The sequence below is a fragment of the uncultured Nostoc sp. genome (genome assembly GCF_964245445.1).
Classification (GTDB): domain Bacteria; phylum Cyanobacteriota; class Cyanobacteriia; order Cyanobacteriales; family Nostocaceae; genus Nostoc.
In genome coordinates this window covers 1-57,671 of the sequence record NZ_CAXTNE010000002.1, presented here as the reverse complement: position 1 = coordinate 57,671, position 57,671 = coordinate 1, and the positions used below count along the sequence as shown (strand labels likewise).

Below are 57,671 nucleotides of genomic sequence, written 5' to 3'. Positions count from 1 at the left end.
ATAGCGTTTTGGGTGGAGTTGGCATCGAAGACATCAAAACTTTCACTAATGCTGGTTTGCCCATTAAACAGGATATTGCCTACTGCGGATACGTTCTCTAGGTTTTCCAGGGGAAAATTTTGCAGGATAACTTTATCATCAGCCACCCCTTCAAAGGTAACTTCCAGATTGTTACTATTCTGGGTGAGTAGTAGATTTCGGGCTGTCAATCCAGCACCTTGAAATTTGAGGGTATCCACTTCGGCAATGATTGCTGCTGATGGATTTGAGCCTTTACCTAGCCCACCGAAATCGGTAATGGTATCAACACCGTCACCTAAGTTGTAAACAAATGTATCTTTGCCGCCGCCACCAGTTAGGATATCGTTGCCTTGATTACCTGTGATGGTATCGTTCCCGGCTTGAGCGTTAATTATGTCATTCTGGTTCTTACCTACTAAATTATCAGCGCCATTGGTTCCATTTAGACCGTTAAACTCTAATGCACCAATATCAACTGTATTCTGAGATATTCTGTTAAATCCATCACCCCGTTGATCAGTTGTGATACCTGTTGGAATGAGAGTATTATTGCCTGCATTAATGGCAGGACTATCCCCAAGTAAGGCATTAGTAAAGGTTGTACCACCATTATTTTGCAGGGGGCTGAGTCTTGGATCAATGGGGTTGGTTCTGGTGCCAACGAGGGTGCTAGTAGTAAAGCCGGTACTAGCAGTGTTGTCACCAATTAGGTTATTACCAGCGTCGGTGAAGTTGCCGGAAACGTCGCGGGAATAACCGGAATCATCAGGAAAGGCTATGTAGGAATTGCCTGCAATGATGGTATCGCCAACGATAACATTACCGCCATTACTGACGACACCCCCACCGTTGCCACTAACACCGTCATAGCCAAAGCCCTCTGCTGTGTTATTGGTAATGGTGTCATTGGCGAGGGTGAGAGTGCCGCTATTCAAGATGCCGCCGCCAGTGTAATATACAGTATTATCAGAGACAGTGCTGTTAATCAGGCTAAAAGTACCTGAGTTATAAATGCCACCGGCGTCTGCCGCACCATTACCAGAGACAGTGCTGCTAGTGATATCAACAGTCCCTGAGTTATAAATGCCGCCGCCGTAAGATGGGTAGGGGTCAGGGCCTCCCCGATTCAGACCACTGGCGAACGCACCATTATTAGAGACAGTGCTGTTATTTATACTGAGTTTGCCTGTGTTGAATATGCCGCCGCCATAGGCTGTGTTGAAACCGACATTTGCATAATTGCTTGAGACAGTGCTGTTAGTTAGGCTCAGGTTGCCTTTATTAAAAATGCCGCCGCCTAAGGAAGACCCGCTATTGCCAGAGACAGTGCTTCCTGTCAGCTTGAGAGTGCCTCTGTTAAATATGCCGCCTACCTCCCCTCTATTGCCAGAGACAGTGCTGTTAGTCAGGCTGAGGCTGGTATTGCTATTGAGCAAAATACTACCTAAGGGGTCATTAGCATTAGCAATCTTCAAACCATCAATGCTGGCATCTGTCCCAGAACCTGATATCTCGAACACGCCTGATGAATTATTCCCACTCACAATCAGGTTAGATGCCCCAGTCCCCAAAATAGTAATATCATTAGTAATGGTTAATTTGCCAGAGGTCAGGGTGATGATATCTGGGGTGGCATCGGTGAACACGCCTGCAAAGGTAATTGTATCTGCCCCAACGGTTGCATTAGCATTGAGGATAGCCTGCCGCAATGACCCCGATCCAGAATCGTTGGTATTAGTCACTACAAATGTGCCAGTATTAACAGGTGGCGGGGTGATTGGGGATTGGACTTCGTAAGCACCAATATCAACAACACCGTTGAATATCCGGTTAAATCGAGTGCCGCGTTGGTCAGTGATGACACCAATAGGAACTAAAGAATTATTGCCAGCATCAATAGCGGGGCTATTCGCAAGTAACGCTTGGGTAAAGGTTGCACCACCGTTATTTTGCAGTAGTCCGAGTTTGGGGTCAATGGGGCTAGCACTTGTGCCGATGAGGGTGCTGGTGGTAAAGGCAGTGCTACCAGTATTATTGCCAATCAGGTTATTGCCGGAGTCAATCAGTCCACCACTCACGTCGGGGTGTATATCACCGGAGGTGGACTTGTCCGAGTTGCCTGCAATGATGGTGTTACTAACCTTGCTCTCACCAGAAAAACTAAAAACACCTCCGCCATCGCCTGTACCATCAGCATCTGAGTCGGCTGTGTTGTTATTAATTGTGCTGTTGATTAGGGTCAGACTATTGCCACTCACGTAAGCAAAGCCATTGTATATCCCACCGCCATCATTTAACGCTGTATTGCCAGAGATGGTGCTATTAGTTAGAGTAGCTGATCCGGAACTATAACCATCATCATTTCCGTTAAAAATGCCACCGCCGGAGGTTGCAGTATTGCCAGAGACAGTGCTATTAGTCAGCCTGAGATTACCGCCTTGATTATAGATGCCACCACCGGAGTTTGCAGTATTGCCAGAGACACTGCTATTGGTTAGGCTGAGAATACCAGTTTTACCAGAGGAAGCGTCATTAAAAATGCCGCCTCCGGCAGTATTGCCATAAACACTGCTGTTAGTTAGGCTGAGAGTACCACCGTTATAGATACCGCCTTGCTTATTGCCAAAGACGCTGGTGTTAGCAAGACTGAGGATGCCGCTATTAGAGATGCCACTTCCTGCTGTATTACCAGACACACTGATTTTTGCTAAGTTGAGGATGGAAGTTCTATTAACCTTAATACTGCCGCTAGCGATCGCCAGTCCATTAATATTGACACCTGTCCCTAGTCCTGATATCTCGAATACTGTAGAGGCATTCTTTCCACTCACAGTAAGCTTAGATGTCCCAGTCCCCAAGATGCTTAGATCATCGGTAATCGTCAGTTGCCCAGAGGTGAGCGTGATGGTATCTGGGGTGGTATCTTTGAATATTCCCCCGAAAGCGATCGTATCATCCCCAGCAGTAGCATTGGCTAAGTTAATTGCCTCCCGGAGTGTCGTAATGCCGTTATTGCGATCGCCATCATCTGTGTCACCAGTATTATTCACCGTGAACGTCGCCAGTACCCCTGTGTAAGCTTGACGCGTCGTTTCTGGAAAAATTAAACTCACTTCCATATCAGCCGTGCGGACTTCTAACTCCCAGTTGCCGCCTAATCCTGCATTACCGATTCGCTGACGAGAAGCAGCAATATTTGCTTTGGTGAGTTGGTGCAGTTTGTCTATAAATTCTGTCCCCGCATCACCCAAAGCCACATTGCAACCATAGATGAGTAAGTTCCAAAGGTTATTACTTTTGGCAGAGGTTGAAAATAGATTTTGCCATAGTTGCAGTTGCTGACTGTATTCGTCGAGGGTATCCAGTCCTAAATGGGTGTTGCCCAATTGCAAGCAACCTGGGGCACCGTGGCACACAATATAAATATTAGTTAAATTTGGACGATTGCAACTCGCTAGAATTTCTGTAATTTGTTCAACACCGTCCTGTGTCGAGTCAACTACGAAGACTTGGGCATTATCAAGCACGCCATTGACCAAATCGCTATAGTCTTCAACCGCCATGTCGATGAAGACTAAACTATGAACATAGGAGGTGGAAGTTGTAGGATTTACTTGGAAGTGTGAGGTATGTAGTGTTGCCATTTTTTTACTTCTAACTAAGGTAATGAGGCAAACTCAAACGAGTGCATCTCATTTTGGTAGGTATATACTTAAGCTTCAAACTGAAGTTGTTGCTTTTTGGATTTTTTAATATATCTGCTTTTTCAGTATTTTTTATGCAAAATTACAGCAGATTTAAAGTTGGTAGGTACACAACGATTCGTCTATTACCCCAGGTATAAAACGTGTTTTACTTCTGAATTCTGTATTTTGAATTCTGCTGTATTAGTTAAACATCAAAAATTGGCTTAAAAATAAAAGTTAAAAGCCCAAATTATTGCCAAAACCCTAAAATTTTAGTAAAAAATTTGTATATTTATTGTAGAGTAAGGCTTTCAAGATTTTCAAAGCAATATCAGCATAATATGTAATGAATAACTTACAAATTTATTACACAATATTTAACTTAATTGCATCTAATCTGCCACCTAACAATAATCTATTTAAGACTCCCTCACCTCTGAGTTTACTTTTTGAGCAATGTGAAAAGCAGAGATATATGAAAGTTGAAGACTGCCTCCAAAATTATCTTCTATGCAATGTCTCAATCCCAAAAATAAAGACTCTTTATTTTCTGGATCTAATTTTATGTATGGCGAGTAGGTATTCAAAAGTGTTAAATATTCCTCGACAGTATAGGCTACTTCTGATATAACTTGTCCAGATATCAAGTCTTTGAAATGACCCGAATCAATGGCCATATTTCCTAATTGTCTCAAGATATATTCTTGTGTTTTTTGGTCTTCATATCGGTCAATAGATGGAGTGTGTAATTGATAGATTTGCGAGAAACTTTGATACACTTCATAGCTGGGTTAAAGTTCCTTGTTCCATAATAAAATCAGGTAGCCATTCTCTTTTAGCGCATTTGCTGCTTTTGGATATCCAACTTCTGGTAATATCCAATGAAAAGAACTCGCTGCTAAAACGGCATCAAATTCAAATGGCTTGAGTTCCCACTCTTCAAAAGACGTGTTCTGAATCTCTACATTGGAATACGGTTGACAATTTTGTTGAGCAAGCTGGAAAAAATCTGGATTGGGTTCTAAGCAGATTATAGAGCAACCCAATTGAGCGATACTTACCGTTGCAGTTCCAGGCCCACATCCCACTTCCAGAATTTTTGAGTCAGTGGAGAGTTGAGCAACTTCCACAACTTGGTGAATCAAATCCTGAGGATAGCGCGGTCTTGCCTTATTATAAGCTTCTGCTGCCAGAGAATACCAATTTTTGCGCTGTTCAAGGTCTCTGCTAGAGTAGCTGATTATTGTTTGTTTTTGGTCTTCCATAATCTATTTAGTTCCTGCAACGCCGCTTTTGTTAGCTCAATTCCTATTGTTATGAAAACTCCGGCGTCTGCGGCCATTTTCCAACAAGGGTTTTTGCAACGGTACTACCTCAGCTTCGCTACTCTCGCGTGCTACCCGAATCAGCAACCCAGCAGCTATTAAGCTAGCAATCATGGAATTACCACCATAACTAAACATGGGCAAAGGTAAGCCAGTAGTAGGTAGAGAGCCTGTAGCAACACCAATATGAAGCAATGATTGTCCTACCATCAAAATCGTCACGCCGATCGCTACCAATCGATGTACTATATTTTTAGCCTTCAGCGCCACAATTAATCCAAGAGTGGCAAATGTAGCTAAAAGTACTAACAACACCATACTGCCAATAAAGCCAAACTCTTCTGCGAACACTGCAAAAATAAAATCGGTGTCCTGAATGGGTAAATAAAATAGTTTTTGTTGAGAAAGCCCAAATCCAGCTCCCCAAGTTTTACCAGAACCCACAGCTAGTAGACTTTGCACCAACTGGTAGCCATCTCCTGTAGCATCCGCCCACGGATTGAGGAATGACATCACCCGCTTACGCTGATACTCTTTAATACTAATACTGAGGACTGCCAACATCACTCCACCAATTGCTGTTCCTCCCAGATACTTGTAAGGTAAGCCAGATGCTAAAGCAATTAGCCAAATAGTCATTCCGCAAAGTGCTGTTGTACTCAAGTTAGGTTGAGCAAGAATTCCTAAAAGTACTAGACCGAAAATACCCAACCAAGCCAAACGAACCCGCCAACTGATTCGTTCCCATTGACCAAAAAGCCGCGCACTTTGCAGCACCAAAAAAGGTTTAATTAATTCTGAAGGTTGAATCGGAATAGGCCCGATCGCAATCCAACGCGCTGCGTCAAAAGCCTTTTTTCCCAATCCTGGGATCAGTGTAATGAAAATTAACGTCAAAAACAGTAATAAAAACCAATGGGATACTCCTAAAATTTTCTGCAATGGCAAATTAACAATAATATTGAATCCGATTAAGGAAACTAAGACCCAAAGCAGTTGACGCTTAAAGTAGTACAACCCATCTTCATGACGGGCATCAGCGACAGGATAGGATGCTGAAAATAGCATGATCAAGCCGACGAACAGCCAAATCAACGTTAACCAGCGCAACAGCCGCGCTTCTAATGCCCAGTTGGAGACTGAACTATCAAAAATTGGAATCAGGCGGCGTAGATTCACGAGCAGTACAGGTAAAAAGTTAGAAATTAGAAGTTAGAAATAAAACTCATAAATCATAACTTATAACTCATAAGTAGGCTTTACAACCATAAATTTTAGAGTTGTTAACTTCAGTACATCGCTAATTCAATATTTTTGACAAATTGCGTTGGCAAAGTCCACACTTCTCTACAAGACGCTGCGTGTTGTTGTAGCAAGATCGCCGTAGGGGTACGACAGAGCTACGTGACCACAGTAGGTATTGCTACATTGTATTAGGATTAGCATGAATTTCTGCGCTCGCGCGTTTGCTATTATAATCATCGAGCGCATCGATTTTGATTTTCAAAAATCCTAGCCACAAAAAAGAGGTCTTTTTTGACCTCTTACCAATTCTCTAAAATAATGTTTTATCTACAGCAATTAAATCAAGCCAGTATTAGCGCCTTGCTTACCAGTTGCTAGTTCAACCTTGATGATTGTGCCACCCGCTTTTTGAATGCGTTGCTGTTCGCGGAACCAATTCTCATAGGGAACTAGCTTAGTGAAGTAAGTATTTTGGAGTTCGCGTTGGGTACGAATTCTGGTTTGGCTGGGAACTAGAGCAGTAATTTTAAAGAAACGGGCCATGTTTTGAAAATCTCCTGTAAAATTTGTGAAAACTTTTTTATCTCAAAATCTTGAGTGCAAATCTTTTAATCATTCAAAGGCTGGAAATCAAACATCAATACTAGACCACTAACACTCATCAGTGATAATTTACCAAGATAAGCAATATAACGTTCTAGCACTCACGGCTGATTTCCAGACCTTAATAAAGTCGCACCTAAATTCTTAAGCGCAAACTAATTTTTAGCTTAAGCCAGAAGAGATATAGTCTAAGTAAACACCCATTTCCTTACCAGCATCAGAACCAACCAAACTAGCGGTTACTTCCTTGATTGCTTGGATAGCTTGCACGGTAGCACCGACGGGAACTCCTAAAGAGTTGTAGGTTTCCTTCAAGCCATTTAATACACGCTCATCCAAAATGGAAGGATCGCCAGCTAACATAGCGTAGGTGGCATAGCGGAGGTAGTAGTCCAAATCACGGATGCAAGCAGCATAGCGGCGGGTGGTGTACATGTTGCCACCGGGACGAGTGATGTCAGAGTATAGCAAAGATTTTGCTACAGCTTCTTTAACGATCGCAGCAGCGTTAGCGCTGATGGTGCTAGCAGCACGTACTCGCAGTTCGCCAGTAGAGAAATAGCCTTTTAGCTTTTGTAAAGCAGAAGCGTCTAGGTATTTACCTTGAACGTCTGCGGAGTTAATTACAGCAGTAATTGCGTCTTGAGCCATGTTGTTAATTCCTTATTTCCAACCGTATTGCAATACTTGTGTTTCGGCAGAGAAACAGCATCACCCTATAGCAGGGCACCAACTAAGTAGTCGAAGTAAGTACCAGCTTCAGCAGCATCATCACCAGACAGCAATGTACTAGCTACATTCTTCAGCCCACGGATACCTTCAGCAACACCATCGATAGGGGTTCCCAAGGACTTGTACAGTTCACGGGCACCGATGACACCAATTTCTTCGATGGGGGTAACATCACCAGCAACGATACCGTAGGTAACGAGGCGGAGGTAATAATCTAGGTCACGCAGACAAGTAGCAGTCAATTCTTGACCGTAAGCGTTACCACCAGGAGACACAACATCAGGACGCTTTTGGAACAGTTGATCGCCAGCTTGCTTAACCAGCCGTTCGCGGTTTTCTGTCAAAACTTGAGCAATCCGCACACGGCGCTCACCAGTAGCAACAAAGGATTTGATCCGATCCAATTCACCAGGGCTGAGGTAGCGAGCTTCTGCGTCAGCATTCACGATAGCTTTCGTGACGATACTCATTAATGGATTCCTCCAAATACGAATGAAACCAGGATTTGATTAAACTAGTGCGACTTTAAATTCGGTTCACTGAGTTTGTTTTCTCGTTCTTTTAGATACAACAGTTTAATAACTGTTACGGCTAATAAATTACGAGTTTTCTTGAGTCAACACCAGTAAACAAGCTTTTAAACTCAGTTACCTTCCGCAAAACATTTTCCGGCATTCTGTTGGGCATTTATTACTGTTCTTAACACTTTGTAATATTGTTTTTCAGAATTTCGGGTTTTAGCTGTAATCTGAGAGCAATATTACGAAAGGTTACGAAGGTGGAAGGGGACTGGGGACTGGGGACTAGGGACTGGGACAGTAAATAATCTGTGCCCTGTTCCCTATTCCCTATGCCCTATTCCCTATTCCCTATTGGAAAGCGGTTGTAAGGTACAACATATTCACCGAAGTAGCAGCTATATTCTTGGCTCTCGATTATTGCTTCTACAGCAGCAGACAAACCACTATTAGCTAGCAGATTGTTATACTGGCGAATTTCTTCCTGATCTGCGGGTGTACGCCCCAACAGGTGGCGGAAAAGGAACTCAATCACCTTCGCATCAGGATAAGGTGATAAGAAGCGCTGGCGATAGATTTCGGAACTAGCTAGTTGACGCACAAACTCCCGCACGGAAATTTCACCATTCTGGAGGTTGCTGTCTAGGTCACTACGGCGGAAATTATCAGGCACTTCACCGCTAAATATATCCAATACCTGACAGTAAATGGCGTTGATTGTCTGTTGTCTTTCGACTTGGTTTGTGGTTTCAGTTAGACGGTAAATACGTGCATGTTTACGCACAGGCACTTCCACTGATTGTCCGTTCCCATCGTTGTAGGAACGACCCAGTTCAGCAAATGAGGGCTGACCGTCTGTTTGCACTGCTATATCTGCGATCGCCTGTGTCAAAAGCGGCGTATCGCTAGCTCCGACACGGGCTTGCACTGGCTTAAAGCTCGGTACAACTACGTCATCGTTTTGCTTGGTAAGCTGGTTGTACAGCTTCTCCGTATTCGGGAAGTTTGCCGCAGGTAGGGTCGGGAAGCGACGGTAAGGCACCGTATCTTCACCAAACACCTCGTTATATTCCACACTATTTACCAAAGCAGCAATAAAGGCACGAATACCTTGAGTAGCCAAAATCTGGTTATACTTGCGGATTTCTGCTTGGTCTAATGGCGCACGTCCCAAGAAGTGTTTGGTTCCCAACTCAATTACTTTGGTGTTGGGGTAAGGTGTGTAGAACTCTTTCAGGTAGAGGTTAGAGTAACCCAAACCTTCAATAAACTCCTTCACACTAATTTCGCCGTTACCCAGCTTGCTTTCCCACGCCGTAAATTCATTTTTGGCGATATAGGGTGCAATATCCCGTTCAAAAATCTGACGATACGCAGCACTGATCAAAGTTTTTACAGCAACTTTGTCACTGGTATTCGCCACCAACTTGAAGATTTTGCTTTGTTCGCGTTGCTTGCTGACGCCTTGGTTAATGCGGAACTGAATATCTGGTTCTGACCGATTTTCTGTCACTGTACCCAGTGTCACAAAGTTCGGCGTTACTTCTTTCTGAACTTTCGCCGCAACATCTTCACGAATACTACCAACGCGCAATTGTCGCCCTGATACACCACCAGGAGTCAGATACCGTTCGTAAGGAATTGTATCTTCACCAAATGCTTCACTGTATTCTACGCTGTTAATAATGGCATCAACGACGGCGTAAAAGCCCTGTTTAGAAGCGATGTCAAAGTACTTGTTGATTTCTTGACGACCATAAGTCGGACGACCCAACAAGCGGCGGTGAATATACTCGATCGCTTTACAAACATACAGCGATGACCAGTACAGATTGCGGAATACATCCGACTTAGCCAAAGCACGGATAAACTCCCGTACAGAGATGTCGCCGTTTTCCAGCTTGATTTCCAATACCTTCGGGCGCTGACCTTCGTAAAGATCGCGACCGAAAACTTGCAGATAAGCAGCTTTAATCACTGCTTGCGTCGAGCTTTCAGAGAATCTGACGCTAGAACCTTTGGCAGCTTTTCTACCAATAGTACCAGGCAGTTGATCTAACTTGAACACCTTGGGGCCAAGAGTACCAGGAGCTTCACCCCGCGCGTTAGGATTGCTATTTTGGTTATTAATCCCTGCCCCTTGGTGAATCAGGATGCGCTTGGTATCCTTGCCAAAAGGAGCCGGACTGGTGCTGGGGTTGCGAGTTTCTTTCGGGAAAATCGCCCCAAATTGAATTTCCAAGGGATCATTCCCAGAACCATAGGGATGTTGGTCTGGTAGTGGTTGTTCGTAAGCAGCAAATGTGGTAATAAACTGAGGTATCTTGCGGAAAGGCGCACTGTAGTTAAACAGGTCTTGCTGCGGCCCCCAGTTGCGACATTCTTGTGCTTCTTGACCAAGACCCCGGAGGTAAGGTACTGTTTCTTCGCCAAAATAGTCGCCGTATTCAGCAGAATCTACTAAGGCATCTACTAAGGCTGGTAGACCACCGTTAGAAATAATTGAGAAGTATTTTTGTACTTCTTCTCGGCTACTTGGGCCCCGTCCCAGAATGTGACGGAAAGCTAGTTCGATGACTCGGCTGTTAATAAAAGGCTGGTAAAACTGTTTTTGGTAAAGGGGAGATTTAGCTAGACGACGGACAAACTCCTTCATGGAGATGTCGCCATTTTTCACCTTGGATTCTAGGTCAGATATTGACAAGCTATAAGCACGGGTAATATCGCGCTCAAAGATTTGCCGATAGGTCGCTTTGACTACCTCATTTTTTTCGCTACTTGACAACCCAGTTTTCATTACAAACTTGGGACGCCGTTCTGACGCATTAAAGTAAATTTGCGGCAGTTCCAACCCTTGCTGGTCGCTAGAGGGGCGTTGGCGGACTTTATTTGAGGGTGTGGCTGCTTTGAACTCTGTTAGCAAAACATCCATGTACTGAGACACAATCTCTGTAGCCTCAGCATCCTTGCGGAAAAAGGAAAGTGACCCGGCTTTGATTTCTTGCAAAGCTACCAGCGTTGCTTCACCAGAGCAGGCATTTTCAATTATTTCCCGCAAACCCCGTGTGTTAACCGCTATGATGTTGGGGTCGCCAGCAACGATCGCATAAGTAGCGTAGCGCAAGAACCAGGATAAATCCCGCAAGCTCTTGGCCATGTTGCTTGGGCCATATCGAGCAATGTTAATTGGTCTGAAACCCGGAGGTGTCGGGCCACTGGGGGATGAGTTAAATATTGATCGTAAATTTTCTAGGAACCCACCACGACTTTCAACGTAGGTTACAGTTCCCAGTTGCATCCCTTGCTGAACATTAGCACCAGCACTAACAGGTACTATTTCTATTTCTCTGGGCTTTTCTAAAAAAGCCATTGGCGAACCACCGACAAAAATCCGGTTGGCAGCGCGAGATACAATAATCTCGGCATTATCCGTCAGCGTCTGGGAAATTTCTAGACGCTTTGCACCAGATGCAAAATAGCTTGCCAGTTCATCTAATTCACCACTTCCCAAAAAGCGGTCTTGCTGCTCGGCTTGGGTAATTGTCGCTACAGCTAGGGTTTGATATAGTTGCGGACGCGCAACTGAGCTTCCACCACTTGCCTTAACACTCATCGGATTTGTAAAACTCCCATCATAATCATTTATGTGTTAAGTCTGGGTCGCTTTGAGGCTTGACACATCGGTGTGTCTGTGCTTTATAAGCTTGAGAGTCTGCCTGCAAAACTGCCAGTAAATTAACCCGGTTAGCTTTTAGATTAGAACGTTTTGCGTTCTCAAAGCTGGTTTATTAAGAACTGTGTAGAACCCGTAGCTTAGATACATCCAGTCTTAAGAGTACATACTCTTCTTTGGCTGAGACAAAATCTAAGTTTTGTAACTAGGTAAAATAGGGTAGGCATGGTCTACTGATGCCGAACCCCTGTATTTTGATGTTTGTGGCAGTGTCCACTCTATGATTATTACAACTTATACAAAATTTTAGTTGAAATCAAATTGCCTATGGCAATGTCGGTGGACAGTAGTCATAAGTCGATGTTAAGTTATTTTTGCTATTAGCAAATAATTAATAAATAACGTCACCCTGGAAATAATTCTTAACTTATGGTGATTTAAGCATTTGCTCTCAGCATTCTTTAATGGGAAAATACGATGCAGAAAAGTTATAAATTTAACTTTTTATTTAATGGTACCCTGTCTGCGATCGCAGTTATTATGGCTGTTACTCCTGCAAATGCGGTTCCAGAGCAAAAAATCAGCACCGTTGTGAAGTGGGCAAAGACCAGACCTCAACTACCAACTCTGAGATACAACAGCGAAGCCCACGGCTACGAGGGTACAAAGGGAAATTTATACTTTTATGCTGATGTCACTTCTCAAAATGGGATAGTGACTAAAGAAGGCATAACCGTTAGTGGTAGCGATCGCCTCAAATTCACCACAAAAAATGCCAATGCAGTGAAATTGTTACAAAATATTTATAATTCTAATATTGCCAATGACTTCCAGAAGTCCCGATATATCACCAAAGTTGGACGTGATCAGTATTATCGCGGACAAAAGTTTGCTTACATAACTGCTGAGGTGCAGGGTGGGTCATCATTTCAAATAATTCCCTTGAATAAGTTGCAACAGTTTATAGATAATGCCAAATATTGCCAAACCAATCAGTGCGACGTTTAATTAGGGATTTCCAAGAAATAAACTAACCACACAGACGCAGAAAACACAGAGAGAAGAGAAATAGAGAGGATTTTTGTGTCAGTTTTGGGATATGTTTTATTTGAAAGTCTCTTAACCTTGTAGCCTGGAATCTACATAAGCATTATCATTAAACAAAGGCACGCAATTACTAACGTTGTAGGCGGCGGACAGTTCAACATCTGACTCAAAACCTTTTTCAATCAACTCTTTACCCGAACTACATTTTTTCAAGTACCCCAGTAAATCCTGCTGGAAAGCTTGAAATGTTGTCACAGCAACTTCGGCTTCTGGTGATAGACTGCCATCTAAATAACTCAGAATTGCCCCAGCACCAATTAAATCTTCAAATGCAGGGCGGAGGCTACCATCTTCTTTCCACCTTTCACCAGCAGGAATCACAGCGATTTTATCACCATACTTTTGAGCAAACTGCGCTACAGCTTGGCAATTTCGCAAGCAACCACCCAAAGTTGGTGTATTCCCTGTATGTAAAGTCAGAAAAGAACCATTTGGTGAAGGTAATACTAGTCTAGTTCCAGCAGGAATCTGAGCTACCGATTTTGGTGAGAGAGAATATCCTGTTGTAGTCCAACGTTGTCTATGACTTGCTAACTCTGCTCGCAATGACTTGGCATAATCTATAACAGATTCATCTCTCATTGCGTAGGGAAAAATTATCGCGCCGTTGTTGGTGGCAATTTCCACGCAGGTAGAAAAAGAGAGAACGTCAACTATTACAATTACATCACTGATGGGAGAGAGTTGAGCAACTCCTTGTAGTCCCCATTCACAGCGTAAATTAAACTCTGATTGGTTGTAAATCATTGGAGCGATCGCAAAAGACAATATGATAAAAATCAAACCATAGATAAGTAAGCTAGTGTAAATAATTAAAGGTTTGTAGCCAGTACAAAACGTGCTAATTTAAGAGCTTCAGCCTATTTATGAGACGCTACGCTAACACTACAAACTAAAGGTTAGTAGTAAGTAGTTCAGCAGTTATAATCAATATAAAACTTCAAAGATAAAAATACTATGAATTTAACTGTAAAAACTTATCCTAACAATACTGTACCCAAGTTAACTTATGATGTGCTGATTGAAAATCAACAAGATGGGGGAGTTAGTGCAACAGTGCTAGGGTTGCCAGATTTTAAAGGCTCTGGTGTGACTAAAGAAGCACTAGAAAAACTAATTCAACTTTTACAAGAGCGAAAACCAGAAATAGTAACTTTAGAAATTGAACCTCCCCAAACCGAAAACCCTTGGATGAAATTTGCGGGTATGTTCAAGGATGATCCGCAATTTGACGAGATGCTGGCATATATAGAAGCTGATCGTCGTGAACTTGACGCACAAATGGAGGAATATTATCGGCAACTTGATGCAGAGGATGAAGCTAAGTGACTTTATGGATACTTGATACGGATCACGTCTCACTTTTTCAACAGTTGCATCCAGTTGTTACACGGCGTATTAATGCAGCCAATTCTGAAGACATTGCCATAACGATAATTACAGTTGAAGAACAACTGCGTGGGAGGTTTAATGTAATCAGAAAGGCTTCCTCATCTGATGCATTGCTATTAGCTTACGTAAACCTACAGGCTACTTTAGAGTTTTTCAAAAATCTGCGATCGCTAGAATTTGATGAGTATGCTATTAATTGTTACGAAGACTTGATTCGTCAAAGAATTCGCATTGGTACTCAAGATTTACGCATTGCGGCAATTACGTTGTCGGTGAATGGGATTTTAGTAACCCGCAACCGGAAGGATTTTGAGAAAGTTCCTAATTTGCGTTTATAAGATTGGACTATATCTTAATTTTTGTCAAGGCTAAATTGACCTATTTGTTTATATTGAAAAAATTCAGAGTAATATTATTAGCTTCCCAATATTTTTTGGCTGAATTTAAAATCTCCAATGTTATTTGGTACTGTGTCGGTTCAGCTTGAGCAAAGATATCAGCATGGTCATACAATATAACGTATCTCTCAGCTGGACACCATGTTAAATCGGTGATACATTCATAAAAAGCATCCCAATTAGCACCAAAGTATGTAGGAAATTGCATTGCTTCAGGAGCTTTACTAAAAAACGTTTCTTTGCTATTAATTTTTTTACCATCAAGATAAAAAACTTTAGTTCCTGGTTCTGCGGCTATTTGTTCCACTGCTTCACGTATGCCTTGTTTTACATCTGTTGACGAAACATTTAGAAATTCACTCAGATATTCCTCCTTACTTATCACGACTACTAGATGACTTATTGAAAGCTATTGTAGTCATCAGCAGTATAGTAAATTTCGTGATTTTACCTAGTAAGCAGAAATTTATGAAAATCGCCAAAACCATCGATAAAAACGCCAACAACACCCAATCCCTATAATCCCCATCAAAAACCCACCAACAAAACCAGAGACAAGACTAATAAAACCCAACATAACAAACAAGAAAAGGAAATAACACCACACTACAGCCAGACCAAAAGATGATTGCGAAACTTGAGATTGAGTTAGCTTAATTGGTAATGAAGTAGCTGTATTGCTAAATGATGCAAGCTGCCAAATCTTGATAGTCTTGTCCCCACTTCCACTGGCGAGGGCTTTGCCATCTGGGCTGAAAGCTACGGAATTAACATAGGAGGAATGCCCCTGAAGGGTGTAGATTTCTCTTCCCGTGGCTAGATCCCATAATTTGATAGTCTTGTCATCACTCCCACTGGCAAGGATTTTGCCATCTGGGCTGAAAGCTACGGAATTAACAGAGTTGGAATGCCCTTGAAGAGTATGGATTTGCCCTCCAGTTACGAGATTTTCTATAATTTTATCTGCGGCAAAAGCTTTAGGTTGTGATGTTGATATAGCAAAAGCAGATTGTTGTTTTGGTCTAACAAAGCCAGGAAATATATCAATACCAAGTTTTGTAGAGCGATCGCACCAATAACACTTACCATAAGTTCGGCTGTAATAGTGGCTGTCTACCTTTCCACAGATAGTTAACTCATTAACAGCAAGTCTGAGCGCCTTTACCCAATCCCCAGCAGTTGGGCGCAAGTTAGGATTTTTATAACCATCGTTAAAGCATCTGAGAAAACGTCGCTGAACCTCTGGGTGAACAATCTCAAGAGGAATTGTCCTTTCTACAGGTTGAATCAAACTGTTTGGTGCATACAGCCATAAACCCTGACGGATAAGTTCATTAGTTTCTGGAGTTTCCCCCGTACCCATCCACTTTCCGGCAAAAGGACTTTCACCACCAAACAACAACTGATAGATAATCACTGCTAACCGAAAGCGATCGTGTACTTCCGTTTGATCGATACTAGAAAAATCTTTATCAATCAGTTCCGGTGGTGTAAAGCCCTCTGAACCAACTAGACAACGATAAACCTTATTGTTTTTCGGATTCCGAACCTGAAATGAATCAGTATCAATAATTGAAGGTAAGGCGCGATCATTTACAAGAATATTTTGCGGCTTGATGTCACCCACAACATAACCATAAATGTGAATTGCTTCAATAATTGAGGCGATATTCAGCGCCGTTGTATGGAAAAAACGCCAATCAACCTCAAGTTTCAAATCCTTTCTTTTTTTAGGATTGTATACATCAATAAGTTCTTTTCCTTCCTTAATTTCCGGCATCAAAAAGCCCACACAATTAGCCTGAGCATCTTTCAGTACAGACTTAGGCCAAGCAAAAGAAATATGATTGAGGTGAGAATTTGGCTCTTTGGGACGGTGCGCTATCATTACCGCCAACTTTTGCACATGCTCAGGAGTTGGCGAGTGGTAAATTTTTGCTAAGTAACCATTGCGATTTGTTTGCCAAACCTTCGCTTCGCCACTAATTTTAGGTTCACCCAGCAGAGTAATCGATTGACCCGTACTGGTACAGGTGAAAACTGTCATCGAATTTTACTCTCTATTAAACAAGCACAAAAGTAAAGTTTTATCATCGTCAGTGCGAGAATTTAGCCGTTCAGAGTTGAGGAATTCCATCAAATATTTATCTTCATCCTCTGGATTAACAGTTTCGTGCAAGTATTCCTCCAAAGGTTTAAAGAAAGGCGAGAAGGGTTGCCAGTCGCTCAAGCGAATTGCTACTTTTTCTAGTCCATCAGTGGAAGCACAAATAAACTCTTGTTTTTCATGAATAACCTTTACCTGCATTTCTTTTACTGCATTTGCTGAAGTGATAAAAGTCGTTTCATTAGCAAACTCGCCTTTATCTGGCTGAAATAACAGTTGATATTCTGAATCTTGAGAACGCACCACAATAAATCCATCGCCGATTTGCATAGCTGCAAGCCAGTCATGAGTTGCCACAAAAACCAACAACGTACAAGCTAAATCATTGACAGAATAATCTTCTTCATCTGCTTGCTTCTGTAATTCTGTAATAACTTGGTTTACAATCTTAGCAAACACTTTCTGAGCTTCTTCTTTGTCAAGTGGTTGAGAAAAAGCTTGCTTATGAGGAAATTCATTAATATCAGAAAAGCATTTCAGTACTGTTTCTACCGCCAATCGAGAACCATCATTAGAATGTTTAGCACTACCAGCACCATCAGCAACAGCGCCTACAATCACATCACCAAAGCTGCAATAATTCCCATAATCTTGACAAACTATCCCCTGCTTTTGATGACTTGTTCCAATCTCGTAACCCGCAACAGCTTTCCACTTCTTCACAAAATTTCCTCTAACTGATAACTTGACCCCATCCCATAGCCGGTAAAGCTACAGCTTGCCCTACTTTGCCACTAGAAACCCGTTTCATCGAAGCAGAAAGCCAGACAAACATCTTACGAAAATCTAAGCCATTTAGCATAACTGGTGGACGTTCAGGAGGGGAAATTTGTTTGAGGATATTCATATCAGCACCTTGTACACCAACCGCAAAAAATGAAAGTCGGCTTTGTGCTTCTGCTTGTCTCAATCTTTGCGCGGCTGATTGCCAGGAGTCAGTTGGCGCTCCGTCTGTAATCAAGAATACCCAAGAGCGATAATAGAGAATACCGTTGTCTTTATAAGTCTGTTTGCGATTTTCCAGAAAATCCAAAGCATACTCAATCGCCGCACCCATTGGGGTAACACCATCTACTTCCAATGTAGGCGGTGTAAATTGGTCAATCGTCACAAAGTCTTGCGTGATTTTAACTATAAGACCAAATGTAATCATAGCCACTTCCACACTCAGCGATGCTTGGGAATCTTTTAGTACATCTGCTTTGAAAGCAGCAAGTCCTCGATTTAACTCTTGGATAGGCTGACCTGACATGGAGCCAGAAGTATCGAGTAATAGAATTACAGGGCAACGATTTTCTGGATTTTCAACGAATTTCGGCATTCCTACAGCCATTTAATGCTCCTATTTAAGTAATTTTTTATACAAAACTATAATTAATTTTATTAGCCAAGAGATACTTAAACAGTAGTGTTTTTACTGAAACAACTTCCCTAACTAAAATATATGGGCTGATAGCGATCACAATTATTTATCTACCTGAAGTGTCCAGCATTCGCTAAACTCAGAAATGCTGCGTTATTCCTCATCATGTCCGATTCCCAAACCGTTAGTGCTGCTGTTGCCAAACTCTACAATACCTACCCCTTTCCGCCAGAAGCTCTGTTGGATGAACCACCTCCAGGCTATAACTGGCGCTGGAATTGGCTAGCCGCTCATAACTTTTGCACAGGTCAAAAACCCCAAAAGCAAGATATTCGGATTTTAGATGCAGGTTGCGGTACTGGTGTGAGTACAGAGTACTTGGTTCACCTCAATCCTCAAGCTTCTGTTGTGGGAATTGACCTCAGTACTGCCGCTTTAGCTGTAGCAAAAGAGCGTTGTCAGCGTTCAGGGGCTACCTGCGTTGAATTTCATCACCTCAGCTTGTTTGATGTGGAACAGTTACCGGGTGAGTTTGATTTAATCAACTGTGTTGGTGTTTTGCATCATACCTCCGATCCCATTCGTGGTATTCAAGCCTTGGCGAAGAAGTTAGCCCCAGGCGGCTTAATGCACATTTTTGTGTACGGGGAGTTGGGACGCTGGGAAATTCAACTCATGCAAAAAGCGATCGCACTTCTTCAAGGTGACAAAAAAGGCGACTACCGCGATGGTGTCCAAGTCGGACGACAAATATTTGCTTCTCTACCAGAAAATAACCGAATTGTCAAATACGATAAACAGCGTTGGTCATTAGAAAACCACAAGGATGAAAACTTTGCTGATATGTACGTTCATCCCCAGGAAATTGACTACAACATTGAGACGCTGTTTGAATTAATAGATGCTTCGGGATTGGAGTTTATTGGTTTCTCGAATCCGAGTTTCTGGGATTTAGAGAGACTTTTAGGCAAAGCACCAAAGTTAGTAGAACGGGCAAAAGATTTGAGCGATCGCCAGGTTTACCGCCTGATAGAATTACTAGATCCAGAAGTAACTCATTACGAATTTTTCCTCGGTCGTCCTCCCTTAATTAAGTCCGATTGGTCAGACGATAACGCCCTACTGGCAGCGATTCCTGAACTTAATCCTTGTATTGAAGGATTTCCCAGCCAATGTTTCTTTAATTACGATTACCAGATTGTTAATTTATCTGTACCAGAGTTTGAATTTATGCAAAAATGTGATGCTAATTCAACAGTGGCAGATATTTTAGCAGGTGTGCAACTGGGATTGGATGGGGTAAGAACGCTTCTTCAGCAGCAGCTGATTTTATTGATACCTGTTTAATTACACTGGATTTTGATACTAAGTTAAGATTTGTCAATTTATACTTGTGGTGAAGAGCGATCGCCCATCACCACTTTTGGCAAATTAATGTAAATTAGGAAAGTGCCTAAGAAACAGGGTATTGTACATCCCAAAAGTTGGGGCTTTCTGGAATTCAGCAGTGGTGCGATCTTTAATGACTTGCCGCTACTCTACGATTTCTGATTTGCGGTACGTTCATACACTCCTCAAGCACCAGTTGATTTTATTGACACCAACTTAATTCAAACTTTGGAGGATAATTATTCACTCAAAAAAACTGAAATTGGAAGAAATTTTGAATTTTCAGGCAACATTTATTGATTATTCACGCACACGCTCCCTCACACAATCAGCCGCTCTCTCGCTTCTGTGAGCGCGATTTTACTGAATGTGTAACGTTGACAAGAAGTTAATTGTTTTTTCCTAAAGTATTGTTACCGGATCGTGATATGATTCAGCTGACTGAATGTGCAGTCATCATATTTAACTGTACTGGTTTCAAGTCCCGTGAGCTTGTCAGACGAATCAATTGCGCCCACTCCGACAACGCAACAAGATGCTAAAACTGGTTCTGGAGACACAGAATCAGGTAACTCCATGCAAGAGTTCTATCAACTCTTCCAGCGATTATTGGTAATCACGCTTGTCTTGACGGGGGTTATTTTTATCTCTGTGTGGATTTTTTATTCCTTAAACATTGCCCTAAATTATTTAATTGGGGCGTGTACAGGTGTGGTTTACTTAAAAATGTTGGCTAGAGACGTTGAGCAGCTTGGTAGTCAGAAAACCAGTTTGAGCAAAACTCGTTTTGCTCTGTTTATTGGAGTGATGATCGTGGCAACTCAATGGCGTGAGCTACAGATTCTGCCCATTTTTTTGGGATTTCTAACTTACAAAGCCACGCTCCTCGTCTATATGGTGCAAATTGCGTTCATTCCTGATTCTTAAAAAGTCAGGCTCACAAAGATAGTAATCCCATCCTCGCTCGTTGGGGAAAATGCTTGAAGAATGCAAATGCTTAGTGTCTTAAACGCCTTTAATTCTTTTCCCCTCGCCGCATTAGAAGTAGGTCATCATTTCTATTGGCAGTTGGGCAATCTTAAAATTCATGGGCAAGTTTTTCTCACCTCATGGTTTGTGATTAGTATTCTAGTAGTGGCTTCAATAGCTGCTACTCGCAACGCACAAAGAATTCCCAAGGGCATCCAGAATTTGATGGAATATGCCTTAGAATTTATTCGTGATTTGGCAAAAAACCAACTTGGTGAGAAAGAGTACCGCCCTTGGGTGCCATTTATTGGCACATTGTTCTTGTTTATTTTCGTATCGAACTGGTCAGGCGCACTAATTCCCTGGAAGCTCATCAGGCTACCTTCGGGCGAATTGGCAGCTCCCACCAATGACATCAATACGACTGTTGCATTGGCATTGCTGACCTCTTTAGCGTACTTTTACGCAGGTTTTAGCAAACGGGGTTTAGGCTACTTTAAGAAATATATAGAGCCAACACCTGTTTTGTTGCCGATCGCAATTCTAGAAGATTTCACCAAGCCCCTCTCCCTAAGCTTCCGGCTATTTGGTAATATTTTGGCGGATGAATTGGTAGTAGCGGTGCTGGTGCTGCTAGTTCCTCTATTTGTACCTCTGCCTGTAATGGCCTTGGGTTTATTTACCAGTGCCATTCAAGCTCTGGTTTTCGCCACCCTAGCCGGAGCATACATTCATGAGGCAATGGAGGGGCATGGCGGAGATGAACATGAGGAGCATTAAACTTCTCAGTTGATAGCACAGTTCCAAGAGCATATTCGCTCAAAACATCGCAAAGCGCGATCTAAAGAACTCAAGTGCAGCGTGAAAACCACGTTTCTAATTGTTAACGTACTTTTGTAGTTTTGTAATCAAAGCAAGGAAAATCAACATGGATCCATTAGTTCAGGCTGCTTCAGTTCTCGCTGCTGCTTTAGCGATTGGTTTAGCTGCAATTGGCCCTGGTATTGGTCAAGGAAATGCTGCTGGACAAGCAGTAGAAGGTATTGCTCGTCAACCTGAAGCAGAAGGTAAAATTCGCGGTACTCTGCTATTAACCTTGGCATTCATGGAATCCTTGACTATTTATGGTCTAGTAATTGCCCTGGTATTGCTGTTTGCTAACCCCTTCGGCTAATATCTGAAAATTTTTGTGAGTGTGGAGACGTGAATCATCACGCCTCTACAATCAAAATCCTTTGGGTATCTCAATAGTTATAATGTTCAGTTGACCCTTGTTGGCTATGGGTCTCTAAAATACGAAAGGTTGGATGATGTTGCTAGCCATGAAAACTGCTACTCCAGCCAAAGAGGAGATAAATGTTTGATTTCGATGCTACCTTGCCCTTCATGGCATTGCAATTCCTGCTATTGGCAGCTTTGTTGAATGCAATTTTCTATAAGCCACTGACCAAGGTACTAGACGATCGCGATAATTATATCCGAACGAATACCCTTGAGGCGAAAGAAAGCTTGGCAAAAGCCGAGCGCTTGGCTACCGAATATGAGCAACAACTCGCAGACGCTCGCAGACAATCGCAAGCTACCGTAGAAGCAGCTCAACTTGAAGCTAAGAAAATTACTGCCGAGAAAATTGCCGAGGCTCAAAAAGAAGCTCAGTCTCAACGAGAACAAGCTTCTGTTGAAATAGAACAACAAAAGCAAGAAGCTTTTCGCACCTTAGAGCAACAAGTTGATGCTCTAAGCAGGCAGATTCTAGAAAAACTATTAGGGCCAACTCCAGTTAGATAAACTAACTAGACTGGCTCTGTGAAAGCATACGCGCAACTGGGCCCTAGTCCAGAGCGCAAAATTTAAGTGTCAAATAAAGGCACTTTTTCCCTTCTGGGGAAAGATACTTAATTTCCTTACAGGGAAAAATACAACGTATTAGCAAGCGAGCAGCGCACTTGTAAATGGGTATCATGGGGACATTCTTATTACTTGCCGCAGAAGCGAACGCTGTTCACTCTGAATTGGCAGAAGGCGCAGGAGAAGGTGGTTTCGGTCTAAACCTAGACATTTTTGAAACCAATCTGATCAATCTAGCGATTCTGGTTGGCATACTATTCTACTTCGGACGTAAAGTTTTAAGCAATATCCTGAACGAGCGACAATCTAATATTGCCACTGCAATTCAGGAAGCAGAAGGGCGCTTAAAAGAGGCAAAGACTGCCCTTTCCCAAGCGCAAGAGCAGTTGAAGCAATCTCAGGCAGAGGCAGAACGCATCCGCCAATCGGCTGTAGAAAACGCCCAAAAGACGCAAGAAGCATTGTTAGCGAAGGCAGGGCAAGACGTAGAACGCTTGAAACAAACAGCAGCAGCAGATTTAAACACCGAAACAGAGCGAGCGATCGCTCAACTACGGCAACGAGTTGCTACACTAGCATTGCAAAAAGTCGAATCGCAACTCAAAGGCGGGATTGCCGACGATGCTCAACAAAGTTTAATTGACCGCAGCATCGCACAACTGGGAGGCAATGTATGACAAGTCAGGTAGCGGCAGCCGAAGTAGCCCAACCTTACGCACAGGCACTTTTGTCAATAGCGCAATCGAAAAATTTGACAGAAGAGTTCGGGGAAGATGCGCGTACTTTCCTGGGACTGTTAAGGGCAGACAAACAGCTACATAACTTCTTCAGCAACCCGTTTATTCAGGCTGAGAACAAAAAAGCTCTCATCAAACAAATACTTGGTGAAGGCTCTAACCCCTACTTACGCAACTTTTTGTTGGTACTAGTAGACAAACGTCGCATTGCATTCTTGGAATCGATTTTTCAACAATATCTGGCGCTGTTGCGGCAGCTGAATCAAACCGTATTAGCGGAAGTAATTTCAGCCGTTCCCCTCACAGAAGCTCAACAGCAGGCAATCATCCAAAAGGTCATTGCCATCAGTAATGCTCGCCAGGTAGAACTAGAAACCAAGGTAGACAGTGAGTTAATTGGTGGTGTGATCATAAAAGTAGGTTCGCAAGTAATTGATGCCAGTATCCGGGGTCAGTTGCGTCGCCTTTCATTGCGCTTAACTAATAGCTAGAAAGTTAGGAGTTAGAGAGACGCGATTAATCGCGTACAGGAGTTAAAAGTTAGGAGTTAAGTAAATAGTAATTTATTTTGACTTTTAACTTGTAATTTTTACATTTTTAACTCATCACTCCTAACTCTTAACTCCTAACTGAATTAATTTTTCCGTCTCGAAAGCAAACAAGATAGACACATGAGCATATCAATTAGACCTGACGAAATTAGCAGCATTATCCAACAACAAATCGAGCAATACGATCAAGAGGTCAAAGTTGCTAACGTTGGTACCGTCCTACAAGTAGGTGACGGTATTGCCCGGATTTATGGTCTGGAAAAGGCTATGGCTGGGGAACTCTTAGAATTTGAAGATGGCACAATTGGTATCGCCCAGAACTTAGAAGAAGACAACGTGGGTGCGGTACTCATGGGTGAAGGGCTAGAAATTCAAGAAGGTAGCTCTGTAACCGCTACTGGTAGAATTGCTCAGATTCCAGTAGGAGAAGCCTTAATTGGACGAGTTGTAGACGCATTGGGTCGCCCCATCGATGGCAAGGGAGACATCAAATCCTCAGAAAGCCGTTTGATTGAATCTCCAGCACCCGGTATCATTGCTCGTCGGTCTGTACACGAACCCATGCAAACGGGTATCACAGCTATTGATTCAATGATTCCCATCGGTCGTGGTCAACGGGAATTGATTATCGGCGATCGCCAAACCGGTAAAACTGCGATCGCGATCGACACAATCATCAACCAAAAAGAAGAAGATGTAATTTGTGTATACGTTGCGATCGGTCAAAAGGCTTCCACCGTAGCTAACGTGGTGCAGACATTGCAAGAAAAAGGCGCAATGGATTACACTATCGTCGTCGCAGCTAGTGCCAGTGAACCAGCAACACTACAATACCTAGCTCCTTACACAGGCGCAACTATTGCTGAATACTTTATGTACAAAGGCAAAGCTACCCTGGTAATTTATGATGATCTCTCCAAGCAAGCCCAAGCTTATCGCCAAATGTCACTACTGCTGCGTCGTCCACCCGGACGCGAAGCTTACCCTGGAGATGTATTCTACATTCACTCCCGCTTGCTAGAAAGAGCCGCCAAGCTGAGTGATGAATTAGGTAAAGGCAGTATGACCGCCCTACCAATCATCGAAACCCAAGCTGGTGACGTTTCGGCATACATCCCCACCAACGTAATTTCCATTACCGATGGTCAGATATTCCTATCTTCTGACTTGTTCAACGCTGGTATTCGTCCAGCTGTGAACCCAGGTATTTCTGTATCCCGCGTGGGTTCTGCGGCTCAAACCAAGGCAATGAAAAAAGTTGCCGGTAAGATTAAATTGGAACTAGCCCAATTTGACGACCTGCAAGCCTTCGCTCAATTTGCTTCTGACTTAGATAAAGCCACTCAAGACCAGTTGGCACGAGGTCAACGGTTACGCGAACTTCTCAAGCAGCCACAAAATTCGCCACTCTCAGTATATGAGCAAGTAGCAATTCTTTACGCTGGTATCAATGGTTACTTAGATGATGTGCCTGTAGATAAAGTCACCAGCTTTACCCAAGGTCTGCGGGAGTACTTAAAGACTGGTAAAACCCAGTATGCCGAAGGAGTAAGAGCCTCAAAAGCACTAGGTGATGCAGAAGAATCTGCCTTGAAAGAAGCACTTACCGAATACAAGAAGACCTTTAAAGCAGCAGCGTAATAGAGTGCTGTTAGCGGTAGCGGGGCGTTAAGCCCGTGCTGAGTGCTGAGTGCTGAGTGAGAAGAGGAGTCAAGAGTGAAGATAGATGAGCATGATGCTTACAAGTTCTCACATTTCCAATTCCTATGAAGCTTGGCATTCAGCATTTTCTGCCACTCAGGACTCAGAATTCAGGACTCAGAACTTACAGTTATGGCCAATCTAAAAGCAATACGCGATCGCATTCAGTCGGTCAAAAACACCAAAAAAATCACAGAAGCCATGCGCCTCGTAGCTGCGGCTAGAGTACGCCGGGCGCAAGAGCAAGTGCTAGCGACTCGCCCCTTTGCTGATCGCTTGGCACAAGTATTGTATGGTTTGCAAAGCCGTCTGCGCTTTGAAGAAGCAAACCTGCCACTGCTGAGAAAAAGAGAAGTTAAGTCAGTCGGGCTATTGGTAATTTCAGGCGATCGGGGTCTATGCGGCGGCTACAATAATAACGTTATCCGTCGTGCAGAAAACCGCGCCAAAGAAATCAAGGCAGAAGGTTTAAACTATCAATTTGTGTTAGTCGGGCGCAAATCTACACAGTACTTTCAACGCCGCGATCAGCCAATTGATGCAACCTATAGCGGCTTAGAGCAAATTCCCACCGCAGCAGAAGCTAATCAGATTGCCGATCAACTACTTTCCTTGTTCCTTTCGGAAGAAGTAGACCGCATCGAATTAGTCTACACCAGATTCCTTTCCTTGGTTAGCTCCCGTCCTGTAGTGCAAACCTTACTGCCCCTCGATCCGCAAGGTCTAGAAGCAGCCGATGATGAAATCTTCCGCTTGACAACCCGTGGCGGTAAATTTGAAGTCGAACGGGAGAAAGTGACTAGCCAAGTCCGCGCATTAGCTCCTGACATGATTTTCGAGCAAGATCCAGTGCAGATTCTTGATTCTTTGTTGCCCCTGTATCTGAGTAACCAGCTATTGCGAGCGCTTCAAGAATCGGCGGCTAGTGAACTAGCAGCCCGGATGACAGCCATGAGTAATGCTAGTGAAAATGCTGGTGAATTGATTAACACCCTCACGCTGTCTTACAACAAAGCCCGACAAGCTGCAATTACCCAGGAACTCCTAGAAGTTGTTGGTGGTGCTGAAGCACTAACTTAGGGTATAGCTAATTATTTATTTGTAGTGCCTTGTAATATATAGCTAATTGCTAATTATTTTAAGATTAGCAATTGGCTATTTTTAGTATTTGAGACTTTTATAGATGACATTAACGGCATACGGGCCCTTATGTACTGAGGTTTATGAAATAACTAAGCCCATTGGTCAAGATTACCCAGATATTCCATACTATATCAAACATCTTTCATCAATTGGTGGCAGAATTTTGGAGGCGATGGTGGGAACGGGACGATTACTCATTCCACTGCTAGAAGCTGGTATCAATGTTGAGGGTATTGATACTTCACCAGATATGCTTGCTGCTTGTCGAAAGCACTGTACTGACAGGAATTTAAATCCTGTTTTGCATCAAGGTTGTGTAGAAAATCTTGATATTCCTGGTAAATATAGTGCGATTGCAGTTTCCTTTGGCTCGTTTATGTTGCTAGAAAAGCGAACTGCGGCTGTGGCTGCATTGCAAGCTTTTGCTCGACATCTGGAACCACAAGGGCGAATCTTTATTGATTTAGAGTTGCCTATTGAAGATTTGAAAACAGAGAATATTGTTAAGCAGCGATGCCTACGGCGGGCAAAGCCTACGCCAATCAACTGCCCTGATGGATCAACAATCCTTTTACAATCCACATCTTGGATAGACTGGCTAAATCAACTGAATACGACTGTGATTCGCTACGAGAAGTGGAAAGAGGGCAAACTTGTTGCCACAGAATTACAAAATGTTCCTCTACATTGGTTTGGACGTGACGAGTTTATTATGTGTTTGCAAGAAAACGGCTACAAAGACATTATCCTGTGTGCCAACTATACTGATGGTATAGAGCCAACTTCATATAAAGATACCCTGTGTTTCTCAGCAGTACTGGCATAAACCAAAAATTATTGTCAGCAACACATTTCTAAAATTGCGTATTATAATTGAATTATGAAGCGCATGGGTCCGTCACGGTTTCGACAGGTTGGCGAACGCTGCTCTGTGATTCAGGTCGAGAGTGAGTCTCCTCTCGGAAATCAAAGGCTCGAAAAAAAAGTAAATGCGAATAACATCGTTAAATTTGCTCGTCGGGAAGCTCTAGTAGCTGCCTAAACACCTCTTATAGGTTCGAGCGTCTTTAGTTTGACTCCGTTAAGGACTGAAGACCAAACCCCAACGGATGCTCTAGTAAGCGTTCTCTGGTTGGCTTGCTAGCTAAGATTAAATCAGAGCATCCTACGTTCGGGATAATGAACGATTCCCGCCTTGAGGGTCAGAAAGGCTAAACCTGTGAATGAGCGGGGGGTCAATACCCAATTTGGACAGCAGTTCGACTCTGCTCGGATCCACTAGAAATAACTAACTAGTCCACCAAACAGTTTAATGTTTAGGTGGATTTTGTTTATAAGAAGACAGAACTCAGGAATCAGAATTCAGTATGAATTTTGTACGGCTGGGTTCCGCCTTCGCCCAGCGTCTTTTAGAGAGCGTCTGAATATTGGTTTAAAACTGTACTTCGTCCCGCTACGCGCTTTTGCCCCTAGCGATGCCCTGAGCAAGCCGTTGGGTGGGCGAAACTAGGATTGAAAATTTTCGCCTTACTTAATCTATCCCTTTATGGGTAGAGTATTCACCAATTCTGAATTCTGTATTCTGACTCCTGTTTATTACGTTTATTACGCAAAATGTCCCTCTTTGATGGGCGAGAGGGACAGACTTGAATGAAACTTAGACAGGGAGAGGATTGTCGAACTCACTTTAATTATTTTGTTCTTGGGGTTGTTTGCGTGCGCTTCCAAACCTCCTTCCTCTTTTTTTAAGTACCCGTCGTAATCTATCTGCGCTCAAGTTGACTTGGCGCTCAGATGCCAGTTTATTTGCTAATTGTTTAGAGTTATAAGTCTGTGACTCTTGAGCTAAACAATTTTCTAGATAAGCCAAGTCTGATTCCGAATATCGAGGTTTTCCTCCTCGGCCTGGAGCATCCCACAAACCTGCTAAACCCATCTTTTCCCAGCGATGAAGGGTTTGACGTACTGTTGAAATCGCCCAGTTCAAGCCTTTAGCAATTTGCTCATTTTTTAAGCCGCGAGTATTCAGCAGTAAAACTTGAGCGCGATCCTTAGTACGTTGAGGAACATCTTTAGCTTTTCTTAACTCTTCTAAAGTCAGCTTTTGTTCGTCAGTTAGAAAGACTTTTAATCGGCATCCCATAAACAATAACCTTTTACACAGTCAATTTTTGCGATTTTTTGATGTCTATTCACGCCTGTACACTTAATTACTTACGTATTTAATAGCACGCTGAAAAAGCTGAACTACAAGCATTAAGGATGTCGGCGTTTAAAAGCCTGCTACGTGAGAAGTATTGGCTTGAGAACACTATCAAAGTTTGCAATTTATCATCGAGAATGGATTTTTATAAAAAGTTAGGTACATCATAAATGACACCATTAACCTGTATAGGTAAATTTATTAGATAGCCAAAAGCTGTAGCTTTCAGCTATAACAATAAGAATTTATTGGTGTTGTCCTGATTAATGTTTAAAGTCCATGATAAAGGACTTTATCATTAAATTTATTAGATCATTCGTATGGTTACAGAGATTTATCGAAACTTTAAAAATGATTTTTACGCTAGTTTGCATTTAGAATGCCCAGGAAAAGGTATACAAGCCTAGTTCCTTTTTCTCCTACTCGTATCTGGATATTTGTTTTCCTTATCTCCATAAAAATATTTGTTTTCTCCTCTTTACATAAAGTTTATATTTTCCATGAAGATATTTTAGTTGAGACAAAAATCTATGCGATATCCATTATAAAAAACAGTGCTGACAGATTGTTCGATGCGGGATGAAAACAGAAGTTTATCTGACTTTTCCTACCTTTCCTACCTTTCCTACCTTTCCTACCTTTCTTACTTTTCCTACTTAATAATAGAGGATCTTAAAAAAAGTAACTTTTGATGATCAACATCTAAATCTATTCTCTTAATACCTCGATTTTGCAACATATAAATATTTTATACCACAATTAAAAAATATACTTTTGAACACTGTTATTTCCTTAGTATTCATACGTCATCTCAAAAAAAAGGTTACAATAAAAGTTATGGGCATATTCTTGTTATTTTTTATATAATAAAACCGAATTTTTTTGAATTAGGATAAAATCAAATAAATAGCAAAATCAAATACTCAGTAAAATCTGAAGAATAAAATAATAATTATTAAAAATTTTGAGTTATAATTTTTGCTAAAAAACAGCAATCATTGATACAAGTTAAAATTTAAAAAAACTGATATTTATTACAACTTAAACAAAAAATAATAGGGACAATGGAGGCAGAAGAAAAACCTGTTAATTTGCGCTTGGAGACGAATAATGGTAGCGATGTCTACGACCGGCTACGCCCACGCAGAGAACGTTCAACATCGGTTAACTATACAAACTGTAGAAATTGCTCCTAACACAACGGCGATTCGCTCTCTTGATTGGGACCGCGATCGCTTCGATATCGAATTCGGACTACAAAACGGCACAACCTACAATTCATATCTAATTAGGGGTGAACAAACAGTTTTGATTGATACTTCTCACCAGAAGTTTCGCGATCTGTATTTAGAGACTCTAAAAGGTCTTGTCAACCCCAAAACAATTGATTACATAATTGTCAGCCACACAGAGCCAGACCATAGCGGCTTGGTGGAAGATGTTCTTCAATTAGCTCCTAGAGCTACCGTTTTAGCATCAAAAGTTGCGCTTCAGTTTTTGGAAGGCTTAGTACACGATCCATTTTCTAAGCGAGTTGTCAAAACTGGCGATCGCATAGATATTGGCAAAGGACACGAAATGGAATTCGTGAGTGCGCCTAACCTGCACTGGCCGGATACAATCTTTAGCTTTGACCGCAAAACCCAAATTCTCTACACCTGTGATGCTTTTGGGATGCATTTTTGTGACGATCGCACCTTCGACGAAGATTTAGAAGCGATTGAAGCTGACTTTAGATTTTACTACGACTGCTTGATGGGCCCTAACGCTCGTTCGCTGCTGAATGCGATGAACCGGATGGGTGATCTTGGGAAGATTAATATTATCGCCAACGGTCACGGCCCGTTATTATACCACCATTTAGATGTTCTAACCGGGTGCTACGAAAATTGGAGCCAAAAGCAAGCTAAAGCAGAAACAACAGTTGGCTTGTTTTTTGTCTCAGATTATGGGTATGGCGAACGCCTTGGTCATGCAATTGCCGAAGGTATACTGAAAACTGGGATTGGGGTAGAAGTACTGGATCTGAGTACTGCTGAGAGCCAAGAAATTCAAGAACTAGCCGGCAGAGCAGCTGGCATTATTATTGGTATGCCTCCGACTACTTCTGCCGCCGCTCAAGCTAGTATCAGTTCGGTACTCGCTGTCGCCAAGAACAAACAATTTATTGGGCTGTTTGAATGTTACGGTGGGGATGATGAACCCATTGATACACTCCGCAGACAATTTCTCAACTCTGGCATCAAAGAAGCCTTCCCAGCCATTCGGATTAAAGAGGTTCCCACCGCATCAACATTCCAGTTGTGTGAAGAAGCGGGTAAAGACTTGGGACAATTGCTGGTGCGCGATCGCAACATCAAGCAAATCAAGTCCCTTGATGTCAACATGGAAAAGGCGCTGGGCCGCATTAGCAGTGGACTATATATAGTCACTACTAAAAAAGATAATGCCTCAAGTGCAATGCTGGCATCCTGGGTAACGCAAGCAAGTTTGCAACCTTTGGGATTGACAATTGCCGTTGCGAAAGACCGCGCCATTGATTCCTTAATGCAAATAGGCGATCGCTTCGTCCTCAACGTTTTGGAAGAAGGCAATTATCAAGAACTCAAAAAGCACTTCCTCAAGCGCTTGCATCCTGGTGCTGATCGCTTTGCTGGGGTAAAAACTCAAACCGCGAAAAACGGTTCTCCAATTCTAACTGATGCTCTGGCATACATGGAATGTGAAATACAGAGCAGCATGGAATGCAGCGACCATTGGATTTTATATTGCACCGTCCAAGAAGGTCGTGTCTCCAAAAACGATGGATTGACAGCCGTTCGCCATCGCAAAGTAGGTAATTACTACTAAGGGATTGGGGATTGGGGATTAGGGATTGGGTATTAGGAAAACTCTTCCCCAGTCCCCAGTCCCCAGTCCCCAGTTCCTAGTCTCTAGTCTCTGTTCCCCAACTTTTAACAGCTATGACCAATTCCAAGCCACGCGACGTACAAGTTTTACCAATTGCTACAAATACTAAAGCTATTAGAGCACGTAGTTGGTCACGTCTGCGGTTTGAAATTGAATATGCACTTGAAAGAGGTACTACCTCCAATTGCTATTTAATTGAAGCTGATAAAACCGCACTTATTGATCCACCGCCAGAAAGCTTTACCGAAATTTATTTAGAGACATTGCGGCAGACTTTAGATTTGCAAAGTTTGGATTATATAATCCTGGGTCATTTTAGTCCCAATCGAGTTGCAACCCTCAAAGCAATTTTAGAACTGGCACCACAGGTAACTTTTGTCTGTTCTCTTCCCGGTGCGAACAATTTGCGTGCTGCTTTCTTAGATTGTGATTTGAAAGTCTTGGTGATGCGGGGGAAAGAAACTCTGGATTTAGGCAAGGGTCATGTTTTAAAATTCTTACCCACTCCCAGTCCACGTTGGCCGGAAGGACTTTGTACTTACGATCAGCAAACCCAAATTCTCTATACAGATAAGTTATTTGCAACTCATCTCTGTGGTGATGAAGTGTTTGATGATAATTGGGAAGCGCTTAAAGAAGACCAGCGTTATTATTTTAACTGTCTGATGGCTCCCCAAATTCCTCATGTGCAAGCAGCTTTGGAGAAAATATCAGATTTGCAGGTGAGAATGTATGCTGTGGGTCACGGGCCCTTGGTACGCACCAGCTTAATCGAACTTACCAAAGCTTATGGAGAGTGGAGCCGTTCTCACAACGATCGCGAGATTTCTGTTGCCTTACTTTATGCTTCAGCTTACGGGAATACGGCGACTTTAGCACAAGCGATCGCTCTGGGACTAACTAAAGGTGGAGTCGCAGTTAAATCGATTAACTGCGAATTTGCCACCCCTGATGAAGTTCGCATCAACCTAGCACAGTCAGAGGGTTTTATCATTGGTTCTCCTACCATCGGTGGTCATGCGCCAACTCCCATTCATACTGCTTTAGGGATTGTGCTATCAAGCGGTGACAACAGTAAACTCGCTGGGGTTTTTGGTTCTTATGGCTGGAGTGGCGAAGCCTTTGACTTAATTGAAGGTAAACTTCGGGATGCTGGATATCGCTTTGGTTTTGACACCCTGAAGGTGAAGTTTAAACCTGATGATGTCACTCTCAAGTTTTGTGAAGAACTAGGTACAGACTTTGCCCAAGCACTGAAAAAAGCTAAAAAGGTACGCGTACCACAACAAGCCGCTACTCCAGTGGAACAGGCTGTTGGTCGGATCGTTGGTTCCGTCTGCGTGGTGACAGCGAAACTTGGAGAAGTGTCTACCGCAATGTTAGGCGCTTGGGTTTCTCAAGCCACCTTTAACCCACCTGGACTAACTGTTGCGATCGCCAAAGACCGAGCGATCGAATCTTTGATGTATCCAGGCGGTAAGTTTGCCTTAAATATTCTACCTGAAGGCAATCATCAAGATTACATGAAGCATTTCCGTAAATCTTTCGCACCTGGGGAAGACCGATTTGCTAACTTTAGTACAGCAGTTGCAGATAACGGTTGTACTGTCCTCACCGACGCCTTAGCATATTTAGAATGCTCAGTCAACCAACGTCTGGAATGTGGCGACCATTGGGTTGTGTATGCAACTGTGGATGAAGGTAAATTACTCAAGCCTGATGCTGTGACTGCCATTAACCATCGTAAAACCGGCACTCATTATTAAATAGTGAGACATTTAACTTAGGGGAAGCGCTTTAGCTTAAATATAGGCAAGGCAAAGCGTTTTATGACAAAAATTCTCTTTTTTATTGTGGGATGGACAAGATGTCCATCTCATTTTTTTGTCAAGATGCAGAGTCCGCCGAAGAGAATTTTAGTTATTGACTAAGTACAGCATTTTATTAATTCGTAGCGAATTAAATTTGGCAATACCCTGCAATGCTAATGCATCGACTGACAATACCAATGCATCGACTGACAATGCCAATGCATCAACTGACAATGCCAATGCATCAACTGACAATGCCAATGCATCAACTGACAATGCCAATGCATCGACTAACAATGCCAATGCATCGGCTGACAATGCTAATGCATCGACTGACAATGCCAATGCATCGGCTAACAATGCCAATGCATCGGCTAACAATGCCAATGCGTCCCCTTGCATTAAAAACGCTACGATTTTAGGCAAAGCTGTACTAAGCTATCTATCTTTAGACAGATATTGGAAGTTTTAAGTTTTAGATTACACACGATATACTTTTATATTACAAAACCATCTATTGTTTTAAAAAGACTCCGAGAATACTCTGGTAGATTTCTGAAATGAGGAACCACTGGCTACTAAATGTGTAGAGTGCGATCGCTCAAAGCAGATGACGGAACTGCTGTTGCTGATGTATTGCCTAGTTTACGTCCAAGAGTAGCAGCATGCTGCCCTGCGGCGAAATTATAACTGATTGAACACCAGAGTTATCAAGGAGTCAAAACCAAGTGAATCCTAATGACAGCAACATTAACAAACCATCTCTAGAAATCAATGCTTCTCGCCAGTTTACCCCTTGGCTGTATGAGCAAAACCTGAGTTTGTCCTTCACTACCTATCAAGCGGGGAAATTATTCTTCATCGGCTTGCAACCAAACGGCAAATTATCTGTATTTGAACGTAGCTTTGAGCGGTGCATGGGTTTGTATGCCAATGGCAACAGCCTCTACATGAGTTCCCTGTATCAACTGTGGCGATTTGAAAACATCATCCAACCTGGACAAAACCACCAAGGCTATGATGCTCTTTATCTACCCCAGATGAGTTATGTAACGGGAGATTTGGATATTCACGACATCGCTTTGAGCAGAGCAGAAGAAAAAGATTTAAGGCCACAAAAATTAGTATTTGTCAATACCTTATTTAGTTGTTTAGCAACAGTCAGCGAAACCCACAGTTTCGTTCCTCTGTGGCAACCAACCTTTATCAGCAAGCTAGCGGCGGAAGATCGATGTCACCTGAATGGGTTGGCAATGCAGCAAGGAAAACTTAAATATGTTACTGCCGTCAGCCAGTCAGATGTAGCAGAAGGCTGGCGGGAGCATCGGGCAAATGGCGGCTGTGTCATTGACGTAGAAAGCAATGAAATTGTATTGCGCGGACTGTCCATGCCCCACTCCCCTCGATGGCATCAGGAAAAACTCTGGCTGCTCAACTCAGGCGCGGGAGAGTTTGGCTTTGTCGATTTCAAGCGGGGAGTGTTTGAGCCAGTGGCTTTCTGTCCGGGATATCTGCGCGGTTGTGCATTTCATGGCGACTTTGCAGTAGTGGGAATTTCGCAACCCAGGCATAACAAGACCTTTAGCGGCTTGCCCCTAGACGATAAATTGCAACAAAAAAACGTTGAGCCTCGCTGTGGGTTACTAGTGATTGATCTAAGAAGCGGCGATATTGTCCATTCCTTGCGAATGGAGGGGGTAGTGCTGGAATTGTACGATGTGGTAGCACTTTTGGGGGTACGTCGTCCAATGGCGATCGGGTTTCGCAGCGACGAAATTCGCCGGGTAGTGACGGTGGGATAGGATCAAAATTTCTAATTTAGGGACTTCGAGAGAATAAAATATACAGTACTTAAAATGATAATCATTTTAAGGGTGAGAAAGCGGTTGTCGTCGGCAACCGCTTTCTCACCCCAATAAATATGTAAGATAAATGTCTGCACAAAAAAAGTTCTTAAATCCTGGAAAGAAACTATCAAGCTGAATAAATCTCGGTGTAGTTATTTTGTAATCAATAGCTTTAGTCTCAGTTGTTAATGTTAGATTTGAAGCTAACTTTTAGATTGATAAACTAATGGCTTTGTTAATACGCGAATCTAATCAAAATTCCCTTCATCAGTTGACAAAGATGGGCGGGAAACCCCTTGCGCCTTCAAATACTCAATGGGGAAGTTGTAGCGTATGTGGTGAGTGGATGCAGTTCATTGGTCAAATTGACTTAGAAGAAACGGCAATAAAAAAGGTTAGTAAACGCAAACAGTTACTCCTCATATTTATGTGTACTAATAATCCTGGGCTGTGTGATGAGTGGGATGCTGATTTAGGAGGCAATGCAGCGATATTGGTTTCTAAAACTAACCTGACAAGTCTTGAAGCACCTTGTGACAAAGAAGAATTTCTGTTAGAAGAAACATTATTAAGTCTGGATCAGTGTGATGATTCGGCTGACACTTATTGTCAAATTTTAAACCAATCTCAAAACCAAGTATGCGGCAAAATTGGTGGTGAACCATTGTGGATTCAAGCGGATGAAACTCCTATCTGTAGTTGTGGAGCTAGGATGAGGTTTGTATTTCAGTTAGAATACAGCGCCGAAATCCAGTTTGGGGATGCGGGTTCTGGATATGGCTTTGTGTGTTTAGTATGTCAACAACGGGCAAAGCTTCTTTGGCAATGTTGCTAAATGGCTCATCAAAAAAATTATTTTAAATTATCAATATAAAACTCTGCCGCCGTTATTTCCCATTCTATCCAGCCTTGTGGCTTAATAAATAAGCCCTCAATGAAATATTTTGAATAGTTTGCATGAGAATCATAGCAATACTTTCCAGACCATCTTCCCCTCGTGACAGCTTCGCTATATTTTCCCCAATTAGGATGCTCCCCTTGTCACTGGATGGGGAATCAGAAAAATAGTGTGTGCAATTTCAGTATTAAAGCGGAAACAATATAAACTCACTTACTGAAATTCCGCAATTGCCACCAGGACAACTGCAACAACAAAGTGTAGCCTTTAACTAGAAAAACAGCATCAGGCAATAGTTAGACAAAATGCCAACTATCACCACTAAACTTTTATAATATTTGTTGTTCTTATGACTCCAAAACACACCAAAATTCAATTTCCCCTTTGGCAGTATTTGAATCAGCCTTTATTTAGTCACGATACTAAATTAGTATTGAATCCCCAACGGTTTGCATTGATCTGGCGTCTTCGACTTCTAGAACGCTGCTGGGCTAGAGAATGTGATGCCAAAGGGCCTCAACAGCATTAGATACCTCAAAAGCTGTAAAACTAAGCCTTGTTCTGTAGACGAGGCTTTTTGCCATCAAGTAAAGCACTGACAGTCATATCTCCCATAACATTAATCGTGGTGCGGCAGCGATCCAGAAACCAGTCTACAGTAACTAGCAAAGCAATGTATTGAGTAGGTAAGCCTACAGAAGTAAACACCAGTGTCATCGTTACCAGTCCAGCATTGGGAATATTTGCCGCACCTACAGATGCAAAAATTGAGGTAAGAATGACAATTAACTGCTGTCCTAGAGTCAGATGTTGCCCAATCAGTTGGGAAATATACAACGCAGACATTGCTTCATAGAGGGCAGTGCCATCATTATTGAAATTTGCTCCTACTAATGCCCCCAAGGCAGCAGAAGATTCCCTTAAACCGACTTTTGTTTGCAAAACCTCAAAGGTTACGGGCATTGCCGCCGCAGAGGAAGAAGTTGAAAAAGCTGTCAAAAAAGCATCAGAACCGCCAGCGAGGAATTTTAGCGGGTGTACCCAAGAACCAAATTTTACTCTGGTGAGGTAGTAGCACGCCTGCAATAATAATGCTAACATCACCGCCACAATAAATGCACCCAAAGATTTAAACGGTGCAAATCCCTGCATAGCAATAGTTTTAGCAACAATCCCAAAGACTGCGAACGGCACTAAGGCAATTACCCAGTTGAGGATGCGGACTACTGCTTCAAATAAAATTCCGATAACATCCTCTATCGGCTGATATCCATTCTTACTTTGAGCAATTTGTTCAGATTTTAATCCCCGCAGAACGATGCCAAAACTTAGGGCAATCACAATTAGTTGAATTACATTATTATCAACTAATGGCTTCAGAACAGCTTCCGGTACAGCATCTTTGAGTATTCCCCAAGGATCAAGACTTTGAGTAGTTATTTCTGTAATTGTTGAGGTGGCTACATTGCCCCAAGTCCCAGGACGCAGCACATTTGCTACGAGAAGCCCGACTAAAATAGCTACGGTAGTGTTAGTTAAAAGTAGTACTGCTAACCGCCGTCCGGCTGTACCAGGGATATTCGTAGTCATTAAGGTGTGCAGCACCGCTACCAAAATCAGGGGCGTAGCTAGGGCGCGGAGAGCCTTTAGCACCAACTCGGCCGGAATTGCTAAATTGTTGATTAAGGTGGCATTGCTTGGATTGGGATTCCCCGCACCAAGGGCAATTCCAACGCTGACTGCGGCTACTAGGGCGATGAGAATTTGCAATGTGAGAGGGATACGCTGCCACCAAGGGCTAGCTTTGGTTTTAGCCGAAGTAGTACTCTCTGTTTGACTCATTAGTTAGATACTGGTTAACTGCTGTAACTATTAAAACAACACTTATGACAGTGATAATTTCGGAAAAAGAACAGCTTTAATTTTAGGTAAAAACTGTTAATCTAAGATTCCGTTGCTTTGCAAAACCTAGCTCAAAAGGGTACACCATCAGGTAGGCCCCTAGAGATATCTTGGCTTGTGGTTGGAGATGCTTATGTCCTTTGTCCCTTTACATATTCATAGTGACTACAGTCTGCTTGATGGAGCAAGTCAGCTACCAGAGTTGGTGGATCAAGCGATCGCACTCGGAATGAAAGCGATCGCTCTTACCGATCATGGTGTCATGTATGGAGCCGTTGAACTGATCAAAATCTGTCGTAGTCAAAATATTAAGCCGATTATCGGCAATGAAATGTATGTAATTAACGGCGATATTGAAAAACAAGAACGCCGTCCCAAATATCACCAAGTCGTTTTAGCTAAAAATACTAAAGGTTACAAAAATTTAGTCAAATTAACCACAATTTCTCACCTCAAAGGTGTTCAAGGTAAAGGAATTTTCTCTCGTCCTTGTATTAATAAAGATTTACTAAAACAATATCATGAAGGCTTGATTGTCACCAGCGCTTGTTTGGGTGGAGAAATTCCCCAAGCGATTCTCAGTGGTAGGCCAGATGCAGCCCGAAAAGTTGCTCAGTGGTATAAAGATGTATTTGGTGATGATTATTATCTAGAAATTCAAGATCACGGTTCCCAAGAAGATCGGATTGTGAATGTTGAAATTGTCAAAATTGCGCGGGAACTAGGGATTAAAATTGTTGCTACCAATGATTCGCATTTTATTTCTTGTTTTGACGTTGAAGCCCATGACGCTTTGCTATGTATTCAAACTGGCAAGTTAATTATTGAAGATAAGCGGATGCGTTATAGCGGCACAGAGTATCTCAAATCTAGCGAGGAGATGCAGCAGCTATTTCGTGACCATTTGCCGGATGATGTGATTATCGAAGCTGTAGCTACCACTGAAGAAGTCGCTGATAAAGTCGAGCCTTACCATATTATGGGTGAGCCTCAGATTCCTACACCCCCTATTCCCTCTGGTCATACTGCTGACACTTATGCTGAAGATGTTGCATGGAGTGGACTTTTAGAACGCTTAAATCGCAAATCTCGCCAAGAAGTTGATTCCGTCTATAAAGAAAGATTGGAATACGAACTGAAAATGATTCAGCAAATGGGTTTTTCCAAATACTTTTTAGTTGTATGGGACTACATCAAATTTGCTAGAGATAATAACATTCCTGTAGGGCCAGGTCGCGGTTCTGCGGCTGGTTCATTAGTCGCTTATGCAATGCGAATTACTAATATAGACCCTGTGCATCATGGGCTACTATTTGAGCGTTTTTTGAACCCAGAGCGGAAATCCATGCCTGATATTGATACGGATTTTTGTATTGAACAACGGGATAAAGTTATTGAATATGTAACTGAGAAATATGGTGCAGATAGAGTTGCCCAAATTATTACTTTTAACCGCCTAACTTCTAAAGCCGTTTTGAAAGATGTCGCCAGAGTATTAAATATTCCTTATGGGGAAGCTGATAAAATGGCGAAATTAATTCCTGTAGTCCGGGGGAAACCAACGAAACTCAAGGTGATGATTTCCGATCAAACCCCCGAACCAGAGTTTAAACAAAAATATGAGAAAGAACCCCATATTCGCCATTGGCTTGATATGGCGATGCGAATTGAAGGAACTAACAAAACTTTTGGTGTTCATGCAGCAGGTGTGGTAATTTCTGCCGATCCACTTGATGAAATTGTCCCACTACAGAAGAATAATGACGGTTCCGTAATTACCCAATATTTCATGGAAGACTTGGAATCAATGGGTTTATTGAAAATGGATTTTCTGGGTTTGCGGAACCTGACGCTGATTCAAAAGACCGTTGATTTGATTCAAGAAACGAGAGGATATCGGGTTGATCCTGATGAAATTCCCCGCCAGGAAAGAAAAGCTCAGAAGATATTAGCGAAAGGCGAACATAGTAGTCTACCTAAAGATGTACAAAAAACTTATGAATTATTAGAAGCAGGGGAGTTAGAAGGAATATTTCAATTAGAATCTTCTGGGATGCGTCAGATTGTGCGAGATTTGAAACCTTCTAATATAGAAGATATTTCTTCAATTTTGGCACTTTATCGACCGGGGCCATTAGATGCGGGACTGATTCCTAAGTTTATTAACCGCAAACATGGTCGAGAAAAGATTGATTATCAACACACCATTTTAGAACCTATATTAGACGAAACATACGGAATTATGGTCTATCAAGAGCAAATCATGAAAATTGCTCAGGATATGGCAGGATATTCTTTAGGACAAGCTGACTTGCTGCGTCGAGCGATGGGTAAAAAGAAAGTTTCTGAGATGCAAAAGCAGCGAGAAAAATTCGTGGATGGCGCAGCTAAAAATGGTGTACAAAAAAAAGTTGCGGATGAATTATTTGAGCAAATGTTGAAGTTTGCTGAATACTGTTTAAGCTATGACACGGAAATATTGACAGTAGAATATGGATTGTTGCCGATTGGAGAGATTGTAAAAAAACGCATTGAATGTACTGTGTACAGCGTTGATAATAATGGAAATATTTACACCCAACCTGTAGCACAGTGGCACGATCGCGGACAACAAGAGGTATTTGAGTATTGTTTAGAAGATGGTTCATTGATTCGGGCAACAAAAGACCATAAATTTATGACTGTTGATGGTCAAATGTTGCCAATTGATGAAATATTTGAACGAGAATTGGATTTGATGCGGGTAGATGGTTTGCCGAATTAGCCAAAGTAGAACTTTAGTAGTATGAGATTACGCTCTTGAATTAGCAGTGATCATATTTGCAAAACTAATACTTTTGTTTTTATGGTTACTGAAAGCCTCAAACAAGATCCATTGCCTGAGCAGATACTTTGGTCGCGCGATCGCTCCATTAATGGGTGTTTATTGCGGCGATCTTTATAGATAAAGGGTGATGCTATGCTTACTATAATAGGACTTACGCAAAAACCCTCTCAAACTCTCATTTCTCCGTGACCTCTGCGTCCTATGTGGTTTGTTTTCCGTTACCTGTGCGTAAGTCCTATATAAAAAGGGTTAAGGATACAGTACGATGAAAACTCGCAGCTTTGCAGTCCTCATCTATAAAGAGGACGATATGTATATAGCTGAGTGTCCCGAAGTTGGTACAGTTGATCAGGGAGAGACAATCGAACAAGCAATTGCTAGCTTGAAACAGGCAACACAGCTTTACTTAGAGGAATTTCCTCTACCTGAAACATCTCCAAGGTATATGACCAGCATTGAGATCACCTATGCCTAAGTTGCTACGAATCTCAAGTAGAGAGGCAATTCGGGCATTGGAGCGTTTGGGTTTTGAACAAATTCGACAAATCGGTAGTTATGTTGTGATGAAGAAGCAAACACCGGAAGGGACAACTTGCTGTGTTGTACCCCTACATCAAGAATTGAAGGTAGGGACATTGAGTGGCATTTTTAAGCAAGCGCAAGTTACACCGGAAGAGTTTATGGAAAATCTGTGAGCGATCGCTTTGAAAAATGATTCAACAAATTTTAGCGCTGGAAACTACCTTTGCTGCATATTATGCCTATAGGCTAGAAGCATAAGGTTACACTTAGTGACACGATCAAAGGAGATCGTGTTTTTATGTTGTTATATGAAGATATTGGTGCTGAATGCCGGATCGAGCAGCCAAAAGAGTTGTCTGTATGAGATTGCAGATAATGCTCTCCCCACCCAAGCAGCCCAACCCATTTGGGAAGGGAAAATTAACTGGACTCAAGATCAGGGTATGGCAGAAATTGAGGTGAAAACTGGCACGGGTGCAACGCTGCAAGAATCAATTTCTGGTGATTCCCTACAGGCACACCTCAGTTATATGCTCAATACACTTAGTGATGATGCTACCAAGGTAATTGATCAGTTATCAGACATCGATGTGGTGGGGCATCGGATAGTACATGGTGGAGAGGATTATCGAGATAGTGTGGTAATTACCGAGGATGTTAAAAAGGCGATCGCTCGTCTATCTAACCTAGCTCCAGCACATAATCCAGCCGCTTTATCAGGCATAGAAGCAATTGAAAAAATCTTAAAAGATGTCACCCAGATAGCAGTATTTGATACCGGATTTCATGCCACTCTACCCGATGCAGCAGCAATCTATCCCGGGCCTTATGAGTGGGTAGAGCAAGGTATCCGTCGCTACGGGTTTCATGGTATCAGTCACCAATACTGTTCTCAACGTGCTGCCCAAATTCTCGGTCAAGATGTTCCCCCTGAGCGCTTAATTACCTGTCATCTGGGCAATGGCTGCTCTTTGACGGCAATTAAAAACGGCCGCAGCGTCGATACCACAATGGGATTCACACCCTTAGAAGGATTGATGATGGGTAGTCGTTCTGGTTCAGTTGATCCAGGGATTCTGATTTATCTGTTGCGTTACTGCAATTACTCCGTCGAAAAGTTGGATGATATCTTAAATAAAGCTTCTGGCTTAAAGGGAATTTCGGGTGTATCTAGCGATATGCGTGAGGTGAGAGAAGCGATGTCTACAACGGGCTACGCCTACGCTCAAGGTAATTCTCGCGCTCAACTGGCGTGGGATATCTACGTACATCGCCTACGTTCTGGTATCGGTGCAATGCTTACCAGTTTGGGCGGATTAGATGCTTTAGTGTTCACAGCAGGCGTAGGTGAACATTCCCCGGAAATTCGCCAAGCCGCCTGTGAAGCCTTTGGTTTTTTGGGACTGAAAATAGACCTTGAAAAAAATCAGCAGCAGCCTGTTGATGAGGATATTGCCACACCCGATTCAGCAGTACGGGTATTAGTTATTCATACTCAAGAAGATTGGGCGATCGCCGGGCAATGTTGGCAGTTATTAAATAAAGAGTTATGAATACTCATAACGAGAGGAATCTACGTATGATAGATTTCCAAACTCGCGGCCCGATAAAACTTAAAATATATTCTGCAAGTTTTGGGGTCATAAGGGACAAAAGCGGTAATAATAAGGCATTAACTTTACTAAAGCTACTAGTAGCACCAGCAACAACACTAGGGATGAGACAAATCAGCGTCCATATCAACCTATTTATAAATTTAGAGTTGATAGAAGTACCCCTTTGAAGTTGATTAACAAGTACATAGCGGCTAGTAGCAAATAATACAGTTAATCCTAACCAAGCAAATATTAATAGCATCCAATTTGCTGGATAAAAATTGCAAACTACAAAACCAGCAGGAAATAGCGAAGCTAGTTCCCAAGCTAATAGATTTAATTTAGTCCGAAGACAGCTTAGTATTTGTTCAATAAGCCAATAATGGACATAAACAATGTTTAAGCACTCAGGAACTTGGATAAAATCACTCCTGATTTTGTGAATTATGTCGCCATAAAATAAGACATTACTTTGTAAGACAATATCCTGTTCTTGCCAAAAATATAAAGCTGATGCATCTTTTTTATAATAAGAATTAAAAGTAAGTCCATATTGTAATCTTGATTTATTTTGTAATGCTTTACTCCATAATAATTTAATAAAACTTACTATAAAAATATTATCAAAAATTTGAAATTTTTTTTTACTAATTACTAATTGATTGGATTGCATAGTATTATTACCAAAGCAAATCTTATCGTTAAAGCAGTTGTAGTACCAAAGATAAGCTAGTAATTTTGGCGGAATATACAGAGAGCAGCCTATTTCTCTTGCTTGCTCAATTTGTTTTAAAATTGCCTGATTTAAATAAAAAGTATACTGTCCTGGTTCAACTTTAATTTCAAGTTCAATAGGAGTGCCTTCAGGGATTTGCAGAAAGAAAGATAGTTGAACATCAGCTTGAGGATCTGTGTGTGTTTTATATGCGTTCATTTCGGGATAATTTTGCAATATTTTGTATAATATTAATCAGAAAATCCAGTGTTCCGCGCCACTGTTTTTCTCCAGCAACTATCCCTTCATTATGTATTTTTAGGATTAAATCTCTATCTCCTTCAGGTAATTCAAATACCTTTTTATGGTAACGGCTGATAATATCTCCATCTAACTGCATAACAGTTTGAGCATAAATAATATCAATATCTACACTGGTAATCTCACCACCATTAAGTGCAGCTTTAAGTTCAGACATTTTCCGCAGGGTGCGAATAAATTTATCATTATTCAAAAGTTCTTCAATCTCTTGCCACCTTTGGCGCAAATTTTTTTGATTGTTATCTTCTTGATCTGCAACAGGAGTTGGAGCAGGCAATATTGGCCGAGCTAACTTTATGTATTCCTCATCAGTTGGAACAATATTTGCTTTATGTTCTACCTTATATTTAAGACGTTGCTGATACTGTGTTATCCTGGGGTCTGTCTCACTCGTATCATTACTTTGTTCAAGGAGAATGTAAAAATATTCTCTTTCTAGTTGCGAAAATAGACTTGTATAGCGTTCACGTAGCTCTTGAGCTTGAGTTTTTTCTGGTTCTGGCAAATCGTCTGGATTTGGAATTTTTTTGACATCAAAATAGTCTTTGTCATTTATGGAATAAATCTCTTCATACGCTTGCCAAGCATTAAACTTTGCGCCAGTAATTTGCTCCACAACCATCGTATTTATTTCTAAAGCTGTAATATCGTCGACTAATCCATGTACAGATGAGACTAATTTCTCTAGCAAATCTTTGGCTTGTTCTTGAATAGGTTTGTTAGGCATAGTAATAATTTCCTTGATTTATCTAAACTAAATTAACCTACAGGTTTGGACAAGTTCATATCCTGTAGGTATTTTAGTGTAACTATTAATAAGTAAAAACTACTATAGACGGGATGGTGATTGTTGTGAAGTTTTACGAGATTTCATAATTTCTATAAAAAATTCGTATAACTTCTGCAAACTTTCTATATTTTTTTGCATAATTTCCCGACTTTCTTTGATTTGACTTAGATGAAATTCACGAAGTTCTGTATATGGGCCACTCCCAACAAATTGACTACCAACTTCATTATTTATATCACCATCAATTAGATTAATTATGGTGTACATTCGATTACCTGGTTGAGCAATTTGTTTACCTTGTAGTTGTTCTAACTGAGTAGAGGAGTCTGGAACCCAAGTGGTAATTTCTAGCTCGACAACTTCAACTATTGCTGTTTTTATAGCATCAATAATATCATCAATATTGAATCCTTCTCCTTTAGTGTTCAGCTTCTTAACTTTTATTTCAAATTCACTACTTGGTTTGCTAAGTTTACTATTATTTTCTCCATCTTCGATAGCTTGACTATTACTTTCCGTGTTTTCGTTAATAATATTCACCATGACATTTTAGAGGTATCAGATTTAAATATAAACAAAATACAATTTTAGGTTATGTCAAAACTTTCAAGGTTTTTACTAAAAAAAAGTAACTAAAGTCAAAACAACTTAATAATTTAGTAAACTTTTACTAAATAGAGTTATAATTTCCTAAAGAAAAATTTATTTTAAAAAATAATAATACCATTTTAGATTTTGGAGCCACTGCGTTGCAGTGAGTCCATCACTGCGGTAAGGGTTTCTTCGTTGCCCTAAGTAGCGTGTTCTGAAAATTAGCTTTTAGACGTTTCGTTTCAATCGGTATAAATTAGATATTATTTTTAGACAAAGAAACCTAAAGTATATCTCCGAGTAAAAAATTTTAGTATATTTTTATACCAATAAATTTAATCAATTTATTTTATTCAACCTATTTTTGATTTGACCTAGCAAAGTTTAGACACGCAAGTGAGGCGGAATTTTCTTATAATACTGTGTATACAATAATATAACTATAATGATAAAGACAAGGAAAATATGTTGTTATATCGTGAAGCTTTTGCTACACCTTTTGTAATTTGTATGTGTATTTTAGGAGTTGGCTTGATTCAATTCCCCCAATTGCAAAAACTAATAAATAGTAAGCAATCTGCCTCTTTAGAAACTTTAGAGAAAGAAATAAAATCTGAAAATATCCGTCTTAATTTTCTCAAAAAAACGCCTAGTTTTGGTTATGGTAATTTAATTGCAGATTTGGTATATCTGAATTTTCTCCAATATTTCGGAGATGATGAAGTTCGGGATAAAACAGGTTACAGTTTAAGTCCAGAATATTTTGAAATCATCCTAGAACGTGACCCGCGATTTTTAGCAGCGTATCGCAGTCTTTCTATCAGTACTTCATTGTATGCTGCTATGCCAGAACGTGCGATCGCATTATCAGAGAAAGGCTTAAAATCACTATCTCCTTCAGTTCCCGAAAAGTCTTATTACGTATGGCGTTATAAAGGAGTTGATGAGTTATTATTTTTAGGCAATGCTAAAGCTGCCGAACAGTCTTTTGCAACGGCTGCAAACTGGGCTAGTAACTTTTTAGATCCAGAGAGTAAGATGATCGCTCATACTTCCCAAAAAACTGCTGAATTTCTGAGTTTAAATCCCAACAGCAAATATGCTCAAATTGCTACCTGGGCAATAGTTTTAAATAATCAAGTTGATGAGAGAACTCAAAAACGTGCAATTAGGGAAATTGAAGCTTTGGGAGGGAAAGTTATTACAACTCCTGAAGGGACTCATAAAATTGTATTTCCCCCCAAAGATTAAATTATTAGTTATGACTGGTTGCTGCAAGTGTAGTAGCAAATTATATTTGCCCACTCGAGTTAAAATTTCTCACACATGATTGCGTAGGTTAACACTTATGTCAATACAATTGGCAGAATCTGACTCTCAAATATTAGGGTGTTTTCCTGTTATTTCCCAGTTGCGTCCTCACCTTGAGCAAGATAAGTTTGTAGAACAAGTTCGATATCAAATGAAAGAAAGATATCAACTTGCATTCTTGAAAATAGAGGAACAAACTCTGGCAGTGGCTGGATTTCGCATTTCTAGTTGTTTAGCATCGGGAAAGTTTTTATATATTGATGATTTAGTCGTTGATGAGTTTAATCGGTCACATAGCTATGGTCAACAGTTATTTCAATGGCTAATTGAATATGCAAGAAATCATGAGTGTAAACACCTGAGCCTTGATTCTGGTGTTCAGCGATTTGCAGCCCACAGGTTTTATCTCATGCAGCGTATGAACATTACAAGTCATCACTTTTCAATAGAGTTGTAGCGACAAGCAATCTGGTTGTGACAAATAATATTTTTTGGTATGACGGTAAATTAATTCACTCCCAAACCCTAGAGTTAAACATTAATGATCCGGGCTTACTTTATGGGGCAACTATTTTTACAACATTGCGGGTTTATCAGAACTCGCTAGATAGTAATTTAACTAATTGGCAAGCACACTGCGATCGCCTACTTTTCTCAGTACAATCTTTTGGTTGGCAGCAACCAGATTGGACCCGTCTAGGTCAAGGCGCTCAAATTCTCCTCGCACACTTCCCCGTTCTCAGAATAACCCTCTTTCCCGATGGACGGGAGTGGATAACTGGCAGATTATTACCGCAGAATTTGACAGAAAAACAAAATAAGGGTATTACATGCGCTGTTGCAAGTTCGGAATTTTATCGTTCTCTCCCCTCTCATAAAACTGGAAACTATTTGAGTGCTTGGTTGGCAAAAACTAGTTTAAATACTCAAGAAGCAATATTAGTTGATGCTCAAGGAAATTGGCTAGAAACCAGCACAGGCAACCTTTGGGGATGGTGCGATCGCAGTTGGTACACGCCACCAATAAAGGCCGGAATTTTACCGGGAATTATGCGATCGCAACTTGTAAACTGGTTGCAAAACCACCAGCAGCCAGTGCGGGAAGAACCTTGGAGCGTCGAGCTAGTCCAGAGATTTGAAGCGATAGCTTACACTAATAGTGTGGTAGAAATTATTCCCATTCATACCGTTCATCAGCCTTCAGGGTCGCTACAATATAATCCCTACCATCAAAGTTTTCAGCTAATAAAGGAGCTTTTTTTAGCATGACAGGCACGCCAAATTTGTTATATCTTAAGATAAGTTAACATAATTCTTAATAATCACCTTTGCGATCAGAGACGCTAGGCGACCGCGCGAAAAATACCGGAGGATAGACCTTAGTGAATAAAAGATGGAGAAATGCAGGGCTGTACGCACTGCTGTTTATTGTCGTCATTGCGCTGGGAACAGCATTTTTTGACAAACAACCCCAAAGTAGAGAGATATGGCGATATAGTCGCTTTATTCAAGAAGTTCAACAAGGCAGAGTAGAAAAAGTCAGTTTGAGTGCAGATCGCTCCACAGCACTGGTTACACCCAAATATGACCCAGCTAAACGGATTGTTACCTTAGTCAACGATCCAGATTTGATTAATACTCTGACTTCTAAAGGCGTTGATATTTCTGTTTTGCCCCAAACCGACGAAGGATTTTGGTTTAAGGCATTGAGCAGCTTATTTTTCCCTGTATTGCTTTTGGTTGGCTTATTCTTCTTGCTACGTCGCGCTCAAAGTGGCCCAGGTAGCCAAGCGATGAACTTTGGCAAATCTAAAGCCAGAGTGCAAATGGAACCACAAACTCAGGTAACATTTGGCGATGTAGCTGGTATTGACCAAGCCAAGTTGGAATTAAATGAAGTCGTAGACTTTCTGAAAAACGCCGATCGCTTTACCGCCGTTGGTGCAAAAATTCCTAAAGGTGTACTGTTAGTTGGCCCTCCTGGTACAGGTAAAACCCTCCTAGCTCGTGCCGTAGCTGGTGAAGCAGGTGTACCCTTCTTCTCAATCTCTGGTTCAGAATTTGTAGAAATGTTCGTAGGTGTGGGTGCATCCCGCGTCCGCGATTTATTTGAACAAGCTAAGACCAATGCTCCTTGTATTGTTTTCATCGATGAAATTGACGCCGTAGGTCGTCAACGGGGTGCAGGTTTAGGTGGTGGTAACGATGAGCGGGAACAAACCCTCAACCAGTTGCTCACAGAAATGGACGGCTTTGAAGGTAATACTGGCATCATTATCATTGCCGCTACCAACCGTCCTGATGTCCTAGATGCAGCCCTATTGCGTCCTGGTCGCTTTGACCGTCAAGTTGTAGTAGACCGTCCCGACTATGCCGGACGCAGCGAAATTCTCAAGGTTCACGCTCGTGGCAAAACCTTAGCGAAAGATGTGGATTTGGATAAAATCGCCCGTCGTACCCCTGGATTTACTGGCGCAGATTTATCCAACCTGCTCAATGAAGCCGCAATTCTGGCAGCCCGCCGGAATTTGACTGAAATTTCGATGGATGAAATCAACGACGCGATCGACCGCGTGTTAGCTGGGCCAGAGAAGAAAGACCGGGTAATGAGCGAAAAGCGCAAAACCTTGGTAGCATATCACGAAGCTGGTCACGCCTTAGTTGGTGCTTTGATGCCAGACTATGACCCAGTACAAAAAATTAGCATCATCCCTCGTGGTCGTGCAGGTGGTTTAACTTGGTTTACCCCCAGCGAAGACCGGATGGACACAGGTTTATACAGCCGCGCTTATCTGGAAAATCAGATGGCTGTGGCTTTGGGTGGTCGAATTGCTGAAGAATTAATCTTTGGTGAAGATGAAGTTACCACTGGTGCTTCTAATGACCTTCAACAAGTAGCCCGTGTTGCGCGTCAGATGATCACCAGATTTGGGATGAGCGATCGCTTAGGCCCTGTTGCTCTTGGTCGTCAGCAAGGTAACATGTTCCTCGGACGAGATATCATGTCAGAGCGTGATTTCTCTGAAGAAACTGCCGCCGCTATTGATGAAGAAGTCCGTAAACTTGTGGATGTAGCCGAAACACGCGCTAAAGAAGTGTTAGTGGGCAACCGCCACATTTTAGATCAGATAGCGCAAATGCTAGTTGATAAAGAAACGGTAGACGCTGAAGAGTTGCAAGAAATTCTGTCGAATAACGATGTGACAACTGCTGCCTTTGCCTAATTTAATGAATAGTTAGGAGTTAAGAATAATTCCTAACTCGTAATTGTTAAAAAAGCCCGGTCATGAAGACCGGGCTTTTAATATGGGGTTATATACCCCGAAGGTTTCGTTATAGAGTTTCAGTATAAATCGCTTGTCTGATTGAGACTACCACTTGAGCATAATCAATTCCGGAAAATTAGAAAAATTTTTTTAGATACACCAAAATAAAAAAGCTAGAACTCTGACTTCAAAAGGAAAAAGATACAATCTAGCTACAATTTAAGAAGTCTATATGGTAAAAAAAATCACCCTAGTTTACTTAAAGCCTTACTAGCTATGTCATAGGCAAATTGAATGGACTGGTTTTCGGGGCTGATATGGCAGTTTAGTATGACCCGAATATACCAGCGATTGTGCCAGATGGATTTTTAAGTCTGGAAGTCGAGCAATTTTTTGGTGAAAATCTCCGCCTCTGTTATGAAATTTGGGAAGAAGAAAAATTCCCCATATTGTTACTGGAGATAAGTTTCCGAATCTTGACATGACTAGCGTTAAAAGTGACCCGATACTCAACCAGTCGCCGATCTTAAACTCTCGATGTCGGTTTCAAAAATAGCCACGCCACAAAGAACGTAGCGGCTGTGAATATTTGCGTCAAATCCAAAGCAGATAGATAGCCGTCCGCAAATGAAGCAATACTGCGATCAGTAATGCCGAATACCCAGGATGACAATCCAAACAGCCAAATTCCATTCTTGAGATTTCCGACGAATTCCTTCGAGTCTGATGGTTCTTTATCTTTCATGATCTTCTTTTCTATTACTGACAAACTAGATGATTGATGCGAAATACCTGCCATTAAGAATTTTTTCTGACTCCTGACGCTAAATTTACACTTCCTATTCATAATATTAATAAATATTTCGCCTACTTGACTTACTTGCCAAAAGGTACATCTGCTAATGATGACATTCCTTCTTGGGTTCTGTCACCTCCGATAGACAGCAATGTGTTGAGTTCTCAGCTTTACAACGTCAAGTTTGAATACTGAAATTACATAATCTTTAAATAACTATATGAATATTTATTGATATTTTGTTTAAAATCCTCCATAGGATAGATGCCTTACGGATAAATACCCAGAGTTAAATTGCATGGATACATAGTAGTAGCATATATCCGTGCGCTACTACTACGCTATGAGCTAGATTTCTGGGTTAACTAAGCGGGTAGTGGGACGACTCTGATATAAATCTTGAACGACTTGGACAACAGAAACTACAGCTATAAGGCCAATGACTGCAACGGGTAACAAACCTTTGCCAAAGATAGCGATCGCTAGCAGTACAACTGCACCTCCAAGTCGATACTGGGAGCGGATTTTGCAATAACGGATTACCCCAAATCTGTGGAGAAGACTAACAGCTAGAGAGCATAATGCTACTGAAGCACAGATAAGCCATCGCTGGGAATCGGGTAGTGCTAAAGTTGGCTTACTCAACAAAATTTGTTCTACGCCGACTCCAGCAGCAGCAATCCCAATCACTAGCGGAAAATGGGTGTACAGCCAGAGATAGACAAGACCAACTTTTCCATGAGTCCGCGCCATCTCAATAGGTTTACCACCCAAGTTATCAAAATAGACCCACCACCAGCTAAAGGCGATAATTAGACCAAACACGCCAGAAATTACAGTTAAAGTATCCCATTTCTGCTCATAAACACCATTGACTACTGCAATGATTGCTTCACCCAAGACAATAATGGTAAACAGCCCGAAACGTTCTGGTAAGTGGGAGGCGTGGGGAAGTAACCCAGTCTGAAACTTACGTACTGTTAAGGGTGTAGCAAAATCAATAATGATTCCCACTGTCCAAAATCCGAACCGCCAAGGGATGGGTACAGATGCTGATATTAACCAAAGGAAGGCTGCGATCGCAAAACCTATAGCGTGGCGAGTAGTCAAAGGACGCGCTATAGGGATATGTCTTCCAGCACGGACGTACTCTATTACCAGCACACCTCGACCGAGGGCATAGGAAATTGCAAAACCAGGAGAACTCTCACCCAAACCGTGGTGGATGTTAATAGCCATCGCTGCTGCTGTCAGCATTTGTATAGCAATCAGCAGTCTATGTCCCACATCATCGCTGTCAAAGCGGTTGGCATAAAATGTGGTGCCAATCCATGACCACCAAACTGGTATAAATAGAACTACAAACCCAAATAATCCTGATAGAGAGATATCCTCGTTGAGATTGTGGGCGAGTTGAGAAACTGCAACTACAAAAACCAAATCATAAAACAGTTCCAGCCAAGTGGCGTGTCGTTCTTCTTCACTGTCTTCACCAATACGTAACCTTGGTGGTTGGAGAAAATTTGCCATAGTGCTAATTGTGAATCGCTAATTGTTTTTTACCATTAGCTGTCATCTATTAGCGAGTGCATAGACGTTTCTGCGTAAATTCTTAAAAACCTGCTGAAAATTCGGTAACTTCGGTATTGTCTCAATCTCCTTCAATGTACTGCCAACCCATGCTGGTGAGTTGTTGAACGGTAGGCAGTTCTACATGAATATACTCAGGAGTTTGTTGGGGCATAAATTATTTTGACAAGTCTTGTAGAATGATTTTAATAAATCCACTCTATCCGTTTTCGAGTAATAATACTTAATTTGTCTTTTTTTGGTATAGAAAATCTCAGTTACAAGCAATAGATTAATAACTGATGATATGCTGTCTAATAATGCTGGGTTAGGTCTTTGAACCTGCCGGAAGATGCCTAAAAGCATCTTGATCCCAAGGGGGCTGCTTTTCCAACTGTGATAAAATCCAGGTATGGAATAAACAATAAAGATCCACCTTACTAGGAGTTTCTTTATACCTGTTAGAAATAATAGGTAGTGGTTATACTCTACACCATCGTAGAGGAGACAGGTTGAGGGAGTGTCTAGCGTTCTCTGTCCGCCTAAGCAATAAGCACTTCCAAATAATTAAATCACTACAAAATAAAACTATGTCCAAGAATTTGGACGATTTACTCACTGAATACTTTCAGCCGGAGAAGCTAAAGGCTGCGTTTAAAGCTTACGAACAACAAAAAACGGACTTCTTCCAGCAGGGTGAGCCAAAAGTTCAAATGGGGGTGGACGGTATTTCTTACCAAACCTTTAAAAAAGAACTTGATTTACGTTGTCAGCTTCTATCAAATAGATTATTTAAAGGTACATATCAGTTTTATACTTTTCGAGAAATAGAAATTCCTAAGCCATCTGGTAGAAAGCGAGTTTTATCAATTGCGACTATACGCGATGTTATTGTCCGAAAAGTATTGTATGATGCTATTTACAAAGAAATAGAAAAAGATTTTCAAGCCACACCTAGACTAGATAAAGTATCTTGTACATATAGAAAGGGAAAGTCTGCACCCTATGCAGCAAGCTTGATTCATCATTATATTAAACAAGGTTTTATATTTGCCTTAGATGCTGATATAGTAAAATTTTTCGATAGGCTGTCTCACGAATATCTTTTTGAAATTATAGAGAGAAGGTTTGGTCAAGATACTCTAACTAATAAATTATTAATACGGTTTATAAAAGCTGGTGGACTTCCACATAAAAATAAACGTGGCAAAACATACGGATAGCGTTTTTTTCATCATCATAAGCCTATTTTAAATAATCAAAGAATTATAAGAACTCAGGGTATCCCTCAAGGCGGTGTACTTTCGGGAATGCTAGCAAATTTATATTTACATGAATTTGATTGTTGGGTTATCAATGATTTATCGAAAAAATATTCTCTAAGATACCTCCGTTATGCCGATGATTTTGTAATACTTTTAAAACAAAAAGAATTAATTTCTATAGTACATCAAGAAGTTGCTCAAAAATTACAAGATATAAAGCTGGAATTACATACTGATGAAAGTAAAACCAAATATGTTGATATAGCTAAAGATTTTCTAGAGTTTGTTGGTTTTCAATTTACTCTTGAGCATATCAAAGTTAAACCAGGAAACATTTTAAGATTTCAGCAAAAAATTATAGAAAAGATTAATAAAGAGCAGTCTTATAAAACTGGTGAAAATTTCGAGCGTAGATTTCGCTTTTTTATCAAATATGTGATCAATAGAAAAATAACTGGGCGTGGTGAGAAAATATGTGATGTATGCGGTGGTGTGCTAGGAGAAAGAGTAAAAAGTTGGATGGGCTTTTTTATGGTTATTACAGACATCCAACAAATACGCGAATTGGATAAATGGATTCGGAAAGAAGTCAGTAAACACTTTTATAAAAATTACAAACTTCGTCTGAAAAAATCAGACTTTAAAAATGCAGGATTAATTACTCTTGAGCAAGAGTATTACAGACTTCGTAAACGAAAAGCCTGTTCATGTGAAAAATTTAATTGTTCTTCAAGTCCAATAAATGACAGTAACGCCATACAGCATACAGAGGTAAGGCAAACTCTATGTTGGAATTTTGTTTGGAACTTTTTTGAGAGAACATTCAAGAAGTTATTTGCTCTTTAATGTTTAGCCAGTTTTGCTCATGCAAACGCTGCCAAGCTTTGCGAATATGTTCAGGCTTAAATAGCTTGCGTTTGCGTACACCGAATAGGTTGCCGCAGGCGATCGCCTGCTCACTATCTTGTGCTAGTTTGGGATAACGGCTCAAAAATAATTACCTGCACATCTGGTAGTTGGGCGAAGGCTAATTCTATCAGTGGCTTAACATCAGCCCAAATGGTGACATCAATCTCTTAAAAGTGACATTAACCTGTCAACAGTGACAAATAATTAGTTAATGCACATGATTTTAAAGCGGGCGATGGGACTCGAACCCACGACGTTCACCATGGGAAGGTGACATTCTACCACTGAATTACACCCGCGAATTGCTACCATAAACTTAGGGCTACAATCAATAATACCACTATTTACAGCTGTTTTAAATTTACTAAAACATACACTATTTTGGCAACTGCTGATGCATAAGTCCTGTGGCTGTTCAAATTGGAAAATATTTTTAGCTGATGAGGGCACTGACTAACATATTTAACTAAAGAACAATGTTTTCACCTCGCTCGGTGAAGCGAACCTCTTTAATGTTCCATTGGGCATTACTTGTTAAGGTTTTGCGGAGACTGCCAAATAGAGCAAACTGTTCACAACTAGAAAGAGAAGCTATTTGTCGCTTTGAATCAGGGGATATTCGCAAATCAACTGTAGCAATGCCATTTTTGATGTTGACACGATAGCCAGACAAGCTCAAGTCGCTTGTATCTCGTTTTTCTAAAATTTTACTCACTACGTTTGTCACTGGTTCCTCAGCTGGGACTGAAACCTTTTCTGGAATGAGTTCTTGACATTGGGTATCACTTGTATACATCGTGACGCTGGTAGTTCTGCTAGTGACAGCTTTAGGAGTTGATGAGGAAGGCGTATTTTCCTTAAGAAATTCTTGATTAGGAGATTTTTCTCTTAATTGAGCTACGCTAGGAATCTGGCTGGGAGTCTGAGACGATGCGCTATTTGTCGGTGTTGTGGTAGAGGATGGCGTTCCACTGTCAATATTACGAGCGGTGGGGTTAGAATTACAACTGCTGAGGCTGACAACAATTGTCACAAAAATAACGGGTAAAAAATATCTCTTGTTTGTGCTCATAATTTTCCTCATAAGTGATGTTGCTGCTATTAACTTCAGTGTAGCTGGTATCAATTCCACATAATTAGTGAATATTGAGCCAGTTTATAAAGTGTCAACCCGAAGTCTATTAAAGTAGAGCGTTATATATACACCCAAATTACAACATCTGCGATTCAAGGAACGATGTCTGACAACAAGCCGCTTTGCATCTATGCCAATTCCAAAAAGCTTAACCAGATAAGCAGAGGTGCAGGAAACAAAAATATACTGATCCTTGGTTAAATCAATGTGGTCTATTTATCAAAAAATAGCTGTAAGTTTGAGCAGATGATTACCTTACCTAAAGCCTCTACTATAGAGGATTTGCTCAGAGCGATCGCTGTCCGATAAAAAATAAGTTCTCTTAAGGTACTAGTACGCTACTAACTCTCATCAAGCCGCCTAATCACTACCTTCATCGTTTAACTCTGAATTTATTTTTCCATCTGTTCCCCAACTACAAGCTGTTTTCTACTTCAGCCTTGCAGAAGCGCGAAGCTACAATTGCTTAAAAATCATGATTCGTTAGAAAAACTTGTGTTTTTAAGTTGCTGATTAAAAGTAGATTACTAGTTTTCACTACTTTTCTGTTTGCTCAACTCCTGCACTAATAATTGCACTCCCAAAGCCAACAAACCAATTGCTACTATACCAAATATCCCGCTTCCCAATGCAACTACACCAACAACCAGAGTCCTAACAGCAGAAGAAATCTTAATTACCAATGGATTAATTGAATGGAGAGGTTTAGTAGCAAAATTTGTAGCGATCGCAATCATCAGCGAATACATTGCATATCCCATTCCTCCAGAAATCACTGCCCCAATTAAACAGCGTAAAGGACTTGCTGTCGCCTGTATTTTGGTATCCGTTTGTGGCGTTAAATTTTGGTCACTCATACGATTTTGTATTTTAGATTTTGAATTGGGCCATTAAGAATAATTCTTGTCTATCCCTATACTTCATTAACGAAAAAAATTATTTAAACAGACGATGCCACTTTTATACCATGTGTGATTGTCCGAGTTACAAACAATTCTAAGTCCTCATCAAGAATTGATTCTCTCACTTGCAGCTTAACTTGTTCTGCCTGCTTTTGAGACTTAAAAAGAGCAAATACTGTTGGCCCAGAGCCAGACATCATTGTTCCTAAAACGCCTTCTTGATTTGCAAACACTTCTCGCAGTTGCAAGACTTGAGGATAGGCTGGCAATACCACGCGCTCTAAATCATTGTGCAGTTTTTGGGCAATTTCTCTCGCATCTTTATTTACGACAGCTTTTACTATTGCTCCTGAATGAACTGCATTAGGACGCACTGCCAAGTTGTCGCTATCTCTAATATAAGAATGACTAAACTGCTCTCGATAGGTTTTGTATGCCCAAGCGGTGGAAACTTCCAAGCTGCGGTATTTTGCCAACACTATATAAATATTATCCAAACTTGGCAAAGGAGAAAGTTGCTCACCTCTACCTGTTGCGATCGCAGTTCCACCCGCTACACAAAACGGCACATCTGAACCAAGTGTACCTCCCAACTCCTCTAATTCGGACTGAGTTAGCCCCAACTTCCATAGTAAATCTATTCCTATCAAAACAGCTGCTGCATTCGTAGAACCCCCAGCCAACCCACCAGCTACAGGAATCTGTTTATTAACGGTAATCTCCACACCCCCATATTTAGCAAAGGCTTCGGGAAATTGCCTCACCATTAATTCTGCTGCGCGGTATGCTAGATTACTGTTATCTGCTGGTACTTGTGGGTGGTTGCAGTGAACACGGATGTTGTCAGTGCTAATGGAACGGACATTAACTTGGTCTGCAAGACCAATACTTTGAAGTATCATGACTAACTCGTGATAACTATCGGGGCGATCGCCAATGATTTCCAGATATAAGTTTATTTTGGCAGGGGCAATTAGGCTGTAGGAATGCATTTTCTGGGAATGGGGAATGGGGAATG

General features: G+C 41.4%; 50 protein-coding genes, 1 tRNA gene, 1 other RNA gene and 2 pseudogenes (1 of these 54 running past the window's edge). 29 read left to right on the top strand and 25 right to left on the bottom strand.

The genetic code is table 11. From position 1 onward, the window contains the following. From ACFE90_RS00695 to ACFE90_RS00665, 7 genes and pseudogenes are all read right to left on the bottom strand, one after another. A protein-coding gene (locus tag ACFE90_RS00695) for a DUF4347 domain-containing protein (RefSeq protein ID WP_375496811.1) crosses the window boundary here: on the bottom strand, positions 1–3,665 show its 5' portion. The gene continues 553 nt to the left of window position 1, outside the view; 3,665 of the gene's 4,218 nt are visible here — the first part of the coding sequence; its start codon is at positions 3,663–3,665; its stop codon lies beyond the left edge, outside the window. 461 nt (positions 3,666–4,126) lie between these two features. Next, a pseudogene (locus ACFE90_RS00690) lies at positions 4,127–4,972 on the bottom strand (class I SAM-dependent methyltransferase). Positions 4,973–5,008: 36 nt separating this feature from the next. After that, positions 5,009–6,211 (bottom strand): FtsW/RodA/SpoVE family cell cycle protein, encoded by a 1,203-nt coding sequence (locus tag ACFE90_RS00685; protein ID WP_375496809.1) that lies wholly within the window; start codon positions 6,209–6,211, stop codon positions 5,009–5,011. Between the two features lie 402 nt (positions 6,212–6,613). Beyond that, a complete protein-coding gene (locus ACFE90_RS00680) occupies positions 6,614–6,820 on the bottom strand; it encodes a phycobilisome linker polypeptide (protein WP_109007263.1) in 207 nt (68 codons plus the stop codon). 222 nt (positions 6,821–7,042) lie between these two features. Next, positions 7,043–7,531: an allophycocyanin subunit beta gene (apcB, locus tag ACFE90_RS00675; protein ID WP_375496807.1), complete on the bottom strand. Its 489-nt coding sequence runs from the start codon at positions 7,529–7,531 to the stop codon at positions 7,043–7,045. A 65-nt stretch (positions 7,532–7,596) separates the two neighbouring features. After that, positions 7,597–8,082, bottom strand: a complete 486-nt coding sequence (apcA, locus tag ACFE90_RS00670) for an allophycocyanin subunit alpha (protein ID WP_322646676.1) — start codon at positions 8,080–8,082, stop codon at positions 7,597–7,599. A 403-nt stretch (positions 8,083–8,485) separates the two neighbouring features. Then, positions 8,486–11,743, bottom strand: a pseudogene (locus tag ACFE90_RS00665) (phycobilisome rod-core linker polypeptide); the annotation flags it as partial. Positions 11,744–12,280: 537 nt separating this feature from the next. On the opposite strand from ACFE90_RS00665, the gene ACFE90_RS00660 reads away from it, so the two are divergent. After that, positions 12,281–12,811, top strand: a complete 531-nt coding sequence (locus tag ACFE90_RS00660; protein WP_375496805.1) for a hypothetical protein — start codon at positions 12,281–12,283, stop codon at positions 12,809–12,811. Between the two features lie 111 nt (positions 12,812–12,922). Here ACFE90_RS00660 and ACFE90_RS00655 read toward each other — a convergent pair whose 3' ends face one another. Next, positions 12,923–13,657, bottom strand: a complete 735-nt coding sequence (locus ACFE90_RS00655) for a 2-phosphosulfolactate phosphatase (protein WP_375496803.1) — start codon at positions 13,655–13,657, stop codon at positions 12,923–12,925. Between the two features lie 210 nt (positions 13,658–13,867). Here ACFE90_RS00655 and ACFE90_RS00650 point away from each other — a divergent pair, with 210 nt between their 5' ends. Further along, positions 13,868–14,239: a hypothetical protein gene (locus ACFE90_RS00650; protein WP_375496801.1), complete on the top strand. Its 372-nt coding sequence runs from the start codon at positions 13,868–13,870 to the stop codon at positions 14,237–14,239. After that, on the top strand, positions 14,236–14,640 hold the full coding sequence (locus ACFE90_RS00645) for a type II toxin-antitoxin system VapC family toxin (RefSeq protein WP_375496799.1): 405 nt from the start codon (positions 14,236–14,238) through the stop codon (positions 14,638–14,640). The genes ACFE90_RS00650 and ACFE90_RS00645 overlap by 4 nt, the downstream gene beginning before the upstream one ends. Positions 14,641–14,680: 40 nt before the next feature. On the opposite strand, the gene ACFE90_RS00640 is transcribed toward ACFE90_RS00645, so the two are convergent. The 4 genes from ACFE90_RS00640 to ACFE90_RS00625 all read right to left on the bottom strand — a co-directional run bounded on the left by ACFE90_RS00640 (position 14,681) and on the right by ACFE90_RS00625 (position 18,200). Next, complete coding sequence (locus ACFE90_RS00640; RefSeq protein ID WP_375496797.1) at positions 14,681–15,085, bottom strand: barstar family protein; 405 nt, start codon at positions 15,083–15,085, stop codon at positions 14,681–14,683. An 81-nt stretch (positions 15,086–15,166) separates the two neighbouring features. Then, complete coding sequence (locus tag ACFE90_RS00635) at positions 15,167–16,747, bottom strand: helix-hairpin-helix domain-containing protein (protein WP_375496795.1); 1,581 nt, start codon at positions 16,745–16,747, stop codon at positions 15,167–15,169. Between the two features lie 6 nt (positions 16,748–16,753). Continuing rightward, entirely contained in the window at positions 16,754–17,530 is a 777-nt protein-coding gene (locus tag ACFE90_RS00630) for a PP2C family serine/threonine-protein phosphatase (RefSeq protein ID WP_375496793.1), read from the bottom strand. A 10-nt stretch (positions 17,531–17,540) separates the two neighbouring features. Beyond that, entirely contained in the window at positions 17,541–18,200 is a 660-nt protein-coding gene (locus tag ACFE90_RS00625) for a VWA domain-containing protein (protein WP_375496791.1), read from the bottom strand. A gap of 195 nt (positions 18,201–18,395) precedes the next feature. Between ACFE90_RS00625 and ACFE90_RS00620 the strand changes: the two genes are divergently transcribed. The 11 genes from ACFE90_RS00620 to ssrA all read left to right on the top strand — a co-directional run bounded on the left by ACFE90_RS00620 (position 18,396) and on the right by ssrA (position 27,849). Continuing rightward, positions 18,396–19,577 (top strand): methyltransferase, encoded by a 1,182-nt coding sequence (locus ACFE90_RS00620; RefSeq protein WP_375496789.1) that lies wholly within the window; start codon positions 18,396–18,398, stop codon positions 19,575–19,577. 528 nt (positions 19,578–20,105) lie between these two features. Next, a complete protein-coding gene (locus ACFE90_RS00615) occupies positions 20,106–20,546 on the top strand; it encodes an ATP synthase subunit I (protein ID WP_375496787.1) in 441 nt (146 codons plus the stop codon). A gap of 60 nt (positions 20,547–20,606) precedes the next feature. Next, entirely contained in the window at positions 20,607–21,368 is a 762-nt protein-coding gene (atpB, locus tag ACFE90_RS00610; protein ID WP_181984851.1) for a F0F1 ATP synthase subunit A, read from the top strand. A gap of 148 nt (positions 21,369–21,516) precedes the next feature. Next, positions 21,517–21,762 carry an ATP synthase F0 subunit C gene (gene atpE, locus ACFE90_RS00605; protein WP_012411162.1) on the top strand — a complete coding sequence of 82 codons (246 nt, stop codon included), beginning with the start codon at positions 21,517–21,519 and terminating at the stop codon, positions 21,760–21,762. A gap of 182 nt (positions 21,763–21,944) precedes the next feature. Next, positions 21,945–22,376 carry a F0F1 ATP synthase subunit B' gene (locus ACFE90_RS00600; protein WP_118167294.1) on the top strand — a complete coding sequence of 144 codons (432 nt, stop codon included), beginning with the start codon at positions 21,945–21,947 and terminating at the stop codon, positions 22,374–22,376. 164 nt (positions 22,377–22,540) lie between these two features. Continuing rightward, positions 22,541–23,113, top strand: a complete 573-nt coding sequence (locus ACFE90_RS00595) for a F0F1 ATP synthase subunit B (RefSeq protein ID WP_375496785.1) — start codon at positions 22,541–22,543, stop codon at positions 23,111–23,113. Then, the gene (atpH, locus tag ACFE90_RS00590; RefSeq protein ID WP_334805292.1) at positions 23,110–23,664 is read left to right on the top strand and encodes an ATP synthase F1 subunit delta; all 555 of its coding nucleotides are present in this window, start codon (positions 23,110–23,112) and stop codon (positions 23,662–23,664) included. The genes ACFE90_RS00595 and atpH overlap by 4 nt, the downstream gene beginning before the upstream one ends. 180 nt (positions 23,665–23,844) lie before the next feature. After that, positions 23,845–25,365 (top strand): F0F1 ATP synthase subunit alpha, encoded by a 1,521-nt coding sequence (atpA, locus tag ACFE90_RS00585; RefSeq protein ID WP_375496783.1) that lies wholly within the window; start codon positions 23,845–23,847, stop codon positions 25,363–25,365. Positions 25,366–25,557: 192 nt separating this feature from the next. Continuing rightward, positions 25,558–26,505 carry a F0F1 ATP synthase subunit gamma gene (locus ACFE90_RS00580; RefSeq protein WP_375496781.1) on the top strand — a complete coding sequence of 316 codons (948 nt, stop codon included), beginning with the start codon at positions 25,558–25,560 and terminating at the stop codon, positions 26,503–26,505. 103 nt (positions 26,506–26,608) lie between these two features. Further along, positions 26,609–27,394: a class I SAM-dependent methyltransferase gene (locus ACFE90_RS00575; protein ID WP_375496779.1), complete on the top strand. Its 786-nt coding sequence runs from the start codon at positions 26,609–26,611 to the stop codon at positions 27,392–27,394. Positions 27,395–27,459: 65 nt separating this feature from the next. Further along, positions 27,460–27,849, top strand: a transfer-messenger RNA (tmRNA) gene (gene ssrA, locus ACFE90_RS00570). Between the two features lie 406 nt (positions 27,850–28,255). Here the strand turns inward: ssrA and ACFE90_RS00565 are convergent. Further along, positions 28,256–28,711 carry a helix-turn-helix domain-containing protein gene (locus ACFE90_RS00565; RefSeq protein WP_118167290.1) on the bottom strand — a complete coding sequence of 152 codons (456 nt, stop codon included), beginning with the start codon at positions 28,709–28,711 and terminating at the stop codon, positions 28,256–28,258. A 1,170-nt stretch (positions 28,712–29,881) separates the two neighbouring features. On the opposite strand from ACFE90_RS00565, the gene ACFE90_RS00560 reads away from it, so the two are divergent. After that, positions 29,882–31,621, top strand: coding sequence for a diflavin flavoprotein (locus tag ACFE90_RS00560; protein ID WP_375496777.1), 1,740 nt, complete (start codon positions 29,882–29,884; stop codon positions 31,619–31,621). A gap of 113 nt (positions 31,622–31,734) precedes the next feature. Beyond that, positions 31,735–33,447 carry a diflavin flavoprotein gene (locus ACFE90_RS00555; protein WP_375496775.1) on the top strand — a complete coding sequence of 571 codons (1,713 nt, stop codon included), beginning with the start codon at positions 31,735–31,737 and terminating at the stop codon, positions 33,445–33,447. A 150-nt stretch (positions 33,448–33,597) separates the two neighbouring features. On the opposite strand, the gene ACFE90_RS00550 is transcribed toward ACFE90_RS00555, so the two are convergent. After that, positions 33,598–33,894, bottom strand: coding sequence for a hypothetical protein (locus ACFE90_RS00550; RefSeq protein ID WP_375496773.1), 297 nt, complete (start codon positions 33,892–33,894; stop codon positions 33,598–33,600). Positions 33,895–34,220: 326 nt separating this feature from the next. On the opposite strand from ACFE90_RS00550, the gene ACFE90_RS00545 reads away from it, so the two are divergent. The 3 genes from ACFE90_RS00545 to ACFE90_RS00535 all read left to right on the top strand — a co-directional run bounded on the left by ACFE90_RS00545 (position 34,221) and on the right by ACFE90_RS00535 (position 36,766). Beyond that, on the top strand, positions 34,221–35,294 hold the full coding sequence (locus tag ACFE90_RS00545; RefSeq protein ID WP_375496771.1) for a TIGR03032 family protein: 1,074 nt from the start codon (positions 34,221–34,223) through the stop codon (positions 35,292–35,294). Between the two features lie 271 nt (positions 35,295–35,565). Next, positions 35,566–36,174 (top strand): DUF1963 domain-containing protein, encoded by a 609-nt coding sequence (locus tag ACFE90_RS00540; protein ID WP_375496769.1) that lies wholly within the window; start codon positions 35,566–35,568, stop codon positions 36,172–36,174. Positions 36,175–36,586: 412 nt separating this feature from the next. Further along, complete coding sequence (locus ACFE90_RS00535) at positions 36,587–36,766, top strand: hypothetical protein (protein ID WP_375496767.1); 180 nt, start codon at positions 36,587–36,589, stop codon at positions 36,764–36,766. 20 nt (positions 36,767–36,786) lie between these two features. Here ACFE90_RS00535 and ACFE90_RS00530 read toward each other — a convergent pair whose 3' ends face one another. Continuing rightward, positions 36,787–38,079 (bottom strand): dicarboxylate/amino acid:cation symporter, encoded by a 1,293-nt coding sequence (locus ACFE90_RS00530; protein WP_375496765.1) that lies wholly within the window; start codon positions 38,077–38,079, stop codon positions 36,787–36,789. A 193-nt stretch (positions 38,080–38,272) separates the two neighbouring features. Between ACFE90_RS00530 and ACFE90_RS00525 the strand changes: the two genes are divergently transcribed. From ACFE90_RS00525 to ACFE90_RS00510, 4 genes are all read left to right on the top strand, one after another. Continuing rightward, positions 38,273–40,903, top strand: coding sequence for a DNA polymerase III subunit alpha (locus ACFE90_RS00525; protein ID WP_375496763.1), 2,631 nt, complete (start codon positions 38,273–38,275; stop codon positions 40,901–40,903). A 328-nt stretch (positions 40,904–41,231) separates the two neighbouring features. Continuing rightward, entirely contained in the window at positions 41,232–41,441 is a 210-nt protein-coding gene (locus ACFE90_RS00520; RefSeq protein WP_375496761.1) for a type II toxin-antitoxin system HicB family antitoxin, read from the top strand. Then, entirely contained in the window at positions 41,434–41,661 is a 228-nt protein-coding gene (locus ACFE90_RS00515; RefSeq protein WP_375496759.1) for a type II toxin-antitoxin system HicA family toxin, read from the top strand. The genes ACFE90_RS00520 and ACFE90_RS00515 overlap by 8 nt, the downstream gene beginning before the upstream one ends. Positions 41,662–41,796: 135 nt before the next feature. After that, on the top strand, positions 41,797–43,041 hold the full coding sequence (locus ACFE90_RS00510) for an acetate kinase (RefSeq protein ID WP_375496757.1): 1,245 nt from the start codon (positions 41,797–41,799) through the stop codon (positions 43,039–43,041). Positions 43,042–43,045: 4 nt separating this feature from the next. Here ACFE90_RS00510 and ACFE90_RS00505 read toward each other — a convergent pair whose 3' ends face one another. From ACFE90_RS00505 to ACFE90_RS00495, 3 genes are all read right to left on the bottom strand, one after another. Then, entirely contained in the window at positions 43,046–44,017 is a 972-nt protein-coding gene (locus ACFE90_RS00505; RefSeq protein WP_375496755.1) for a hypothetical protein, read from the bottom strand. After that, entirely contained in the window at positions 44,004–44,846 is an 843-nt protein-coding gene (locus ACFE90_RS00500; RefSeq protein WP_375496753.1) for a hypothetical protein, read from the bottom strand. The genes ACFE90_RS00505 and ACFE90_RS00500 overlap by 14 nt, the downstream gene beginning before the upstream one ends. Positions 44,847–44,948: 102 nt before the next feature. After that, positions 44,949–45,452 (bottom strand): hypothetical protein, encoded by a 504-nt coding sequence (locus ACFE90_RS00495; RefSeq protein WP_375496751.1) that lies wholly within the window; start codon positions 45,450–45,452, stop codon positions 44,949–44,951. A gap of 513 nt (positions 45,453–45,965) precedes the next feature. Here ACFE90_RS00495 and ACFE90_RS00490 point away from each other — a divergent pair. The 4 genes from ACFE90_RS00490 to ftsH3 all read left to right on the top strand — a co-directional run bounded on the left by ACFE90_RS00490 (position 45,966) and on the right by ftsH3 (position 50,035). Next, complete coding sequence (locus tag ACFE90_RS00490) at positions 45,966–46,751, top strand: hypothetical protein (protein ID WP_375496749.1); 786 nt, start codon at positions 45,966–45,968, stop codon at positions 46,749–46,751. Positions 46,752–46,848: 97 nt separating this feature from the next. Beyond that, the gene (locus ACFE90_RS00485) at positions 46,849–47,268 is read left to right on the top strand and encodes a GNAT family N-acetyltransferase (protein ID WP_375496747.1); all 420 of its coding nucleotides are present in this window, start codon (positions 46,849–46,851) and stop codon (positions 47,266–47,268) included. 17 nt (positions 47,269–47,285) lie between these two features. Beyond that, entirely contained in the window at positions 47,286–48,080 is a 795-nt protein-coding gene (locus ACFE90_RS00480) for an aminotransferase class IV (RefSeq protein WP_375496745.1), read from the top strand. A 113-nt stretch (positions 48,081–48,193) separates the two neighbouring features. Further along, complete coding sequence (gene ftsH3 / locus ACFE90_RS00475) at positions 48,194–50,035, top strand: ATP-dependent zinc metalloprotease FtsH3 (RefSeq protein WP_375496743.1); 1,842 nt, start codon at positions 48,194–48,196, stop codon at positions 50,033–50,035. 568 nt (positions 50,036–50,603) lie between these two features. On the opposite strand, the gene ACFE90_RS00470 is transcribed toward ftsH3, so the two are convergent. Both ACFE90_RS00470 and ACFE90_RS00465 read right to left on the bottom strand, forming a co-directional pair. Next, complete coding sequence (locus ACFE90_RS00470) at positions 50,604–50,822, bottom strand: hypothetical protein (protein WP_100902982.1); 219 nt, start codon at positions 50,820–50,822, stop codon at positions 50,604–50,606. A gap of 399 nt (positions 50,823–51,221) precedes the next feature. Then, positions 51,222–52,403 carry a low temperature requirement protein A gene (locus ACFE90_RS00465; protein WP_375496741.1) on the bottom strand — a complete coding sequence of 394 codons (1,182 nt, stop codon included), beginning with the start codon at positions 52,401–52,403 and terminating at the stop codon, positions 51,222–51,224. Positions 52,404–53,032: 629 nt separating this feature from the next. Between ACFE90_RS00465 and ACFE90_RS00460 the strand changes: the two genes are divergently transcribed. Next, positions 53,033–53,665 (top strand): hypothetical protein, encoded by a 633-nt coding sequence (locus ACFE90_RS00460; RefSeq protein ID WP_375496739.1) that lies wholly within the window; start codon positions 53,033–53,035, stop codon positions 53,663–53,665. Between the two features lie 24 nt (positions 53,666–53,689). Continuing rightward, positions 53,690–54,553 (top strand): reverse transcriptase domain-containing protein, encoded by an 864-nt coding sequence (locus ACFE90_RS00455; RefSeq protein WP_375496855.1) that lies wholly within the window; start codon positions 53,690–53,692, stop codon positions 54,551–54,553. Here the strand turns inward: ACFE90_RS00455 and ACFE90_RS00450 are convergent. From ACFE90_RS00450 to ispE, 5 genes are all read right to left on the bottom strand, one after another. Beyond that, complete coding sequence (locus ACFE90_RS00450) at positions 54,531–54,698, bottom strand: hypothetical protein (RefSeq protein ID WP_375496737.1); 168 nt, start codon at positions 54,696–54,698, stop codon at positions 54,531–54,533. The genes ACFE90_RS00455 and ACFE90_RS00450 overlap by 23 nt on opposite strands. Before the next feature lie 145 nt (positions 54,699–54,843). Further along, positions 54,844–54,915 (bottom strand) — tRNA-Gly (locus ACFE90_RS00445). A 167-nt stretch (positions 54,916–55,082) separates the two neighbouring features. Continuing rightward, positions 55,083–55,700, bottom strand: coding sequence for a sporulation/spore germination protein (locus ACFE90_RS00440; RefSeq protein ID WP_375496735.1), 618 nt, complete (start codon positions 55,698–55,700; stop codon positions 55,083–55,085). Between the two features lie 578 nt (positions 55,701–56,278). Continuing rightward, a complete protein-coding gene (locus ACFE90_RS00435) occupies positions 56,279–56,608 on the bottom strand; it encodes a DUF3082 domain-containing protein (protein WP_375496733.1) in 330 nt (109 codons plus the stop codon). Between the two features lie 83 nt (positions 56,609–56,691). Further along, positions 56,692–57,645 (bottom strand): 4-(cytidine 5'-diphospho)-2-C-methyl-D-erythritol kinase, encoded by a 954-nt coding sequence (gene ispE / locus ACFE90_RS00430; protein ID WP_375496853.1) that lies wholly within the window; start codon positions 57,643–57,645, stop codon positions 56,692–56,694. Positions 57,646–57,671 lie beyond the last annotated feature (26 nt).

What these genes read in the sequence shown, in the direction of transcription:
- ACFE90_RS00555 (WP_375496775.1), top strand. Translation starts at nt 31,735, where the DNA reads ATGACCAATTCCAAGCCACGCGACGTACAAGTTTTACCAATTGCTACA.
- ACFE90_RS00465 (WP_375496741.1), bottom strand. Translation starts at nt 52,403, where the DNA reads ATGGCAAATTTTCTCCAACCACCAAGGTTACGTATTGGTGAAGACAGT.
- ACFE90_RS00440 (WP_375496735.1), bottom strand. Translation starts at nt 55,700, where the DNA reads ATGAGGAAAATTATGAGCACAAACAAGAGATATTTTTTACCCGTTATT.
- ACFE90_RS00490 (WP_375496749.1), top strand. Translation starts at nt 45,966, where the DNA reads ATGTTGTTATATCGTGAAGCTTTTGCTACACCTTTTGTAATTTGTATG.
- ACFE90_RS00520 (WP_375496761.1), top strand. Translation starts at nt 41,232, where the DNA reads ATGAAAACTCGCAGCTTTGCAGTCCTCATCTATAAAGAGGACGATATG.
- ACFE90_RS00435 (WP_375496733.1), bottom strand. Translation starts at nt 56,608, where the DNA reads ATGAGTGACCAAAATTTAACGCCACAAACGGATACCAAAATACAGGCG.
- ACFE90_RS00505 (WP_375496755.1), bottom strand. Translation starts at nt 44,017, where the DNA reads ATGAACGCATATAAAACACACACAGATCCTCAAGCTGATGTTCAACTA.
- ACFE90_RS00635 (WP_375496795.1), bottom strand. Translation starts at nt 16,747, where the DNA reads ATGACAGTTTTCACCTGTACCAGTACGGGTCAATCGATTACTCTGCTG.
- ACFE90_RS00680 (WP_109007263.1), bottom strand. Translation starts at nt 6,820, where the DNA reads ATGGCCCGTTTCTTTAAAATTACTGCTCTAGTTCCCAGCCAAACCAGA.
- ACFE90_RS00620 (WP_375496789.1), top strand. Translation starts at nt 18,396, where the DNA reads ATGTCCGATTCCCAAACCGTTAGTGCTGCTGTTGCCAAACTCTACAAT.
- ACFE90_RS00535 (WP_375496767.1), top strand. Translation starts at nt 36,587, where the DNA reads ATGACTCCAAAACACACCAAAATTCAATTTCCCCTTTGGCAGTATTTG.
- ispE (WP_375496853.1), bottom strand. Translation starts at nt 57,645, where the DNA reads ATGCATTCCTACAGCCTAATTGCCCCTGCCAAAATAAACTTATATCTG.
- ACFE90_RS00580 (WP_375496781.1), top strand. Translation starts at nt 25,558, where the DNA reads ATGGCCAATCTAAAAGCAATACGCGATCGCATTCAGTCGGTCAAAAAC.
- ACFE90_RS00600 (WP_118167294.1), top strand. Translation starts at nt 21,945, where the DNA reads ATGTTTGATTTCGATGCTACCTTGCCCTTCATGGCATTGCAATTCCTG.
- ACFE90_RS00470 (WP_100902982.1), bottom strand. Translation starts at nt 50,822, where the DNA reads ATGAAAGATAAAGAACCATCAGACTCGAAGGAATTCGTCGGAAATCTC.
- ACFE90_RS00575 (WP_375496779.1), top strand. Translation starts at nt 26,609, where the DNA reads ATGACATTAACGGCATACGGGCCCTTATGTACTGAGGTTTATGAAATA.
- ACFE90_RS00595 (WP_375496785.1), top strand. Translation starts at nt 22,541, where the DNA reads ATGGGTATCATGGGGACATTCTTATTACTTGCCGCAGAAGCGAACGCT.
- ACFE90_RS00500 (WP_375496753.1), bottom strand. Translation starts at nt 44,846, where the DNA reads ATGCCTAACAAACCTATTCAAGAACAAGCCAAAGATTTGCTAGAGAAA.
- ACFE90_RS00485 (WP_375496747.1), top strand. Translation starts at nt 46,849, where the DNA reads ATGTCAATACAATTGGCAGAATCTGACTCTCAAATATTAGGGTGTTTT.
- ACFE90_RS00655 (WP_375496803.1), bottom strand. Translation starts at nt 13,657, where the DNA reads ATGATTTACAACCAATCAGAGTTTAATTTACGCTGTGAATGGGGACTA.
- atpA (WP_375496783.1), top strand. Translation starts at nt 23,845, where the DNA reads ATGAGCATATCAATTAGACCTGACGAAATTAGCAGCATTATCCAACAA.
- apcB (WP_375496807.1), bottom strand. Translation starts at nt 7,531, where the DNA reads ATGGCTCAAGACGCAATTACTGCTGTAATTAACTCCGCAGACGTTCAA.
- ACFE90_RS00660 (WP_375496805.1), top strand. Translation starts at nt 12,281, where the DNA reads ATGCAGAAAAGTTATAAATTTAACTTTTTATTTAATGGTACCCTGTCT.
- ACFE90_RS00460 (WP_375496739.1), top strand. Translation starts at nt 53,033, where the DNA reads ATGTCCAAGAATTTGGACGATTTACTCACTGAATACTTTCAGCCGGAG.
- ACFE90_RS00510 (WP_375496757.1), top strand. Translation starts at nt 41,797, where the DNA reads ATGAAGATATTGGTGCTGAATGCCGGATCGAGCAGCCAAAAGAGTTGT.
- atpH (WP_334805292.1), top strand. Translation starts at nt 23,110, where the DNA reads ATGACAAGTCAGGTAGCGGCAGCCGAAGTAGCCCAACCTTACGCACAG.
- ACFE90_RS00560 (WP_375496777.1), top strand. Translation starts at nt 29,882, where the DNA reads ATGGTAGCGATGTCTACGACCGGCTACGCCCACGCAGAGAACGTTCAA.
- ACFE90_RS00530 (WP_375496765.1), bottom strand. Translation starts at nt 38,079, where the DNA reads ATGAGTCAAACAGAGAGTACTACTTCGGCTAAAACCAAAGCTAGCCCT.
- apcA (WP_322646676.1), bottom strand. Translation starts at nt 8,082, where the DNA reads ATGAGTATCGTCACGAAAGCTATCGTGAATGCTGACGCAGAAGCTCGC.
- ACFE90_RS00540 (WP_375496769.1), top strand. Translation starts at nt 35,566, where the DNA reads ATGGCTTTGTTAATACGCGAATCTAATCAAAATTCCCTTCATCAGTTG.
- atpB (WP_181984851.1), top strand. Translation starts at nt 20,607, where the DNA reads ATGCAAATGCTTAGTGTCTTAAACGCCTTTAATTCTTTTCCCCTCGCC.
- ACFE90_RS00495 (WP_375496751.1), bottom strand. Translation starts at nt 45,452, where the DNA reads ATGGTGAATATTATTAACGAAAACACGGAAAGTAATAGTCAAGCTATC.
- ACFE90_RS00550 (WP_375496773.1), bottom strand. Translation starts at nt 33,894, where the DNA reads ATGCAAGGGGACGCATTGGCATTGTTAGCCGATGCATTGGCATTGTTA.
- ACFE90_RS00650 (WP_375496801.1), top strand. Translation starts at nt 13,868, where the DNA reads ATGAATTTAACTGTAAAAACTTATCCTAACAATACTGTACCCAAGTTA.
- ACFE90_RS00515 (WP_375496759.1), top strand. Translation starts at nt 41,434, where the DNA reads ATGCCTAAGTTGCTACGAATCTCAAGTAGAGAGGCAATTCGGGCATTG.
- ACFE90_RS00525 (WP_375496763.1), top strand. Translation starts at nt 38,273, where the DNA reads ATGTCCTTTGTCCCTTTACATATTCATAGTGACTACAGTCTGCTTGAT.
- ACFE90_RS00565 (WP_118167290.1), bottom strand. Translation starts at nt 28,711, where the DNA reads ATGGGATGCCGATTAAAAGTCTTTCTAACTGACGAACAAAAGCTGACT.
- atpE (WP_012411162.1), top strand. Translation starts at nt 21,517, where the DNA reads ATGGATCCATTAGTTCAGGCTGCTTCAGTTCTCGCTGCTGCTTTAGCG.
- ACFE90_RS00625 (WP_375496791.1), bottom strand. Translation starts at nt 18,200, where the DNA reads ATGGCTGTAGGAATGCCGAAATTCGTTGAAAATCCAGAAAATCGTTGC.